Here is a 56892-nt window from a genome sequence, read left to right on the forward strand (position 1 = left end):
AGGCGACCAGCCGCATGCCGAAGGCGGTGGAGTAGTAGTGCGCCGCCTGCTTGGCGTTGCCCACGGCGAAGACGACCGCGTCCATTCCCTTGACCGGGAAGGGGTCGGCCTGCCGGGCGGTGTCGGGAGTGTGGTGTGTGGTCTGCGTCATAACAAGAGCCTCACCCGGTCCGGCAAGGTGCGCAATAGTTGCCGTGTCGACTGGGCAATCTGCCCAGTGGTACGGCGGTTGCGGCAGCCGTTCTGTACAGGGTGACCATCAGGGAGGCGTGGGTGGCGATCGATCATCTGGACGGACGGATCATCGTGCTGCTGGCGCGGGAGCCGCGTATCGGCGTGCTGGAGATGTCGCGGCGGCTGGGCGTGGCCCGGGGCACCGTGCAGGCCCGGCTGGACCGGCTTCAGTCGAACGGAGTCATCCGGGGATTCGGACCGGAGGTCGATCCGGCGGCCCTCGGCTACCCCGTCACCGCGTTCGCCACGCTCCAGATCCGGCAGGGTCAAGGGGCCGACGTACGGGCGCACTTGGCGACCGTGCCGGAGGTGCTGGAGCTGCACACCACCACCGGCAGCGGGGACATGCTGTGCCGGCTCGTGGCCCGTTCCAACGCCGATCTCCAGCGGGTCATCGACCGGGTCGTCGGTTTTGATGGCATTGTCCGGGCCTCCACCGCGATCGTGATGGAGAACCCCGTTCCGCTGCGGATCATCCCGTTGGTGGAGCAGGCGGCGGAGGACCGGGAAGGACCGGGCCGCGACATGGGGTGAGGGCGTGTGAGCTTCTGGGAGTACCTGGACGACCGCCACCAGCAACTGCTCGCCGACGCCTGCCGGCACGCCGGGGTCGTCCTCCCGTGCGTGGCCGTGGCGACCGTGCTGGGGGTGCTGGTCGGCGTCGTCTCCTACCGCGGCGGCCGGGCCGGCGACCTCGCCACCGCCGCCTCCACCGTCACGGCCGTCCCGGCGCTGGCCGCGATCGGGCTGCTGGTCCCGGTGGCCGGGTACGGGACGCCCGTGGCGGTGATCGCGCTGACGCTGTACGGGCTGCCGCCGATCGCGCGGAACGCCGTCATGGGCCTGCGCGGCGTCGACCCGGCCCTGGTGGACGCGGCGCGCGGCATCGGCATGTCGCGCTCCGCCCGGCTGCTGCGGGTCGAACTGCCGCTTGCCTGGCCGCCGATCCTGACCGGCGTCCGGGCCGCCACGCGGACGCTGACGGGCGTCGCCGCCCTCGCCGCCTGCGTCTCCGGGCCCGGCCTCGGCGAGGAGATCCTCCGCGGCCTCGCCGCACCGGACCGCCCGGACGCCCTCGACCAGGTACTCGCGGGCACGCTCGGGATCGTCGCGCTGGGCCTGCTGTTCGAGGCGGGGTTGGTCCTGGTGGGGCGGCTGACGGTGGCCAGGGGGATCCGTGGGTGACGCGCACGGGGCTGGTGGGGCCTCGGTCGAGTTGGAGGATCTGAGCAAGCGCTACCCGGGCAGGCGGCGGCCCTCCGTCGACGGCGTCAGCATGGAGATCCGGGCGGGCGAGACGGTCGTCCTCGTCGGCCCCGAGGGGTGCGGGAAGTCGACGACCCTGAAGATGATCAACCGGCTGGTCGAGCCGAGCGGCGGTCGCGTGCGCATCGACGGCGAGGACGTCACCGGCGTCGACCCGGTGACGCTGCGCCGCCAGGTCGGCTACGCGATCCGCTCCTGCGGGCTCTTCCCGCACATGACGGTCGCCCAGAACATCGCCCTCGTCCCGGGGACGGCCGGCTGGCCGAAGGCACGGGTCCGGGACCGGGTGGAGGAGATGCTCCACCTGGTCGGACTGGACCCCCGCGCGTTCCACGGCCGCTATCCGGACCAGTTGTCCGAGGGGCAGCGGCGACGCGTCGGCATGGCGCGGGCGCTGGCCGCCGATCCGCCGGTGCTGCTGATGGACGAACCGTTCGGCGCCCTCGACCCGGCCACCCGCGAGCGCCTCCAGGACACGCTGATCCGGCTCCGGCACGAGCTGCGCACGACGATCGTGTTCGTCACCCACGACTTCGACGAGGCGGTCAAGCTGGGCGACCGGATCGCGGTGCTGCGCGAGCGCTCCCGGATCGCCCAGTTCGACACCCCGGAGGCGATCCTCACCCATCCGGCCGACGAGTTCGTCTCCGGTGTCGTGGGCGCGGGCGCCGCGCTGAAGCGGCTGAACCTCACCCGGGTGCGGGAGATCGGGGTCGGCGACCGGCCGACGATGAGCGTCGACGACCCGCTCCAGACCATCTTCGACCGGCTGCGTTCCCGGGGCGCGGACGAGATCCTGCTGCTGGACCGGCAACGCCGGCCCCACAGGTGGCTGCGGCGCGGCGACCTGATGCGGGCCAAGGGCGCACTGGCCCGCGCGGGCACACCCGTGCGGCGCACGGTGAGCCGGGACGCCACCCTGCGGGACGCGCTGGAGGCCGTCCTCACCGACAGCGCCGGACGGGTCGCGGTCACCGGGCGGCACGGCGAGTACACCGGGGTCGTCGACCTGGAGACGCTGATGGACTCCGTGCACCGGCTGCTGAGGGCGGACCGGCCGGCGACCGACCGGCTGGAGGCGCGAGAAGACCGAGAACGCCGAGAACGCCGAGAAGGCCGAGAACGCCGAGAACGCCGAGAAGGCCGAGAAGGCGTGTCGCGAGAGGACCGCGATGGGCGGGGCGGGGTGGCGACGGCGTGATCGTCCCCGAGGAGCTGGAGGGACCGGGGAGGATCCGGGAGGCGGGCCTCCCGCGCGGGCGCGTCACCTGGCGGAAGCTGACCCTCCTGCCCGCGTTCCTCGTCGCGCTGCTGCTCGCGACCTGGCTGTGGTTCCGGCAAGCCGACCTGGACACCGTCGCCGGGGACGCGCTGGCCCACGGCCAGGTGTCCGAGGCCCTGTGGCAGCACGTCGTACTGACCGCTGTCTCCACCTTCCTCGTCCTGGTCGTCGCGGTCCCGCTGGGCGTGCTGCTGACCCGCGGCGCCCTCCGAGGGGCCGCCCCGGTCGGGCGGGTCCTCGTCGGCACGGGTCGGGCGACGCCCGCGATCGGCCTGCTCGCGCTGCTGGTGATCTGGCTGGGCGCCGGCCCCCGGGCAGCGCTGCTCGCCGTCGTCCTCCACGCCGTCCTGCCGGTGCTGTCCCACACCGTCACCGGCCTGCGGGCGAACGACCCGGCCCTGCTGGAGGCGGCGCGCGGCATCGGCATGTCCCCGGTCGGCGTGCTCACGAAGGTGGAACTGCCGCTGGCGGTGCCCGTGATCCTGGCGGGCGCCCGTACGGCCCTGGTCCTGAACGTCGGCACGGCGACCCTGGCGGCCTTCGGCGGGGGCGGCGGTCTCGGCGTACTGATCGTCACCGGCATCACCGACCGGAGCATGCCGGTGCTGGTCCTGGGTTCGGTCCTCACGGTCGCCCTGGCCCTGCTGGTGGACTGGCTGGCCTCCCTGGCGGAGCTGCTGCTGCGGCCGCGCGGCGCGGTGGCGGGAGTGGGGCCGGGCAGGTGAGACGGTTCAGCAGGAGGACACGGGCCGCCCCGTCGCCGGTCTCCGTGGTTCAGCAGGAGGGCACGGACCCCTTGCCGGTCTCCAGGGCGATCAGCGAGTCGACGGCGCCCTTGAGGGTGCTGACCGGGATCAGCCGCAGGCCCTTGGGCAGCTCGGACTCGGCCTCGGAGCACTCGTCCTTCGGCACCAGGAAGACGGTGGCGCCGTCCCGGCGGGCGGCCTGCGTCTTCAGCGCGACACCGCCGACCGCGCCGACCTTGCCGTCGCCGTCGATGGTGCCCGTACCGGCGATGTTCCGGCCGCCCGTGAGATCACCGCCCCTGCCGTCGCCCTCGAGCTTGTCGATGATCCCCAGCGAGAACAGCAGGCCCGCGCTGGGACCGCCGACGTCGGCGAGCCGCAGCGTGACCTTGATGTTCTCGTCGGCACGGCCGAGGTGGGCGAGCGCGGCCTCGGTCGCGGCGTCCTGGGACTTCTTCATCTGCTCGGTGTTGTACCGCTGGATCTCCTCGGTGGTCTCACCGCTGGGGTACACCGAGTCGCGCGGCATGACCGCCCGGTCGGTGCGGAACCAGCCGTCGAGCACATCACCGAGCGAGACGCGCGTGTCCGGGCCGGTCGCCACGATGGTCGTCATCCGCAGCTGCCCCTCGGTCTTGCGCGTGGGCACCCCGGAGATCGTGATGACGGGCGTCCCCTTGTTCTCCCCCAGCACATTGGCCGTCGTCCCCGGCTGCGCCACGGAGAACGGCAGCGGCGCGAACCCGGCGGTGGCGACCAGCGCCACGAACGGAACCGCGGAGAGAGCGAGGGCCTGAGGCCGAGTGAGACGAGAGAGCACGGGGTCAATCTAACGGGTGGGACGGACGGGGAGACGGGGTGGCTTCACCCTGTCGGCCCGTGGTCCGCAGGGGAGGCCCGGCGCTGAGCAACGCGACCCGCCCCCGGCACCGCCCCCCGCCTCAGCCCACCGTCACCGCAACGCCTCCGCGACCTCCTTCGCCGCGTCCACCACCCGCTGCCCCACCCTCTCCGGCACAGCGTCCGCCAGCATCACCACCCCCACGCTCCCCTCGACCCCCGTCACCCCGAGCAACGGCGCCGCCGCCCCACTGGCCCCCGCCTCCAGCTCCCCGTGCGTCAGCGTGTACCCGGGGTCCCCCACCGCCCGCTGCCGGGCCGCCAGGATCGCCTTGCCCGCCGCCCCCCGGTCCAGCGGATGCCGGAACCCCGCCCGGTACGCCACGTGGTAGTCCGTCCACGTCGGCTCGACCACGGCGACGGCCAGCGCCTCCGCCCCGTCCACCAACGTCAGATGCGCCGTCGCCCCGATGTCCTCGGCCAGCGACCGCAGCGCCGGCAGCGCCGCCTCCCGTACCAGCGGATGCACCTGGCGGCCCAGTCTCAGCACGCCCAGCCCGACCCGGGCTCGTCCGCCCAGGTCACGTCGTACGAGGGCGTGCTGCTCCAGCGTGGCGAGCAACCGATAGACGACGGTCCGGTTCACGCCTAGTTTGTTGGACAGTTCGGTGACGGTCAGCCCATGGTCCGTATCGGCCAGCAGCTTGAGGACCCGCAGCCCTCGATCGAGCGTCTGGGAGGTCTCCGCGGTCACGACGCCCACTCCTTAGTGGTGAGGTCGGCGGCCCCCTCGCGGCGGATGCGTCACCGAGTCCCGTCAGTGACGCGCTTCAGAGGCCGCCGATCGGCAGATGGGCCAGGCGTGTCCGGGCCCAGTCGCTTCACGGCTGCGCTCCGCGGCGGCGCTGCCACGGGGCGTGTGCGTAGCGGGACAGTAGCGAGCGAGTTCGCTCAGCGGAAGGCTCCGTCCAGAATCCGGTCAGTGGCCGGTATGGAGTACCTGTTTTTGTCCCGATACGTACGCCCCTTTTCACAGCAAGGGCGTCACTTCATTCGAGTCGCCCACTCCTGCACCTTGGCGATCCGCTGCCGCAGCTGCCCCGCCGTCGCCTCGGCGCTCGGCGGTCCCCCGCACACCCGCCGCAGCTCGGTGTGGATCACCCCGTGCGGCTTGCCGCTCTGGTGGACGTACGCGCCGACCATCGTGTTGAGCTGCCGGCGCAGCTCCATCATCTCCTTGTGCGAGACGACGGGCCGCCGCTCGGCGGGCAGCTCCAGCAGGTCGGCCTCGGCGTCCGGCTTCTTCCTGCTGTGCGCGATCTGCTTGGCCTGCCGCTTCTGGAGCAGCAGCTGCACCTGCTCGGGCTCCAGCAGGCCGGGGATGCCGAGGTAGTCCTGCTCCTCCTCGCTCCCCGGGTGGGCCTGCATGCCGAACTCGGCGCCGTTGTACATGACCCGGTCGAAGACGGCGTCGGACTCCAGCGCCTCGAAGGGCAGCATGTCCTGCTCGCCGGTGTCCTCGTCCTGCTCCCGGTTCGCCTCGTCCATCTCCTTCTCGGACTCGGCGTACGGGTCCTCCTCGTCCCCGTCCTTCTTGGGCTTGTCGAGGACGTGGTCGCGTTCGCGCTCCATCTCGTTGGCGAAGCCGAGCAGGTCGGGCACGGTCGGCAGGAACACGGACGCGGTCTCGCCGCGCCGCCGGGACCGTACGAAACGCCCGACGGCCTGCGCGAAGAACAACGGCGTGGAGATCGTCGTCGCGTACACGCCGACCGCGAGCCGGGGAACGTCGACGCCCTCGGACACCATCCGCACCGCGACCATCCACCGGTCGGTGTTGTTGCTGAACTCGTCGATCCGGTTGGAGGCGCCGGCGTCGTCGGACAGGACGAGCGTCGCCTTGGTGCCGGTGATCTCCCGGATGAGCTTGGCGTAGGCGCGCGCCGAGTCCTGGTCGGAGGCGATGACCAGCGCGCCCGCGTCCGGGATGGCCTTCCTGACCTCGGTGAGCCGCTGGTCGGCGGCGCGCAGCACGCTGGGCATCCACTCGCCGCGCGGATCCAGCGCCGTACGCCAGGCCTGGCTGATCGCGTCCTTCGTCATCGGCTCGCCGAGCCGGGCGGCGATCTCGTCGCCGGCCTTCGTCCGCCAGCGCATGTTGCCGCTGTAGGAGAGGAAGATGACGGGCCGGACCACGTGGTCGGCGAGCGCGTTGCCGTAGCCGTACGTGTAGTCGGCGGCCGACCGCCGGATCCCGTCGTTGCCCTCCTCGTACGTCACGAACGGGATGGGGTTGGTGTCGGAGCGGAACGGCGTACCGGTGAGCGCGAGCCGCCGCGTGGCCGGCTCGAACGCCTCCAGGCAGGCCTCGCCCCACGACTTGGAGTCACCGGCGTGGTGGATCTCGTCGAGGATGACCAGGGTCTTGCGCTGCTCGCTGCGGTTGCGGTGCAGCATCGGCCGCACGCCGACGCCGGCGTACGTCACCGCGACACCGTGGTAGTCCTTGCTGAGCGGGCCCGCGCTGTACTCGGGATCCAGCCGGATCCCTATCCGCGCCGCCGCCTCCGCCCACTGCTTCTTCAGGTGCTCGGTCGGCGCGACCACGGTCACCTGCTGCACGACGTGGTGGTGCAGCAGCCAGGAGGCCAGGGTCAGCGCGAAGGTCGTCTTGCCGGCGCCGGGCGTCGCGACGGCGAGGAAGTCGCGCGGCTGCTCCTGGATGTACTTCTCCATCGCCCCCTGCTGCCAGGCACGCAGCTTGCTGGCGGTGCCCCAGGGGGCCCGGCCGGGGAAGGCGGGAGACAGATGGTGCGAGGACGAAGCGGCGGTAGTAGTCACGGTCTCCGTACGGGGGTCGAGCGGCTCGGCTGCCGCGGCTGAACGACCGGGCCACCCTACCGGCGGTCGGTCGCCGTCAACGCGCGGACAAGCCCGGCTCACCGACGGGTGGGACTCACGTCACAGCGCCCTCAGCCGCCCCGCGATCGCTCCCACGTCACTCTCCTCACCGGACGCGACGTCGATGACCAGCTCGTACGCCGTGTCCTGGTCGCAGCCGGCCAGGTCCACGCCGTTCAAGGCGAGGAAGGCGGCGGTGGCGAGCCACGCGGTGCGCTTGTTGCCGTCGACGAGGGGGTGGTTGGCGGCGAGGCCGTGCAGCAGGGCCGCGGCCTGCTCGTAGAGGTCGTCGTAGGCCGGCGTGCCGAACATCCGGGCCCGCGGCCGGTGCACGGCCGAGGCGAGCAGTCCCGCCTCCCGCGCCTCCGGGTCCCGCCCGCCGAACGCGATCCGGGCGATGTCGGTCACCTCGGCGACGGTGAGGTGCCTGCTCATTCGCCGAGCCTGCGCAGCAGCTCCGCGTGCGCCCCGGCCAGCCGCTCCGCGACCCCGCGCACCGCGCTCCGCTCCGCCTCCAGCCGCTCCCGTACGGCGTCCAGCGCGAGATCCTCGGGGCGGCGGCCGGTGGCGTCCGCGAGGTCGTCCAGAGCGTGGCGGAGGTCGGCGGTGAGGGGAACGGTCAGCTGCTGCATGCGGGAGAGCGTACGGCCATGATCACGGACCGACGACCGAATTACGCATTGCGTCATTACGTCATACGCCATCACGTCTTACGTCATTACGTTCGCTCCCGCAGCCGGGTCGTCACCCATGCCCCGACCAGCGCCACGCCGGCCATCGGCAGGAACACGGCGGCGAAGGCGGCCGGGTGGGAGCCGGAGGCGTCCGTGGCGGCGTGGGTGACGGTCCCGCCGCCGAGGGCGGCGAACGCGGCCCCGCCCGCCGACAGCAGCAGGACGTTGGACAGGGCGTCGGAGATCTGGAGGGCGGCGGAGTTCGTTCCGGCCTCCTCCGGGGCGGACAGCTGGAGCAGCAGCACGCTGCTGGAGGAGATCACCAGCCCCATCCCGAAGCACCCGAAGGCCCAGGCCACCGCGACGGTCCAGGCGGGCACGGCGTCGATGAGCACGCTGGGCGCGGCGGCGATGGCGGCCGCGACGAGCACCATGCCAAAGGTCATCAGCCGCTCCCGGTACGGCTCCACCCGCGACCGGGACTGCACCCAGGACCCCACCGCCCAGGTGAGCCCGCCGGCCGCGAGCGAGAACCCGGCGAGCGTGGGGCTGAGGCCCCGTTGGGTGACGAGCATCAGCGGCACGAACGACTCGGCCGCGATGAAGGAGCCCGCCGCGACGCCGCGCAGCAGCACGACCGACGGCAGCCCGCGCGCGGCCCGGTAGGTGCCGGGCGGCAGCAGCCCGAGCACGGCCGGCACGAGCAGCGCGACGCCCGCGGCGGCGGGCAGCAGCGAGAACGGACGCAGGTCCTGAGCGCCGTACTGGAGCAGTCCGGCCCCCAGTGAGATCCCGAAGGCGAGCCGGATGCGCCGCCGGTCGAAGGAGGCGGCCTCCGCGCCGGCGCCGACCGGCCCACCCGCCCGCCGCCGGATCTGCGGCAGAGCGAGCGCCAGCGGCAGCACGACCAGCGCCGGGATGCCGACGAACACCCACCGCCACCCCAGGTGCTCGGTGACCGCGCCGGACGCCAGCGGCCCGACGACGGACGGCACGACCCAGCTGGCGGCGAACGCGGCCATGATCGCCGGCCGCAACCGCTCCGGATAGGCCCGCCCCACCACCACGTACAGGGCCACGATGACGAGTCCCCCGCCGAGCCCCTGCACGGCCCGCCCGAGAATGAACACCCACATGGCGCCGGCGGTCCCGGACAGCAGCAGCCCGGCGGCGAAGGCGGCGATCCCACAGCTCACCGGCGCGAGCGGGCCCCGCCGGTCCGACCACTGCCCGGCCAGCACCATCCCGAACAGACTGGTCGTGAAATACCCGGAGAACGCGAAGGCGTACAGCCCCACCCCGTCCAGCTCCCGAGCCGCCACCGGCATCGCCGTCCCCACGGCGGTCGCCTCGAAGGCGATCAACAGCACGACGGACACGATCCCCACGCTCAGCGCCCGGTACGACCGCCCCAACACGGTCTCACCGGAGCCCGGACGCGCGTCCTTGGATACGTCTGCGACACCGGTGTCGCGGGGTTCGAGAGCGGCCATGCCCGCCAGAGTAAGGCCCACAACCGACAATGACCCCTGTCTCCAGCCGCCCTTCTCCGTCATCCCTTGGTCCTACGACCACACCCCTTCATGAACGGCGTATGGCAACCCCGTTGCAGCGCACCGCACAGCCTTGAACCCCATTCCCTCCGCCACCTACGGTCGTCTCACCGAGTCGGAACGGGCGAGAGAGCCCGGACCGACCGAACACGGCCGTGTGCCCGAGTGGTTGAGGGACTCGCCTGCAAAGCGAGTAACGCGGGTTCGATTCCCGCCACGGCCTCTACCTGACTGACCAGGCAGGATGAAAGGGCGGCACCCTTCCAGGGGTGCCGCCCTTTCGCCGTCCGTCTCAGTTCCCGTCTCAGTTGGCCGGTACGAGGGCGCCGGCTGCACCGTCGTCGTCATCCGGCCGGTCCCTCTCGGGTTTCCAGATCAGGCCGTCCACCTGCCGCGCGATATCCGTTCGCACAGCGTCCACCATGTGCTGGTAGCGGGCGGCCATGGCGGTGGTCGACCACCCCATGAGCCCCATGACGGCGCGCTCGGGGACCCCGAGGATGAGCAGTACCGTCGCGGCCGTGTGGCGGGCGTCGTGCAAGCGCCCGTCCCGGACGTTCGCCTCGGCCAGCAGATCCTTCCACTCGCTCCAGTCCCGGCGGTGGGACGGGCTACGGCCGTGTTCGTCGGGGAAGACCAGCCGGTTCTCCTCCCAGCGCTTGCCCGCTGCCGCCCGCTCCTCTTCCTGCGCCTTGAGGTGATTGCGGAGCAGGTCAACGAGTTGGTCGGGCAGGCCGACGGCCCGGCGGCCGGCGCGCGACTTCGTGGGCGACAGCTCCGGGTTCGTGCGCCGTCGCTGCGGGCAGTAGCCGGCGGCCTTGCGCCAGACGCGGCCCCTTCCCCTCCACCAGAGGAGACCACCTCGCATGGACATCACCATCACGGACACCGCCGGACTCGGTGGACTTCGGCGTGTCCCCGCCGACGCGCCGTCCGCCTACCTCGCTCGCCGTCGCGCTGAGCAGCGTGCGGCCTGACGCAGGCCTTGCGGAGCGCTGTCCCGCAACGGGGCAGCGCTCCGTCGTCTTCAACCGATTCAACAACCTCAAGGGAGTCCGCCCATGGCGGAAGGCAAGAAGCGCACCCGACAGCCCAACGGCCGCAGCTCCATCTACCAGGGCAGTGACGGCAAGTGGCACGGCCGCGTGACCGTCGGCATACGTGACGACGGCAAGCCCGACCGGCGCCACGTCGAACGCAAGACCCGTGCCGAAGTGACCGCCGCCGTCCGAGAACTGGAGAAGCAGCGCAACGCGAAGACGGTGCGGAAGCCGGGAAGGGCGTGGACCGTGAAGGCGTGGCTGACGCATTGGATCGAGCATGTCGCGCCTCTCGCGGTCAACGACAACACGATGGTCGGGTACCGCGTCGCAGTGCGAAAGCATCTGATCCCCGGCTTGGGAGCGCATCGGCTCGACAGGCTCAAGCCCGAGCACATCGAGGTGTTCTACGCCAAAATGCAGGCCAACGGCAGCAAGCCCGCGACCGCCCACCAGGTGCACCGAACCTTCCGTACCGCCCTCAACGAGGCCGTGCGGCGCGGCCACCTCGGCAGGAACCCGGTCCAGCTGGCCAAGGCGCCGAAGACAGGGGAGTACGAGGTGGAGCCCTACAGCGTGCAGGAAGTGCAGCGGCTGTTGAGAGCCGCCGACCGGCACCGCAACTCCGCACGGTGGGCCGTCGCCCTGGCGCTTGGACTCCGCCAAGGAGAAGTCCTGGGGCTGACGTGGAACGACGTGGACCTTGAGGGTGGGAACCATGAGCAGCAGTAAGTGGGTCAGTAGCTCGGCGCCGTACGTGGTGCCCAGGGCGGAGGGGCAGGGCGATGCGTGGCAGGAGGAGGCTGCGGCCAAAGGTGGTGTCGGCACTCAGCGCATCGTGGGAGCTGGCGAGGTGGCCGCGCCCCCGGAGGTGGCACGGCTGTTCGCGATCGCGCCCGACGCTGCTGTCGTGGTGCGACAGCGGATCATCTACCTCGATGACCAGCCCACCGAACTGACGGATACCTACTACCCGGTGGAAGTCGCACGCGGTACGCGGTTGAAGGGGACGGCCAAGATCCGTGGAGGAGCGGTCACTCTCCTCGCTGAAATGGGCTACACCGCAGGCCGCGTCCGCGAGGAAGTGTCAGCGCGGATGTCCACCGACGCGGAACGGCGGCTGCTCGGCCTCAGTGAGACAGAACCTGTGCTGTGCATGACCCGGCTGACATTGGATGCCGCAGGCCGCCCCTTCCAGGTCGACCAGTCGGTCTTCCCCGCGGCCAGGCAGCGACTCCGTTACGACCTTGAACTTTCGAACTGAGGATCTGACGTGCCCAAAGCAGAGCAGGACGCCTACGATCAGCGTCCCCTTCATGAGCGCATCGCTGCCGATCTCCGCGACGAAATCATGTGCGGCGATCTTCAGCCCGGTGCCAGCCTTCCCTCCACTCAGCGGCTCAAGGACCGGTTCGGGGCGTCCAACGCCACGGTGCAGAAGGCGCTCCAGGTGCTGAAGGACGAACGCCTGGTCTTCGGCCGCCCCGGAGCGAGCGTGACGGTGCGGGAGCACCAGCAGGAGACCATCCGGCCGGCGGACACCGGTCAGCCGGCGGCGCCTGGGGAGCAGTACTCGTGGCTCACGGTGGCTGCACGAAGAGGCAAGCGCGGAAGCATCCGCCTGCTTGAGGTCGCTGAAGTGCAGCCCCCAGCGGATGTCGCGGCAGCACTCGGCCTTGGCGAAGGCAGCGTGGCCGTAATGAGGAGCCAGGTCCTCTCGTACGACGACATACCTGTGGAGCTGGTGAAGTCCTACTACCCGGTCGAGCTGGCGCGCGGCACAGTGATGACCGAACGGCGAAAGATCCGTGGCGGAACGCCTGCCCTGCTTGCCGAGATGGGCTATCCACCCCGCCACACCGTTGATCGGGTGTCCGCCCGTGTGCCCACTCAGGAGCAGTTCGAGGCGCTGCAACTCCCGAGCGACCTACCGGTGCTGCGGACCTTCCGCGTGGTCTACAGCGACGACGAACGTCCGATCGAGGTCACAGTCATGGCCAAGGCAGGGCACCTCTACGAGCTTCAATACGAGTTCGTCTGAGCGGGCCTTGACGCAGTGAGCCACTTACATCCGAGTGCAGAGCAGGGAGGATGGCTCCGACCCGGGGACACGGACGGAGCCATCAGATCTGACAGGACCTCTGCGTCCCGAAGCAACTGGGGCGGGGGCGCGGCCTTGGGCTGGCGGGCTTCTCACCTGTGAGGATAGTTCGCAGCCGTTCGCGCTTGTCCGCCGCTGTTCGTCGGCGTTGTCACGCAGTTAGGCACTCACTGCGTCACCGATGCTACGTAGCTGACGACGTCCCCCGGAGGGCCTCGTCCAGCCGCGCTACCTAAGCTGCCGAGTCACCAGATGGCGTCTCGCCAGCTCCTGGCAGCAGGCAGGCCCCGTCTTCGCCGCGGTGAGCCTTCCGCCCGTCATCATCGAGCCCGCTTCACTGCCGTGGCGTGAGCACCGCTTTAGGAGTTCGATCCCGGCCCGCTTCGGCTGCGGTCGGCGACTGATGGGACGGCCGGACAGGGTTGCTGGTGTACGCCCCCGTCCGGCGTCGTTGATGTCAGCAGTGGATGTCAGACCTTCTGATCCGTAGCCCTACAGAGATCGTCATTGAAGGTCATACAGGCTGCGGGGAGGACCGTCAGGGCCGGTGTCGGTCGCTGGCGGTTGCTGGGGTTGCTGTACTTCGCTGCTGTACCGCATCACAGAACTACTCGGGACTCCGTCTCAGGACTCCCCTGCCGCAGCACGACGTGCGCCGGCCTGAACGGCAGACTGCGAAGGGTCGGCCCAATGACCTTGAAGAGCGCTTCGGCGTCCGCTCCATAGGCGTACAGCACGGCTTCACCCCCGCCGAACTCGTTCCCGTCGACCTCGCTAACTCCCGCCTTCTCGACGGCGGCCGCCATGGCCCGCTCAGCATCGAAGATCGCTTCGCGCTCGGCACGCGAGCCGTACTGGTCGTCACTCAGGCGGTAGTGGGCGATAACGGCTTCTTCCGGCGTCTCTAGGTCAAAGAGTGTGTCCATGCCCGCAAGATCCCACAAGCCTCTGACAACACGCCCCTACTGTGCCTGCCGCAGTGCTCGACGGCGCACGCTCCAACTGTGCTGCTGGCGCGCGGTGGTCTGTGTGCAGGGGCGTTCACCTGCGTTCATGGGCGGCTGATCGCCGGCGCGGGGATGGCTTCGGGTCTCGCTTGAACGGCCATGAAGGGGGCTGAATGAGCGCCCAGGTTGGCCATCATGTGCTTCTGTGTGCAGCGTTGCCGTCAAAGCTGCCGTCACTCCGGGCCAGGCCTCCAGGTCGGAGCAGCGCATGTAGAGGCGCCCCTACGCGGCGGCCGTGGTTCACACTGGGTCACCGGATCTTTGTCTCGCGCCATAGCAACGGCTCCGTCAAGCACCTCGCCGCACGTGACTTGTGGCGTCGATCTCCCCAAGCTGGCCACAGAGGACACGCCGCTGCGACACGATAGATCCAGTTGCATGGGGAGGAGCGGGCTACGTGAGTGAGACGTATCCATACGAACAGTTGGACGCCGACGCTCCCAACTGCTGGTGCAGAGTCATAACTAGGCGTCAACCTCTACGGCACCACGCTTTGAAGGTCAGTATGAATTGACGCTTCAACAACTTACCTGAATTAGAAACTAAGTCCACGCATTGCGTCACCCAGTCAGGAGTGGTCTGCTGGAGATAAGAGGATCGAAGCAGCGGGAGATTGCCATGGGCGTGACAGCGTTTCTTCATAATCTGCACTGCGATAGTCCGCAGGAGAGTAAGGATGAGGTTGTCATCACCGGCCCCGGGGGTCAGGTGTGGCCGTCTGCTGGCATCTTCTCGATTTCGGCGGGCCAAGACGTACCCATGAATGTTCAGGTTCCTGTAAATGGTTCAGTCACTTTGAGGCTCATCGAGAAAGATCCCCCGGACGGATCCGCAGGGGATGATCTCGGATCGGTGAAAATCAACGCGAGCGAAGCCGGGTCCGGCACCAAAAAGAAGGCGTTCCTGACCAGCGAAACTTCATACACTCTGAGCTACAGGGTCGTGTGATTGACGCAAGTCACCAGTACAAAACCGGATCGGGCGATGGAGGGTGTCATGGGTGCCGTAGCTCTGCTCGAGAATCTGCACTGCGACGACCCGAGAGAGACTGTACTCGAGGGCAACAAGGACGAAGTGGCCATCACAGGGCCGACTGGCCAAGTTTGGCCGCCGTCAGGCGCCGTCGCCATGGGAGCGGGGCAAGATGCTCAGCTCAACACACAGGTCCCCATCAACGGGGCTTCGATCGTCTTGAACCTGATCGAGATAGATCCGCCTGGACTCCCGACCGACGCGCTCGGAACAGTGCGAATCAAGGCCAGCGAGGCCGGAACAGGTAGCAAGACCGTCGAGCTCCTGACGGAAGACAGCGCATACACTCTGCGCTACAGAGTGGGAAACATCCAATTCTAGGTTGAGAGCCTGCCACCATGGTGGCGCAGGAGGCAAGAGCAGGTTGACCCCGCAACTGTGTCCACCGTGGCCAGTGCGTTGCCTAACTAGAGGGGTCCACCGATGCAGTCCAGCCAAAGGAAACCAATTTCTGACCTGGGCCACCGAAAGTCAGCTACTACGACGGGTACGCCGAAAGAGCACCCGCCACGTGTGCCTCCATCAACCCCGTACGGGCCTCAGCCACGCTTTTTCAGCACGTCACGGTCCGCACCTCCGCGTGCCTGCGCGTGGGGAACGTTCGGACGGCGCTTATCTCGGCTCTGAGCCTCTCTTGGCGGGGCGGACGACAGGTACACGTGCGGCCGTCGCTCGACCTCTTCGGCCTGGTCCTGGCGCTCGGGCTGGTCGGGTCGCTGGGTGCTCTGGCTGTCCACCTTGGCGGTGTTGCGCGCTGAGTGGCGCGGGCCGCCGGAGCGGTGGCGGAGACATGGAGCGGCGGCGGCCCGTGGCCGCCAGCGCGCGCGGCCCGCCGCAGGCGGGCCGGCTTGATGAGGTAGTGGAGATTTCGCTGCGCCAAAATGCCTGCTCGGAGTGCTGAGGCGGGTCGGCTCCGTCTCAGTTTCCGTCTCATTCATGCCCGTCCGTTGCTCACGGCGGTCCGCGCCGCCGGTGGAAGCGTGGGGATGAACGTGGGTGAACAGCTTGGGATCACGGCCTGACCAGTACGAACAGACCTGCAAAGCGAGTAACGCGGGTTCGATCCCCGCCACGGCCTCCATACGCAAGTCCCCGACGGGGAGAAAGCGTTCACCACCGCGTACCTCCACGGCGGCGGGCTACCGGGCGGGGAGGTGGCCGAGGCCCGGCCTCACCGCTCCCATCTCCTCGCGGTCGGGTGCGCTCCGGCTGTGGTGGGGCTCGGGGCGTCGGATCGATCTGGGTGTAGGGCTTCATAGTTCCCGGATGCGCCACCACCACCAGCGGCCCGCCGTCCACAGGGGCACCGCTCCGGGATCCGGCAGGGTCCGGCGCTCGAACTCGGCGTCCACGCGGAGGACCAGGCGTCCCAGGTCCCGGCGGGCGCCGTGGGGCAGGTGGTGCAGGGCTTCCTGCAACGTGTCGCGGGCGTCCTCGAACTCGAGGCCCGGCTGCCACACCTCGGGAGCGCCCAGGTAGCGGCCCGGCCGCCTGAGCTCCCGCTCGCAGCGGGACAGGGCCCGCGCGACGGCGTCGGGTTCCAGCCGTTCGTCCTCGAGGCGGCGAACGGCGGCACGCGTCAGGGCGGAGACACCGGGGATGCGCTGGACGGGAACGTGTCTGCGTGGCCGCCACCGCTCGGCGCGCACCACCTTCGGACGCCTACGCGGCATCGGCCTTTCGGATCAGCATGCCCACACCCTGTCACGGGGCGGGCCGTTCCGCAGGTGGTTGTCGTCGCCTACGCGTACAGGCCGCCGCCCGCCTCGTCCTCGAACACGCCCGGCCAGTACCGCCAGCCGTCGTCCCCCGGCAGGGCCGGGGTGCGGTCGCAGGAGAGGGGGTCGAGCACCGCCAGGGTGCGGGTCAGGGTGGCGGCGAGTTGGTCGTAGGCCTCGGTGAGGTCGTGGTCGGTGTCCAGGGACTTGGCGTGTTGGATCAGCCAGAGGGTGACGGCGAGGGTGGAGATGTCGGCGTTCAGGGGGCGCAGCCGCGCGTCCGTGCCGCTCCAGGTGAGGACCGCGCCCGTCGTGCCGTCCACGACCAGGCTCGTGTCCTCGACGAGGTGGCCGAGGCGGATCAGGTGGGCCGCGTCCGCGGGGAGGGCCGCCTCGGGGGTGTCCGCCCCGTGTTCGGTGAGCGTGGGCAGGGGGGCGTCGGTGTCGAGGGTGAACCAGGCGCACTCCTCCGGCAGGCCCACCTCGCGCAGGAAGCGGCGGGTCGGCTCGTGGGTGAGGGCGGTGGGGAAGTCGACGTCCTCGAAGCGGACGATGCGGCGGGAGCCGAACTCGTCGTCCAGGAGGCGGGGCGGGAGGTCCAGGGCCAGGCCGGAGCGGGTGCCGGGGCCGGCGATCAGGGCGAGGGGGCGGATCACCGCCGCCAGCCGCCAGAACGGCGGCACCTTGCCGTCCGTACCGGACTCGTACAGCGCCAGGAGCTGGGCCGTCGCGTCCGCGACCGCCTCGGGGCCGTAGCGGCCCGCGTAGGCCGCGAACTGGCCACGCAGCGCCGCCAGTTCGTCGGCCGCCGTGGCGAAGCTCAGCAGCGTCTGGAGGGACGGCGCCAGGGGGCGGCGGTCCATCAGGTCGGGGCGGTCGTGGAAGAAGTACGTCGTGGTGATCTCGCCCGTGGCGCCGTCGAGCAGCACCGACTCCGTCTCCGGGCCGTCGATGCCGACGAGGCCTCCGATGACGAGCTGGTCCCGCAGGTCCTCGGCGAGGCCGTGGCCGGGGTCGCCGGTGGAGTCGGCGACCGTGCGCAGACCGGCCACGCGCAGCGTGTCGAACGTCAGCAGCGCGCCGACGCCCGGCAGCCCGGGGCCCGTCAGCCAGCGGCGCGTCGGCGCGTGTGTGACGTACGGATCCAGCTCGGCCTCGGTGAAGGTGATCACCGCCGTACCGGCGGCGGTCCCGGTCGTGCCCATCGGTTCCCCCGTGCGTGAAGTGTGCCGTCACCGGCGGCGGGCCGCGTCGCCCCGCCCGCCGCTGTTCCACTTCCTCGAACACTACGCGGCACCACTGACAACGGGCCCTCGCCCGAGTAGACGTCAGACGACGCGTGCGCGTTGCCTTCCCGCCGGGATCGCCTCCACCGTCTCCCCCACCCGTCGACTCCTTGGTGTCCAGCCACAGTCCGATACGCGGGGGGGGCGGGTGCGCAGTTCCGTGTCCAGGGCGGCGACCGTCCAGCCGGCGCCGTGGCCCGTCCTCGCACGGGCCGCCGCGCGCGCGGCCACCGCCTCGGCGGACGGCGCCGGCACCACCACGTGCGGGGGGCGGGTGCGGACCGTCTCCACATACTCCGTCAGGTGCGGGCTAAGGACGACGTCCCGCACGACCTGCACGACCGCCGTGAAGCCGGCGGGCGCGTACGTGTCCGCCGCCCGTGCCGACAGCCGGTACCGCAGACGCAGTCGCAGCGCGCCGACGCCCGGCAGCCCGGGGCCCGTCAGCCGGCGGCGAGGCGTTCGGCCAGGGCCTGCGCGACCGTCGACCTGCCCGACGCCATCACGCCCGTGACGAGGACCACGCCGTTCACGACAGGTACACGCCGCCCAGCACCACCACGACCGCCGCGCACAGGAACAGCAGGACCCACAGCAGCACCTTGCCCACGCCCGGCGGGGGTTCGTAGCGCTGCGGATCCGGCTGCGGCCCGCTCACTGCGCCGTCACCACCGCCGCCTGCGGCCTTATCGGCAGCCGGTTCACCGGGCGGCCCGTCGCGGCGCGCACGGCCGAGGCGATCGCCGCCGGTGAGGTCACCACCGGCACCGCGCTGACCGCCTTCGCGCCGAAGGGGGCGACGACGTCCCGTTCCTCGACCAGCTTGACGATCCGGATGTCGGGTGCGTCCAGGGCCGTGGGGAGCGCGTAGCCGGTGAGGTCGGGGTGGCGGATCAGGCCGCGCGGGGTGCGGAGGTTCTCGGTGAGGGCGATGCCCACGCCCTGCGTCACGCCCGCCTCGATCCGGGCCTCCAGCTGCGCCGGGTTGAGGACCCGGCCCACGTCCTGGGCGACCGCCAGCTCCACCACCCGCACCGAGCCCAGCTCGATGTCGACGTCCACCACCGCGCGGATCGCGCAGAACGCCAGGCCCACGAACGCGTCGCCCTGGCCGGAGGCGTCCAGCGGCTCGGTCGGATGCGGCCGGCACTGCGCCGTCGCCCACAGCTCCTTGCCGAGCAGTTCCTCGGCGACGGTGGTCGACAGGACACCGTCGTACGAGGTGATCTTGCCGTCGGTGATCTGGAGCAGTTCGGTGGACATGCCGAACTTGTGGGCCAGGGGTTGCAGGAGCTGGGTGCGGACCATCTTCGCCGCGCGCTCCACCGCGCCGCCCGATACCCAGGTGTGGCGGCCCCGGCAGCCCGCGCCCGCCGGAGGCTGGTCGGTGTCCACGGGCGCGACGTGCACCTCGTCGACGCCGAGGGTCTCCTGCACGATCTGGCGGGCCAGGGTCGTGAAGCCCTGCCCGGTCTCGACGGCCGCGCACAGGACGGTCGCGACGCCGTCCTGGACCTTGACCGTGGCCGTGGAGACCTCGTCCGCGCCCTCCGCGCCGAGCATGTGCACCATGCCCAGGCCGTAGCCGACGCCCCGGCGCACCGCGCCCGGCTCGCCCGCGCCCTCGGGGCCGCCGGGCAGCAGCCAGTCCTCCTCGGGCGTGTCCTTGGGCAGCGCCGGCAGCGGGAACTCCTGGACCGCCTGGAGGAGTTCGGCGACCGGCGCCGGGCAGGTCACCGTCTGACCGGTGGGCAGCACGTCGCCGGTGGCCATGACGTTGCGCAGGCGCAGCTCCGCCGGGTCCAGGCCGAGCTTCTTCGCCAGCTTGTCCATCTGCGCCTCGTACGCGGCGCACACCTGCATCGCGCCCTCGCCACGGACATGACCGGACGGCGGGTTGTTGGTGCGCACGGCCCAGCCCTCGATGAAGGCGTTCGGGACGACATAGGGGCCGCAGGCGAAGGAGACGGCGGCGGCCAGGGCCTCCGAGGAGGTGTCGGCGTAGGCGCCCGCGTCCAGCAGGATCTGCGCCTCGACCTTGACCAGCCGGCCCTCGGCGTCGGCGTGGTGGCGGTATCTGAGCAGCGTGGGGTGGCGGTGGGTGTGGCCGAGGAAGGACTCCTCGCGGGTCGCCGTGAGCTTCACCGGGCAGCCGGTCTTCAGCGCCAGCAGGCCGAGCGGCAGCTGGAAGCCCTGGTCCTCGCGGTCGGCGGTGGCACCGGGCACCCCGGTGACGACGATCTTCACCCGTTCGGGGGACAGGCCGTAGCAGGCTGCGGCGGTGTTGCGGTCGGTGTGCGGGTCGGTGGAGGCGAGGTACAGCTCCACGCCGCCGTCCGGGCGCGGTACGGCGAGCCCGGCCTCGGCGCCGATCGGGGCGGGGTCGGCCCGTCCGATGCGGTACTGGCCCTCGACGACGATCTCGCCGGAGGCGCCCGGGTCGCCGTGGTGGAGCGGGATGTGCCGGATCAGGTTGCCGTCGGGGTGCAGCGGCTCGGCCTCGAAGGCCTGCTCGGGGTCGATGACCGGGTCGAGCACCTCGTACTCGACGATGACGGCCGCCGCGGCCATCCGCGCGGTGTCCGGGTGGTCGGCGGCGACGGCCGCGATGGGCTCGCCGTGGTGGCGTACGACGTCGGAGGCGAACACCGGGCGGTCGACCCTGCCGCGTCCGTGCAGCGGGGTGCCGGGGACGTCCTCGTGCGTGACGACGGCCCGGACGCCGGGCATCTCGCGCGCGTGGGAGGTGTCGATGGAGACGATGCGCGCGCGTGCGTGCGGGGAGCGCAGGACGGCCGCCCACAGCAGGCCCTCGGCCCACAGGTCGGCCGCGTACGGGAAGGTGCCCTCCGTCTTGGCGCGGGCGTCGGCGGGCGGCAGGGAGGCGCCGAGGCCGTGCGGGATCGGCTCGGGGGCCGGGGCGGCCTCCGCGGGGGTCGTCGCGGTGGCTGCTTCGTTGCTCACGCCTGGCCTCCGTCCTGGGCCTGTCCGTACGCCTGGTCGTGCGGGTGCGGCTGCGCCGGGTTCTCGAACGCCGACGGGTGGACGCCGCCGGCGCCCGGACCCGCCTGGTGCGGAATACGGGCCTCGTCGCCGTCCGTCTCACTCCCGGCCGCCGCGTGCGCCTCGCGTTCGGCGACGACGTCCTTCACGGCCTGGACGACGCCCCGGTAGCCGGAGCAGCGGCACAGGTTGCCGCAGAGCGCCTGGCGGGTCTCCAGCTCGGTGGGCGCCGGGTTGCCCTCCAGCAGGTCGTGCACGGTCATCGCCATGCCCGGCACGCAGAAGCCGCACTGCACGGCGCCGCACCGGGCGAGCGCCCGCTGCACGTCCGAGGGCTGCCCGTCGGTGGCCAGGCCCTCGACGGTGCGGACCTCGCTGCCGGCCGCGGTGACGGCCGGGACCAGGCAGGAGGCGACGAGACGCCCGTCCACCTGGACGTTGCAGGCCCCGCACTCGCCCTGCGAGCAGCCGTCCTTGGCGCCCGCGAGGCCGAGGCGCTCGCGCAGCACGTAGAGCAGCGACTCGCCGATCCACGCGTCGGTGACGGGCCGGTCGGAGCCGTTGACGCGCAGGACGTAGGAGGCGAGGGGGTGCTCCTCGTGCGGGGGCGGGGTCTCCGGGGCGGCTTCGGGTTCCGGGGCCGGTGCCTCGTCCGGTGCCGCCTCGCCGCCCGGACCACCGGTGCTGTCCGTGCCGTCCACGCGCGTGGAAGTGTCCGTGCCGTCGTCGGGTGCCGGTTCCTCCGCCGCGTCCGCGCGCGGCGGGTCGGGCTCCGCGTCGGGGCCGTCGGACATCTCGGTGGGCGCCGGTACGGCGTCCACCGCGTCCGCCGCCTCGTGGACGGCCCGCACCGCCTCGTGGGCGGCCTCCGTGGCCTCCTGGGCGGCTTCCAGGGCCTCGTAGGCGGCCTCGGGGGCGGGAGCGCCCGGGGTGGCCTCAGGGGCGGGCGGGAGAGGCTCGTACGGCTGGTCGGCGGGGGCGTGTCCGAACGCGGGCGTGTCCGGCGCCGGCTCGGGCCCGCGCCCCGGTTCGTCCGCGCCGGGGCCGGGTGTGCCGGGCTGCTGCCCCCATCCGTCGCCGGACGGGTTCGCCGGTTCCGTCGCCCAGGGTGCGGGCGCGCCGCCCGGCAGTGTCGCCGGAGGGGCGCCGTTCCACTGCTCGACCAGGGCCGAGGTGGTGAACTCGCCCGACTCGTCCGGCAGGTCGCCGCCGGCGACCGGGATCGACCACTGGCCGGTCACGTCGTGGCCGGGGGCCGGGGCGGACTCCGGCGCGGTGTCCTCGAAGGCCCACTGGCCGGTCGCGCCGGGCGTGTACGTGAACCGGTCGCCGCCGGACGTCCCGTCGGCGGGCGGAGCCGGCCACTCGGTGCCGCCGGCCGGTGCCGCCCACCCGCCCGTGCCGGTGCCCGCCGGGTCGGCGGCGGGAGGCGTGGCCGTTATCCGCGGCGGCACGTACCCGTGGCCGGGCGCGGCGAGCGGGCTGTCGCCGGAGAGCAGGGCGTCGATGCCGCCCTCGGGAAGCTTCACGAAGGCGGTGGCGCCGTCGTCGTAGTCGCCCTGGGGCAGCGGGTCCCAGCGGCCGCCGCCCGGGGGCACGCCCTGTCCGTGCCCGTCCCGCTGTCCCTGCTGGTCGTGCTGGTCGTGCTGGTCGTGCTGTCCGTGCTGGTCGTGCTGGTCGTACTGGTCGTCGGTCACGACAGCGCCCTCCCCAGTGCTCGTCGGGCCAGCGCGGCGACGGTGCGCCGCAGGTGCAGTACGGCGGGCGGAAGCTGTGGCACGGAACCGTCCTCGGCCGGGACCGGATCGGGGATGCAGGCGGCGGCGACGTACTCGCCGAAGGCGTGCAGGGCCTCGGGGACGAGCGTGCGGCTGTTGTCCCAGTCGATGAGCCCGGCGACCCACTGCTCGGCGTCCAGGGGCCTCAGCGGCATCGGCGCTATGGCGCCGACGGCGCACCGGACGCCGCGCCGGGCGGGGTCGAGGACGAGGGCGACGGACGCGACGGCCCGGCCGGGACCGGTGCGGCCGGTCGCCTTCAGGAAGACCTGGGGGGCGTGCAGCAGCGGCACGCGCACGTACCCGATGAGTTCGCCGCCGCGCAGCATCTCCATGCCCGCCAGCAGGTGCGACACGGGGATCTCCCGGCGGGCCCCGCCCGGGCCCGCGACGATCAGTGTCGCCTCCAGGGCCGCCAGGACGGGCAGCGCGTCGCCCGTGGGGGCGGCGGAGGCGATGTTGCCGCCCAGGGTGCCCGCGTTGCGGATGTGCGGCGGTCCGGCGGCGCGCGCGGCGGCGGCGAGCGCCGGGATCAGCGCGGCGAAGTCCGGGCGGCCCATGCGCGCGTGCGTGAGCCCGGCACCGAGCAGGGCGTGACCGTCCAGGTACTGCCAGCCACGGATCTCGCTGATCCGGCCGAGGCCGACCAGCGCGGCGGGCCTGAGCTGCCCGGAGTTGACGGCCGCCATCAGATCGGTGCCGCCTGCCACGGGAACGGCGGCCGGCATGGCCGCGAGGGCCGCCACCGCCTCGTCCAGCGTCGTGGGCAGCGTGACGGCCTGCGCCGCCTGCGGTGCGTGCGTGGTCAAAACCGGCTGCCCCTTCCCGCTGCCCCACCTGGTCCCACCTGTGTTGCCGTACGGTACGTGCTGACAGGGCGGACGTGGCAACTCTGGCACATCTTCGTGAGGCCCGAGCGCGGGGGTCCGCTAGGAGGCATTCGCCCACCTCACCAGCGGGATGGTCCGGTTTCGCACGCCATCGCCGGTGTGCTCGAATTGCCACTCTTCGGTGACCCTGCCGGGGTTTTTCCGTGACGCCCGCGGTCACCGCCCGGCCCACCCGTCTCACCCCTCGGGGGGCGGCCCGTCGAGCGGCCGCCCCAGCACGCCGGGCCGCCGCTGCCACGGCCGCGGACCGGCGGGCGGCCGGTAGGCCACGCCCAGGGCGTCAAGTCGCGCGTAGTGGACGCCCATCCGCCGCTCGAAGTCCGCGAAGTCCCGCTCCGCCGGGGCCGGCAGGCCGCTCCAGGCGACCTCGGCGAAGGCGGCGAGCCGCGGAAAGGCCTGGTAGTCCACGCGCGCGTGGTCCTCCGTCGCCTCGGTCCACAGGTTGGCCTGCGCGCCCAGGACGTGCCCGGCCTCCTCCGGCGTCAACTCCGGCGGCACGGGCTCGAACCGGTAGACGTCCTCCAGGGTGCGCACGTACCCGATCGGCACCGGCTCGTCCGGGCCGCCGTCCTGCCGGTGGTCCAGGTAGACGTGCTGCTCGGGGCACATGACGACGTCGTGACCCGCGCGCGCGGCGGCGATCCCGCCCGCGTACCCGCGCCACGACGACACGGTCGCGCCCGCCGCGAGACCGCCCTCCAGGATCTCGTCCCAGCCGATGAGCCGGCGCCCGCGCGCGGTCAGCCACGCGTCGAAGTGGCCGATGAACCAGGCCTGGAGCTCGTCCTCGTTCGCGAGCCCGAGCTCCTTGACGCGGGCCCGCGCGGTGGGTGAGCGCCGCCACTGCTCCTTGGGGCATTCGTCGCCGCCCACATGGACGAACTCGCCCGGAAACAACTCCAGCACTTCTTCGAACACCCCCTCGTAGAAGCGCAGGGTGTTGTCGGTGGGCGCGAGTACGTTGGGACTGATCCCCCAGGTGTCCCAGACGGTGAGGGCGGTGGTGTCGATGACATCGGTGTTGCCGAGTTCCGGATACGCGGCGATGGCGGCCTGCGAGTGGCCCGGCAGATCGATTTCCGGGACGACGGTGATATGCCGCTCGGCGGCGTAGGCGACGATCTCCCGGATGTCGTCGCGCGTGTAGAAGCCGCCGTGCGGCTTGTCGTCCCACAGTGGTGAGAACCGGTGGCCGAATTTCGTCCGCGCCCGCCAGGAGCCGACCTCGGTGAGTCTCGGGTGGCGCCGGATCTCGATGCGCCAGCCCTGATCGTCGGTCAGGTGGAAGTGGAGGACGTTGAGTTTGTGCGCGGCCATCAGGTCCAGGTACCGCAGGACGCCTTCCTTCGGCATGAAGTGCCGGGCGACGTCGAGGAGGAGACCGCGCCAGGGGAAGCGCGGGGAATCCTCGATCACCACCATCGGCACGTGCCACTCGCGGCGTCCGGGGTCGATCGGGGCACGCCGGTAGACGTCCGGATCCAGCAACTGGCGGAAGGTCTGCGCGCCCCAGAAGACGCCCGCCGCGCTGCCGCCGTCGATACGGATCGCATATCCGTCGACGACGACGCGGTAGGCCTCCGCGGCCAGCTGCGGATCGATCCGCAGCACGATGCCGTTGTCGTTCAGCCCCTCGTCGAACGGCAGTCCGGTGGCGGCGCCGAGCGTGCCGCGCAGCCAGCGCGCGACCCGCTCGGCGCCGGGCCCGGCGTGCAGCACGGTCTCCTCGTCCAGCGGGTACAGTCCCGGCGTCGGCGGCACCCACCAGCCCTTGCGCGGCGCCGGAATCAGATCCTCGAAACCCATGTCGTCAGCCCTTCACCGCTCTGCGGAAGGAAAACAGTGTGTTCGGCTGACCGAAGTCCCGCATGAGGAGGAACAGCGGGAGCATCCGTGCCTCCGCGGACACCGTCCGGGCCACCAGGAACATGATCAGCAAAGTCGTCCGGAAGTGGAAGCGGAATCGCGTGACGGCGGTCGCGGCGAGAAACGCGATCAGCGCCGAGAAGATCACCACCGTTCCCGCGACGACAAGGCCGTTGAGGAAGTGACGGCCGAATTCCTGCTGTTCGAACACGCGCCGCGAGGAATCCGGGCAGGACGGGCAGCGTCACGGCCCCGACCGGAATTTCCCTCCGCGTTCCTCCGAGGGTGACCGGCCGACGCACTCCGCGCAACGCGGAGACGGCGGCAGAACCACGCGAAGGCCCTCAGGGCGCACCGAAGCGCGCCCTGAGGGCCTTCGCGTCGTCGGACCAGGGTCCGGTCAGGCGGTCACTTGTCGCCCTTGCCCTGGTCGTCCCCTCCCGAGTCCATGGAGTCGTAGATCTCCTTGCACATCGGGCACACGGGGTACTTCTTCGGGTCGCGGCCGGGCACCCACACCTTGCCGCACAGCGCCACGACGGGGGTCCCGTCGAGGGCGCTCGCCATGATCTTGTCCTTCTGGACGTAGTGCGCGAAGCGCTCGTGGTCACCGTCGCCGTGCGACACCTGCGGCGTCGGCTCTACGAGGGTCCCCGTACCGGTGCCGCGCTCGGGCTCGAGAGTGCTCATAGGCCCCAGGGTACTGAAGCGCGCGGACATCAGTTGAGCGAAGGGTCGTCCGGGTACGTCGCCACCATCGCCAGCTCGTTGCGCTGCCGGCGCAGCACCTCGCGCCAGAGTCTCTCCGGGGACGGCGAGGAGACGTCGCCCGGCTCGGACTCGACGACGTACCAGGCGCCGTCCACCAGCTCGTCCTCGAGCTGGCCGGGCCCCCAGCCGGCGTATCCGGCGAAGATCCGCAGGCTGCCCAGCGCGGAGGCGAGCAGCTCCGGCGGCGCCTCCAGATCGACGAGGCCGATCGCGCCGTGCACCCGCCGCCAGCCCAGGGGGGCGCCGTCGGCCCCCGAGGAGCCGCCTGGGATCACGGCGACGCCGAGCGCGGAGTCGAGGGAGACCGGGCCGCCCTGGAAGACGACGCCCGGTTCACCGGTGAGATCCGCCCAGTCCTCCAGGATGTCGCCCACGCCCACCGGCGTGGGGCGGTTGAGGACGACACCGAGCGAGCCCTCCTCGTCGTGGTCGAGAAGGAGCACCACCGCACGGTCGAAGTTCGGGTCCGCCAGGGCGGGGGTTGCCACGAGCAGCCGCCCTGTGAGCGAGGACACCTCGGTCATGCCAGACATGATCCCGCATCTTCCCGTCACATGGGGAGCCAATCGGGCTCAGCGAGTGAAGGCAGCTCAGGGCGCACGGGTGCGCCGTACGCGCACGTGCCCCGCCCGTGACGGCACGTGCCCGGTGGGGAACGGTTCGTGTTGTGACACAGCTATGACGTCCCTGGGCCGTCCTCGGGCTTACAGGACGGGGGTGCGCGGCGATTACTCTGTCTCTCTCCGGCCCTTCCCCATCCCATGGAACGCGAGATACATGACCGTCAACGGCTCTGACGACGTACTGCTTGTCCACGGCGGCACCCCGCTGGAGGGCGAGATCCGTGTCCGCGGTGCGAAGAACCTGGTACCCAAGGCCATGGTCGCCGCCCTGCTGGGCAGTGAGCCGAGTCGGCTGCGCAATGTTCCGGACATCCGTGACGTGCGGGTCGTACGCGGCCTGCTGCAACTGCACGGGGTGACGGTCCGTCCGGGCGAGGAGCCCGGCGAGCTGGTGCTCGACCCGACGTACGTCGAGAGCGCGAACGTCGCCGACATCGACGCGCACGCGGGCTCCAGCCGTATCCCGATCCTGTTCTGCGGACCGCTGCTGCACCGCCTCGGGCACGCCTTCATCCCCGGCCTCGGCGGCTGCGACATCGGCGGCCGGCCCATCGACTTCCACTTCGACGTGCTGCGCCAGTTCGGCGCGAAGATCGAGAAGCGGGCGGACGGCCAGTACCTTGAGGCCCCGCAGCGGCTGCGCGGCACGAAGATCCGGCTGCCGTACCCGTCGGTCGGCGCGACCGAGCAGGTGCTGCTGACGGCGGTCCTGGCGGAGGGCGTCACGGAGCTGTCCAACGCGGCGGTGGAGCCCGAGATCGAGGACCTCATCTGCGTCCTGCAGAAGATGGGCGCCATCATCGCGATGGACACCGACCGCACGATCCGCATCACCGGTGTGGAGAAGCTCGGCGGCTACACCCACGCGGCCCTCGCGGACCGCCTGGAGGCAGCGTCGTGGGCTTCCGCGGCGCTGGCGACGGAGGGCAACATCTACGTCCGCGGCGCCCAGCAGCGGTCGATGATGACGTTCCTGAACACCTACCGGAAGGTCGGCGGCGCCTTCCAGATCGACGACGAGGGCATCCGGTTCTGGCACCCCGGCGGCCAGTTGAAGTCCATCGCCCTGGAGACGGACGTCCACCCCGGTTTCCAGACCGACTGGCAGCAGCCGCTGGTCGTCGCCCTCACCCAGGCCACGGGCCTGTCGATCATCCACGAGACGGTCTACGAGTCCCGTCTCGGCTTCACCTCCGCGCTCAACCAGATGGGCGCCCACATCCAGCTCTACCGCGAGTGCCTGGGCGGCTCGGACTGCCGCTTCGGCCAGCGCAACTTCCTGCACTCCGCGGTCGTCTCCGGCCCCACCAAGCTCCAGGGCGCCGACCTGGTCATCCCGGACCTGCGCGGCGGCTTCTCGTACCTGATCGCCGCTCTCGCGGCCCAGGGCACGTCCCGCGTCCACGGCATCGACCTGATCAACCGCGGCTACGAGAACTTCATGGAGAAGCTCGTCGAGCTGGGCGCGAAGGTGGAACTGCCCGGCAAGGCGCTGGGCTGAGCGCGCGGAGACGCCGATGGGGCGGCCACCCGGATCCGGGTGGCCGCCCCATCGGCGTTTCTGCGCCCTCGGCGGACGCGCCCCTGAAGGAGCGCGGGGAACTGCGCGACCGGCCACAGGCGGCCCGCAGTTGCCCACGGCGCTCTCGGCGGAGCGCTTACTTGCCCTTGGCGGCTTCCTTGAGCTTCGAGCCCGCGGAGACCTTCACGCTGTAGCCGGCCGGGATCTGGATCGGGTCGCCGGTCTGCGGGTTGCGCGCGGTGCGAGCGGCACGGTGGGTGCGCTCGAAGGTCAGGAAGCCGGGGATCGTGACCTTCTCGTCGCCCTTGGAGACGATGTCGCCCACGACCTCGGCGAACGCGGCCAGGACGGCGTCGGCGTCCTTGCGGGTCACCTCGGCGCGGTCGGCCAGCGCGGCCACCAGCTCACTGCGGTTCATGTTGTTACTCCCGTGTTCATCTTGCCGTTGGGGCGTGCCGTGCGGCCAGGCCGCACATGTGGCACAGCGAAGCCGATGCGCTCGCGCCCAGGGACGCATCCTGCCCCCACCTGCGGCGGGAAAGCCAATCCGGCACCCGCAGGAGTCGTGAGAACACCCTTGGGAGTCACACGAAAGCGCCTTGCCCGGCCGCAACCCTAGAGGGGCGCCCGGGAGCCTCGGTTCCGCGACGCGCCGGTACGGGGGCTGCCGTGGCGATCCTCACAGCCCCCGCTCGGCCCGACGCCGACTACGACGACACCGTGGCGCCCGCCGCCTTCGCGGCCTCGCGCACCGCGCCGGCCACCGCACCCGCGACCTTGTCGTTGAAGACGCTGGGGATGATGTAGTTGGGGTTCAGCTCGTCCTCGGTCACCACGTCGGCGAGGGCCTTCGCGGCCGCGAGCATCATCTCGGTGTTCACCGTACGCGACTGGGCGTCCAGCAGGCCGCGGAAGACACCCGGGAAGACCAGCACGTTGTTGATCTGGTTCGGGAAGTCGGAGCGGCCGGTGGCCACAACCGCCGCCGTCTGACGGGCGATTGCCGGGTCCACCTCGGGGTCCGGGTTCGCGAGCGCGAACACGATCGCGTCGTCGGCCATGGCGGCCACGTCGTCGCCGTCGAGGACGTTCGGGGCGGAGACGCCGATGAAGACGTCGGCGCCGTGCACGGCCTCCTTCAGGGTGCCGGTGAGGCCCTCGGGGTTGGTGTTGTCGGCGATCCAGCGCAGCGCCGAGTCCGGGGCGGCGTCCACCAGGTCCTCGCGGCCGGCGTGGACGACGCCGTGGATGTCGGCGACGACGGCGTTCTTGACGCCCGCCGCGATCAGCAGCTTGAGGATGGCCGTACCGGCCGCGCCGGCACCGGACATGACCACGCGGATGTTCTCGATCGCCTTGCCCGCGACGCGCAGCGCGTTGGTGAGGGCGGCGAGGACGACGATCGCGGTGCCGTGCTGGTCGTCGTGGAAGACGGGGATGTCGAGGGCCTCGCGCAGCCGTGCCTCGATCTCGAAGCAGCGGGGGGCGGAGATGTCCTCCAGGTTGATGCCGGCGAAGCCGGGGGCGATCGCCTTGACGATCTCGACGATCGCGTCGGTGTCCTGGGTGTCCAGGCAGATCGGCCAGGCGTCGATGCCGGCGAACCGCTTGAAGAGGGCGGCCTTGCCCTCCATGACGGGCAGCGCGGCCTTGGGGCCGATGTTGCCGAGGCCGAGCACGGCGGAGCCGTCCGTCACGACCGCAACGGAGTTGCGCTTGATGGTGAGGCGGCGGGCGTCCTCGGGGTTCTCGGCGATCGCCATGCAGACGCGGGCCACACCCGGCGTGTAGACCATGGAGAGGTCGTCACGGTTGCGGATGGGGTGCTTCGACGCCATCTCGATCTTGCCGCCGAGGTGCATGAGGAACGTACGGTCGGAGACCTTGCCGAGCGTGACGCCCTCGATGCCGCGGAGCTGTTCGACGATCTCGTCGGCGTGCGCGGTCGAGGTGGCCGCGATCGTGACGTCGATCCGGAGCTTCTCGTGTCCGGACGCGGTGACGTCGAGGCCGGTCACCGAGCCTCCGGAGGACTCCACGGCGGTGGTGAGCTGCGAGACGGCGGTTCCGCTCGCGGGCACCTCCAACCGGATCGTCATCGAGTAGGAGACGCTGGGCGCCGTTGCCATGGCCGACTTCCTCTGCTTTCACGTCGCTGAGTTGTGCCGTCCGATCGTCGCACCTACCGCCGAGTAGGAGTTAGCCGCGCGTGGATTGCGAACGTTTTGTTCGCCACACATTCCAGGAAGCGCCAAGAGAAGAGGCCCACGTCACAGAGTGACGCGGGCCTCTTCCCGACGTTCATGACACCGACCCGCCATGCTCGCCTCGCGGCAAGTGGTCGCTCGTGGCGACGAAGGTTGGGCCCGGGGGCTTGGATCGAGCCGGTGTCACACCCAGGCTAACAAACGGATCCGGCAAGACCATTCCCGTCCGGGACAGTTCGCGGGAATCAATTGTTCGAAGCGGCTCCCGGGTCGTCCCGGTCAGTCTCTGAGGAGGTCCGGCACTCCCGCCGCGTCGGGTTCGTCGCGCTCCCCGGAGACGACCGTCAGCTGCTGGGTCGCCCGGGTCAGGGCCACGTACAGCACGCGCAGGCCGGCCGGGGACTCGTCGGCGATCTCCGCGGGCGAGACGACCACCGTCGCGTCGTACTCCAGGCCCTTGGCCTCCAGGCTGCCGAGGGCGACGATCCGCTCGCCGAGGCCGGTGAGCCAGCGGCGGGCCTCCTCGCGGCGGTTCATCGCGACGACGACGCCGACGGTCCCGTCGACCCGCTCCAGGAGCCGTTCGGCCTCCGCGCGCACGGTCGCGCCGAGCGTGCCCTCGACTGCGGTGAAGCGAGGGACGACGCCGGTGGAGCGGACCGCGGTCGGGGACTCGGCGCCGGGCATGGCCAGGGCCAGCACCTTCGCGGCGAGCTGGGCGATCTCGGCCGGGTTGCGGTAGTTGACGGTGAGCTGGAAGCGGCGGCGCGGACGGGTGCCGAGGGCCTCGTCGCGGGCCTCGGCGGCCTCGTCCGGGTCGGACCAGGAGGACTGCGCGGGGTCGCCGACGACCGTCCAGGTGGCGTGCCGGCCGCGGCGGCCGACCATGCGCCACTGCATCGGCGTGAGGTCCTGCGCCTCGTCGACGATGACGTGCGCGTACTCGGTGCGTTCCTGCGCGAGGCGTTCGGCCCGCTCGCGCTGTGACTCCTCGCGCACCGGCATCAGCTCCTCCAGGCCGGTGAGCTGGTCCAGCGGGTCGAGTTCGCGGCGCTTCTTCGGGCGGGCCGGGGCGCCGAGGATCGCCTGGAGCTCGTCGAGCATCGCGATGTCGTGCACGGAGTGGCCGTCGCGCCGGAGGGACCGGGCGACCCGGCGGACCTCGCCGGGAGTGAGGATGCGCCGGGCCCACCGCCCGAGCCGCCGTTCGTCCGCCATGGCGGCGAGCACGGCCCGGGGCGTCAGCTCCGGCCACCAGGCGTCGAGGAACGTGATGAAGGAGTCCTCGCCGGTGACGTCCTCGTCGAAGGAGGACCGCAGTTCGGCGGCCAGCTCGGGGTCGGTGTGCCGGCCGGCGGCCCCGGAGCGCTCCCACAGGGCGTCCAGCAGCAGCTTGCGGGCGCGGGGCCGCAGCAGGTTGACCGGGGCGGTCCCGCCGAGGGCGGCCTGCCGGATCCGGTCCAGGTCGGCGGCCTCCAGCTCCAGCCGCCGCCCGAAGGCGACGACCCGCAGCCGGGTGGGCGGTCCGCCCGGGGTCGCGGCCTGGCCGTCGTCCCCGAGGGCGAGCTGTCCCTCTCCCGTCGGCCGCGGGCCGCGCAGGGCGCCGGAGGCGGCCGGGCCGCGGCCGTCCGGGCCCAGTTCCAGAGCACCGCGGGCCGCCTTGCGCAGGACCTTCAGCATGCGGTGGGAGCCCTTGGCGCGGGCCACCGAGGGGGAGTCGTAGAGGGTGGCCTCCGCGCCGTCGACCAGGGAGCCGATGGCACGGATGGCGACCTGGCCCTCCTCGCCGAGGGAGGGCAGGACGCCTTCGGTGTAGGCCACGAGCAGGGGCGTGGGCGAGACGATCAGGATGCCGCCCGCGTACCGGCGCCGGTCCTGGTAGAGGAGGTAGGCCGCGCGGTGCAGGGCGACGGCCGTCTTGCCGGTGCCGGGACCGCCCTCGACGTAGGTCACGGAGGCGGCGGGGGCGCGGATCACCAGGTCCTGTTCGGCCTGGATGGAGGCGACGATGTCGCGCATGGTGTGGCTGCGGGCCTGGCCGAGGGCGGCCATGAGGGCGCCGTCGCCGATGACGGGGAGCTCCCGGCCGTCGAGGAAGGCCGTCAGCTCGGGGCGCATCAGGTCGTCCTCGACACCCAGGACCCGGCGGCCCTTGGAGCGGATGACGCGCCGGCGCACCACCCGGCCGGGGTCGACCGGCGTGGAGCGGTAGAAGGGGGCGGCGGCCGGCGCCCGCCAGTCGATGACCAGCGGGGCGTAGTCCTCGTCGAGGACACCGATGCGGCCGATGTGCAGGGTCTCGGCGATGTCGGCGGTGTTGTCGGGGCGCACCGAGCCCTCGGCGGGCTCCACGGCGGTGTAGGCGCCGTCGGGGCCCTTCTTGCCGTCCTTGCCGAGCAGCAGGTCGATCCGGCCGAAGAGGAAGTCCTCGAACTCGTTGTTGAGCCGGTTGAGGTGGACGCCCGCCCGGAAGACCTGCGCGTCCCGCTCGGCGAGGGCGCCGGGCGTGCCGACCTGACCGCGCTTGGCCGCGTCGTTCATGAGGAACTCCGCCTCGTGGATCTTCTCCTCGAGACGCCGGTACACCCGGTCGAGGTGTTCCTGTTCGACGCTGATCTCGCGCTCCCGCACAGAGTCCTGTGCGGGGTCGTGAACCGCGGTTTCCTGTTGAGCCTGAGCGGCCACCGGGCCCCCTTCTGACGTGCTGGGCAGCCGTCAACCGTACGCGAAGGGGGCCGGTGGAGGCGAGGGGCGGGCCCCTACGCGTCGATCTCGACGAGCTTCTTGCCGTCGAAGGTCATGACCTCGAAGTGGTCGATCTCGTCGGGGGCGAAGGCCGCGCCGCCCTGGACGTACAGGGGCAGCTTGCCCTTGTCGGCCGTGGCGCCGGGGATGCCGTAGCCCCATTCCGGGACGGACCAGGAGGAAAGCGTCTCTCGCTCGCCGTTCTTGCCGACGGCGATGAAGGAGCACTTCAACGGGCCCTTGACGTTCTTCAGCTCGATGACCGCCTCGGTGCCCCAGGCCTTCTCCTGCATCGCGACGGTGCCCGAGACCTGGGTGGACGGGTCGGTGCCGGAGACCTTGGTCTGGAGGGACTCGAAGACCGACTGGGCGGAGTTGGCGGCGAGGGTGCGGGGCGTCTCGCCGCCGCTGTCGCCGCCGGAGGCCGCCAGCACGGCCAGCGGTCCGCTGACGATCAGCGCTGCCGCCGCCGCGAGCATGAAGAAGGAGCGGCGCTTCTTGGCGGCGCGGCGCTCGGAGACCTCGTCGACCAGCCGGTCCACGATGCGCGGGCTGGGCTTGGCGGACAGGGACTCGCCGATGGCGGGGGTCCCGGAGCCCGGCAGGTCCGCGAGCGCGGCCAGCATCGGCTCCATCCCGGCGAGCTCGTCGAGCTGCTGTGCGCACCACTCGCAGCCCGCGAGGTGCGCTTCGAAGGCGGTCGCCTCGGCGTCGTCGAGGATGCCGAGGGCGTAGGCGCCGACGGTCTCGTGTTCGCTCGGGCTGGGAGATCCCTGCACAGATCCCTGCATGGGCCCAGACATACCCGAACCACCCGTTCCGAACCCCCCGTACATGCTCATCACGCCGTCACCCCCCGCTCCTCCAGAGCCAGCTTCATCGACCGCAGGGCGTAGAACACCCGTGAGCGAACGGTGCCGCTGGGTATGCCCAGGGTCTCGGCAGCCTCATTGACCGTACGCCCCTTGAAGTACGTCTCGACGAGCACCTCCCGGTGGGCCGGGGTCAGGTCGTCGAGCGCATCGGACAGCGTCATCAACCACAGTGCCTTGTCGATCTCGTCCTCCGCGGGGATGACCTCCAGCGGCGACGGGTCGACCTCCTGCGGCCGGGCCTGCCGGCTTCGGTGGCCGTCGATGACGATGCGGCGCGCGACCGTCACCAGCCAGGGGCGTACCGATCCGGTCGCTCGATTGAGCTGGCCGGCGTTCTTCCAGGCACGGATGAGTGTCTCTTGCACGACGTCCTCGGCGCGCTGCCGGTCGCCGGCAACCAGTCTCAGGACATAAGCAAGGAGGGGTCCGGCATGCTCCCGATACAGAGCACGCATCAGCTCCTCATCAGGTTCCGAGGGCTGGGACATGCGATGTCGGGCCCTCGATCCACGTTCATTGGCCACGGCCGCATCCTTGCGCACGCCCACCTCCGGTGTCCGGGGGTTCCCCCACTCGGTCGCTCCACCATCCGTACGGGAGAGGAGCGTTGCGTGTTCAAAGTGAGGCGACAGTTTTCTTCGAGGTGTCATGACGAGGGGGACATGGGGGCACATTCCCACCCCTCTTTCTTTACATTCCCGCCACATGGTCAAGTGGGCGCGCGCTGCCCATGCTTCCGCGAAGGTAAACGACGTGTAATCGAAATCACTTCGGCGGCGTGGTCGCGAACACGGCATACCGGACAGGGGAGTTGGGGCCTCCGTCCGTCACGCGCGGGCGAGGGCGGCCCGTCGGCGGTGCCGGGCGACCCGTTCGCGGTTCCCGCAGACCTCGCTGGAGCACCAGCGCCTGCGGCGTCCCCGGGAGGTGTCGACGTACACGATGGGGCAGTTGTCGCCCTCGCACTGGCGCAGGCCCGCCCGGGCCGCCGGGTCGGTGAGCAGTTCCACGGCGTCCCGGGCGACGGCGGCGAGCAGCGCCGCGCACTCCGGCGGCCCGTCCAACTCCCGTACGAGGCTGCCGTCCTCTCGGCGTACGGCTCGGGGGGCCGGGGGCGCGGCGCGGGCGACGTCGTTGACGCGGACCAGGGCGGGGGTGTGGTCGTACGGGGGCAGGGTGTCGCGGGTGAGCCAGTCCCGCACCAACAGGGCGATGCTCGCGCGCAGTTCGCGGAAGGCGCCCGGCCAGGAGGGGTCGGCGTGGGTCAGCGGGGTGCCCGGCGGGACCAGGCCGGAGCCGGTGATCCAGGCGCACAACGGGGCGAGGGCGTCGAGCCGTTCGCGGGGATGGGAGGTGGCGAGGAGGTCCAGGCAGAGGCGTCCGGCGTCGAACCGCAGGTCGTAGGGGGCTGTGGCCGTTACCAGTGCCATGTGCCTGTCACCGCCTTGGGCGTTCCTCCGGGAAACCCTTCCCTCCCACAGTGCCCGGCGGGACGCCGCGCCGGAACCCCTCGCACCGTTCACCCGCGAGCCGGCACCCTGGGCGTCGGCCGAGACGCCCGTCCCTCGAGCCGTTCACCCGCGCGCGGCACCCTCGGCCCTGTCGTCCGGTCATCCCGGCGTCGCGGGACCCAGGGTGTCTTGTGGATCTTGCCGGCGCTCGAGGCCGATCCGACCCACAAGCCACCCTTAGTTGTCCGCGTACTTGGCGTCCGACGCCGGGTCCAGCGCCAGCCGGTAGCCGCGCTTCACCACGGTCTGGATCAGCTTCGGCGTGCCGAGGGCCGTGCGCAGCCGTGCCATCGCCGTCTCGACGGCGTGCTCGTCGCGCCCCGCGCCCGGCAGGGCCCGCAGCAGGTCGGCGCGGGGCACGACCCAGCCCGGCCGCCGTGCCAGGGCCCGCAGCAGCGACATCCCGGCCGGCGGCACGGGCCTCAGCTCGCCGTCGACCAGCACCGCGTGCCCCCGGATCTCCACCCGGTGCCCGGCGATCGGCAGGGACCGTGCCCGCGCCGGAAGTTCCTGGCACAGCAGCTGCACCAGCGGGCCGAGCCGGAAGCGTTCCGGCTGGACGGTGTCCACGCCCCGCGCCTGCAACGGCAGCGCGGTGACCGGACCGACGCAGGCCGGCAGCACCTCGTGGCCGAGGGCGGCGAGCAGCTCGGTCAGCAGCCCCCGTTCCTCCGCCCGCGACAGCAGCGAGGCGGCGGCCGGCGCGCTGGTGAAGGTGACGGCGTCCAGGGTGCGCGCGACGGCCGCGTCCAGGAGCCGGTCGAGGGGTGAGATGTCCTCCGGCGGCATCCACCGGTAGACCGGCACGCCGACCACCTCCGCTCCCCCGGCCCGCAGCGCCTCCACGAAGCCGGGCAGCGGCTCGCCGTGCAGCTGGACGGCGACGCGCCGCCCGTCGACGCCCTCCTCCAGGAGCCGGTCGAGCACCTCGGCCATGGACTCGCTGGACGGCGACCACTCCTCGGTCAGCCCGGCGGCGCGGATGGCGCCTTTGACCTTGGGGCCGCGCGCGAGGAGCTCGACGCCGCGCAGCCGGGCGAGGAGCTGCTCGCCGAGCCCCCAGCCGTCGGCGGCCTCCACCCAGCCGCGGAAGCCGATGGCGGTGGTGGCCACCACGACGTCCGGCGCTTGGTCGAGGAGGTCCTTGGTCGCGGCGAGCAGTTCACCGTCGTCGGCGAGGGGCACGATCCGCAGGGCGGGCGCGTGCAGTACCGCCGCGCCGCGTCGCTGGAGCAGCGCTCCGAGCTCGTCGGCCCGTCGTGCGGCGGTCACGCCGACGGTGAACCCGGCGAGGGGCCCGTGCTGATCGCCGTCCCGGGCCTGCGGCCCCTGGTCCGGTCGCTGCTGTTGCTCGTACATCACTCTCGTCCCGCTCGAGTCGTCCCACCTACATGCCGACCGAGCCTGACAACGGCTCGTGTCAGGCTCGGTTCGACTTCATGTCACCAGTGTTACGTCACACCTCGGCGTAACTGAGCTGCTGCTTCGCCTCGGAGGCGGCTCCGGATGCGGTGATCCGGCCGGCCGGGCGGCGAAGGTATACGGCCCAGGTCACCGTGAAGCAGAGGCCGTAGAAGGCGAGGAAGGCGACGAACGCGCCGGTGCCGGAGCCGTAGGAGAGGAAGGACTGCCGGAAGGCCAGGTTGATACCGACGCCGCCGAGCGCGCCCACCGCGCCGATGAGCCCCATGGAGGCCCCGGAGAGGCGTCGGCCGTAGCTCGCGGCCTCCTCGCCGGTGAGCCCCTTGGCGACGGCCTTGGCCTGGAAGATGCCGGGGATCATCTTGTACGTCGACCCGTTGCCGAGGCCGCTGAGCACGAACAGCACCACGAAGACCGCGACGAACAGCGGCAGCGACTTCTGCATGCTGGCGAAGATCAGGACGGCGGTGGCGGCGGCCATGCCCACGTAGTTGTAGAGGGTGATCTTCGCGCCGCCGTACTTGTCGGCGAGCCAGCCGCCGACCGGGCGGATCAGGGAGCCGAGCAGCGGGCCGATGAAGGTGAGGTACGCGGCCTGGAGCGGCGTACGGCCGAACTGGTTGGTGAGCACCTGGCCGAAGGCGAAGCTGTAGCCGATGAAGGAGCCGAAGGTGCCGATGTAGAGGAAGGACATGATCCAGGTGTGGGCGTCCTTCGCGGCGTCGACGGCGGCGCCGGTGTCGTTCTTCACGGACGCGAGGTTGTCCATGTACAGCGCGGCGAGGGTCGCGGAGACGAAGATCAGCGGGATGTAGATGCCGAGCAGGACGCGCGGCCCGCCGCTGGCCCCGATGACCGCGAGGGCGACCAGCTGGATGACCGGCACGCCGATGTTGCCGCCGCCCGCGTTCAGGCCGAGCGCCCAGCCCTTCTTGCGCAGCGGGAAGAAGGCGTTGATGTTGGTCATGGAGGAGGCGAAGTTGCCGCCGCCGATGCCGGCCAGCAGGCCGATCAGCAGGAACGTGTTGTACGAGGTGCCCGGTTCCATCACGGTGTACGCGGCGATGGTGGGGACCAGCAGCAGACCGGCGGAGATGATCGTCCAGTTCCGCCCGCCGAAGACGGCGACGGCGAAGGTGTAGGGGACGCGGACGACGGCTCCGACGAGGGTGACCACGGACGTCAGCAGGAACTTGTCCGCCGGGGTCAGCCCGTACTCCGGGCCCATGAAGAGCACCAGCACGGACCACATGGTCCAGATCGAGAATCCGATGTGCTCGGAGAGGACGGAGAAGAAGAGGTTGCGCCGGGCGACCTTCTCACCGGTGGCGTTCCAGAAGGCCTCGTCCTCCGGATCCCAATGCTCGATCCAGCGGCCGCCCCGCTTCGGGGCGGTCGGGGGTGCGGCTGTACCAGGGGCTGTCATGACGCCTCCACGTGCTCCGGGGCTCGGGTGGTTCGCGGTGATGAGCGGTGATGAGTCCCGAAGGTAGGGAGGGCTCGTTTCCGGACTGTGCCTGTGGGTGACCGGAAGGGAACGTTGCTCTCACCTCCGGCGCGGGCCGCGTGAGAGGTTCTGGGCAAGGATACGGGGCGGGCGGCACGGGAGCCCCCGCTCGCGCTCCCTCAGGCGCGTGGCCGCCCCCGGCCGATCGCCCTCCGCCCGAGCCCCCGCCGGGCGCGCGGCCGCACCCGGCCGATCCCTCTACGCGTGCGAGGGCGCCATGCTCATGTCGATGTCGGGGGCCCATCCCCCGGCGGGCCTTTCCAGCCATCCGTGCGCCGACGCCAGCTCGGCCGCCGCCCGCCGCAGCGCGTCGAGCGCCGGATGGACCAGCCCTTTGCGCCACACCAGTGACACCGGGGACAGCGGCACGGGATCGGCCAGGGGCCGCAGGACCGTTCCGGGCAGGGCCGGGAACCCCACCACGGCGAGGATCGGGTTCGGGGACTTCGCCATGACGCGCTGGAACTCCTCGTCCCCGACGGCCAGCGGGGCCGGCGCCGCCACCTCGATGCCCCGCCCCTCGAACAGCAGACGGGCCAGATCGGTCCACTCCGGCGTCCGGGGATTGCCCGCGCCCGCGTACACGCTCTCCCCCGCGAGCGCGGCCAGCGGCACCCGGGCCAGGCCCGCCAGCCGGTGGCCCTCGGGCAGCAGCACCGCCATCGGCTCCCAGCGCACGAGCCGGTGCTCCAGCGAGGCCCGCAGCGCCGCGTCCAGCCCCGCGTACCGTCCGAAGGACGCGTCCAGCCGGCCCGCGACGATCTCCGCCGCCGCCCCGGTCAGCCCGCTCTCGTAGCGGGCCATCAGCTCCAGCTCGGGGGCGAGTTCCCGGGCCCGGTGCAGCACCCGGCGTCCGGTCTCCAGCCCCGGGGAGTTCACATCGACCAGCAGCGGACGGGCCGGCCCGAACGCGGCCAGCAGGTCGTCCTGCGCCTGGAGCGCCCGGCGGGCCAGCGGCACCAGCCGCTCCCCGTCCCCGGTCAGCGTCACCTGCCGGGTCGTCCGCACGAACAGCTCCGCGCCCAACTCCCGCTCCAGCCGCCGTACGTCCCGGCTGAGGGCCTGCTGGGCGACGTACAGACGGGCCGCGGCGCGTGTGAAGTGCAGTTCCTCGGCGACGGCGAGGAAGGCGCGCAGGAGCCGGGGGTCGAGATGAGCGGGCATTCGGTGAACCTACAACAGGACTCACAACCCATGTGCGTGAATCGGCCGCCGGAAGGTGTTGGACCCCGTGATCATCGCCGGGGGACGGTGGGGCCATGTCCCGCCTCGCCCCCTACCACCGCCTCTTCGCCGTCCCCGGCGCCCGTGCCTTCACCGCCGGGAACCTGCTCGCGCGGCTGCCCATGGGCATGTTCAGCGTGAGCGCGGTCGTGATGATCGCCGGCCAGCGCGGCTCGTACGCCCTCGCCGGTGCCGTCACCGCGACCGGGCTCGCCGCGTCCGCGCTGGTCGCGCCGTGGATCGCACGGCTCGTGGACCGGTACGGGCAGGCCCGGGTGGCCGTACCCGCCACGCTGTTCGCGATGCTGGGGATGCTCGCTCTGGTGCTGTGCGTGCGCGGCGGCGCCCCCGACTGGACGCTGTTCGCCGCCGAGGCGGCCACCGCCACGATCCCCAACACCGGCGGCATGTCCCGCGCCCGCTGGGCGCACCTGCTCAAGGACGACCCGGACGCCCTGCACACCGCGAACTCCTTCGAACAGGCCGCCGACGAGCTGTGCTTCATGCTGGGCCCGGTGCTGGCGGCCTTCCTGTGCGGGACGCTCTTCCCGGAGGCGGGCACGCTGGTCGGCGTGGTGCTGCTGGTCACCGGCGTCCTGCTGTTCGCCGCCCAGCGTTCGACCGAGCCTCCCCCGCACCCCGGCACCGCCGCCGGCTCCCCGCTGCGCGCGCCCGGCATCCCGCGGCTGCTCGTGGTGTGCCTGGCGCTGGGGGCCGTGTTCGGGGCGATGGAGGTGGTGACGATCGCGTTCGCGGACGCGCGCGGGCACGGTACGGCCGCCGGTGTCGTCCTCGCGCTCCAGGCGGCCGGCTCGTGCGCGGCCGGGCTGGTGTACGGAGTGGTGCGGCCGTCCGGTCCGGCCGAGCGGCGCCATCCGTGGAACGTGGCCGCGATGACCGTCCTGCTGACGCTCCCGCTGCTGGCCGCGACGGCGGCCGGCTCGCTCCCGCTGCTGGCGGCCGCCCTGCTGGTGGCCGGCATGGCGACCGCGCCGACGATGGTCACCACGATGGCGCTGGTCCAGGAACGCACACCCGAGGGCCGGCTCAACGAGGGCATGACCCTCGCGGTGACCGGCCTGCTCGGCGGCATCGCCTGCGGCAGCGCGACGGGCGGCTGGGTGGCCGAGCACCTCTCCCCGCAGGCCGGATACGGCGTGCCCCTCACCGCTGCGGGGACGGCCCTGCTGCTCTCCCTCACCGCTCTCGGCCGCCCCGTCGTCGGCCGCCCGGCCATTTCCCGCCCGCCCCATTGACGTGCTCACAGCCAGCCACCTACCTTCGCCCGTCGAAGCGCTTCGACGTCACGCGTCGAAGCGATTCGACGCACCCCGCGCGACGCCCGTTCCCGCCTTGAGAAGGCTGCCTCGCCGAGGCACGCGCACCATCCGACTCCCCGGGAGGCACAGGATGTCGACGGCAAGAAGGCGTGTGAGGGCGGCCCCGGCGGCTCGAAGGGCAGCGGCTCGTCCGGCGCCGGGACCCCGCGGCCGTGGCACCACGAGGCCCCGGACAGCGCGATGGGCTCCGCCCGGTGCACCACCTGAGCCAGCGGACCGGCCGGTACGGCACCCGCCTCGGCTCGGTCGCCGTCCGCACGGTGCTCCAGGCGGCCTTCGGCACGTACCCGCTCTCCTCCGTGCTCGCACGGCTCCCCCGGGAGATCATCGAGACGGCTCGTACCGACGGCGCGAACAAGTGGCAGGTGCTGTGGCGGATCGTCGTCGTCTTCCTCCCGGTCTTCCAGCGGACCCTCACCCCGGCATCGCCGTGGGTGCCGTCACGTAAGGACACCCCCACATGAAGTTCACCGACGGTTACTGGCTGCTGCGTGAGGGCGTCACCGCCGCCCATCCGGCGCAGGTGCTCGACGTCACCGATGCCGACGGCGTGCTGGAGATCCACGCGCCGACCCGGCCGGTCCACTCACGCGGCGACCTGCTGAAGGGACCGGTCCTGACCATCACCGCGCACACGCCGATGCCCGACGTCATCGGCCTGACGCTGACCCACTTCACGGGCGAACAGCCGCGCGAGCCCGCGTTCGACCTCGGCGAAGGCCGGGCCGCCCCGCGGATCTCCTACGACGACGAGCACGCGACGCTGACCTCCGGCGCGCTGTCGGTGCGGGTGGCCCGCTCCGGGCCCTGGCACATCGAGTTCGCCGCCCACGGCCGCACCCTCACCGCCAGCGGCCCAGGAAGCATGGGCATCATGCGGGACGCGACCGGCGCCCACTACCTGCGCGAACAGCTCGACCTCGGCGTCGGAACCTCCGTCTACGGCCTCGGTGAGCGCTTCGGGCCGCTGGTGAAGAACGGGCAGGTCGTCGACGTCTGGAACGCCGACGGCGGCACGGCGACGGAACAGGCCTACAAGAACGTCCCGTTCTATCTGACCGACGCGGGCTACGGCGTCTTCGTCGACCACCCGGGCAAGGTGTCCTTCGAGGTCGGCTCGGAGACCGTCTCCCGGGTGCAGTTCAGCGCGGAGACCCAGCAGTTGACGTACTACGTCATCCACGGCCCGAGCCCGAAGGACATCCTGCGCAAGTACACGGCGCTGACCGGCCGTCCGGCCCTGCCGCCCACCTGGTCGTTCGGCCTGTGGCTGTCGACGTCCTTCACCACGTCGTACGACGAGGAGACGGTCAACTCCTTCATCGAGGGCATGCGGGAACGCGAACTGCCGCTGTCGGTCTTCCACTTCGACTGCTTCTGGATGCGGGAGTACCACTGGTGCGACTTCCGGTGGGACCCCCGGGTGTTCCCCGACCCGGAGGGGATGCTGGCCCGGCTGAAGGCGAAGGGCCTGCATGTGTGCGTGTGGATCAACCCGTACATCGCGCAGCGCTCACCGCTGTTCGCGGAGGGCAAGGCGCTCGGCCATCTGCTGAAACGGCCCGACGGCGGCGTCTGGCAGTGGGACCTGTGGCAGCCGGGCATGGCGCTGGTCGACTTCACCAGCCCGGCCGCCCGCGACTGGTACGCGGCCAAGCTGGAGGCGCTGCTCGGACAGGGCGTCGACTGCTTCAAGACCGACTTCGGCGAACGCGTCCCGCTCGACGTGGTGTGGTCCGACGGCTCCGACCCGGAGCGGATGCACAACTACTACACGTACCTGTACAACCGCACCGTCTTCGACGTGCTGCGCAAGCACCGCGGTGAGGGCGAGGCGGTCCTCTTCGCCCGGTCGGCGACGGCCGGCAGCCAGAAGTTCCCGGTGCACTGGGGCGGCGACTGCGAGGCGACGTACGCGTCGATGGCCGAGTCGCTGCGCGGCGGGCTGTCGCTGGGACTGTCGGGCTTCGGCTTCTGGAGCCATGACATCGGCGGCTTCGAGGGCACCCCGACACCGGCCCTGTTCAAACGGTGGCTGGCCTTCGGAATGCTGTCGTCGCACAGCCGTCTGCACGGCAGCTCCTCCTACCGGGTGCCGTGGCTGTTCGACGAGCAGTCCGTGGACGTGCTGCGCCACTTCACCCGGCTGAAGCTGCGGCTCATGCCCTACCTGTACGAGGCCGCGCGCGCCGCCCACGAGGAGGGCACGCCGGTCATGCGGGCCATGGTGCTGGAGTTCCCCGACGACCCGGGCTGCGCGCACCTGGAACGGCAGTACATGCTCGGCCCGGACCTGCTGGTCGCCCCCGTCTTCAACGACGAGGGGGACGTCACCTACTACGTCCCGGAGGGCACCTGGACCCACTTCTGCACGGGGCGGACGGTGAGCGGGCCGCGCTGGGTGCGCGAACGGCACGACTTCCTGAGCGTGCCGCTGCTGGTGCGGCCGGGCGCGGTGCTCCCGGTGGGCGCCCACGCCGACCGGCCCGACTACGGCCACGCCGACGGGGTCACGCTGCGCGCCTACGGCTTGGATCGCGGCGCGCAGGTGACGGTGCGGGTCGGGGAGGTGACGTTCACCGTCGTCCGGGAGGGCGACACCCTGCGGGCCTCCTCCAGTGATCCCTCGGCGCCCTGGGCGCTGTGGGCGGGCGACCGGCTCGCGCGGGCGGCGGCGGGCACCGGGTTCCTGACGCTGGAGCTGGACTGATGGTCAAGATCACCGATGTGGCGCGGCGCGCCGGCGTCTCCGCCAGCACCGTCTCCTACGCCCTCAGCGGCAAGCGTCCCATCTCCGAGGGGACCCGGCAGCGCGTCGAGGCCGCCATCCGCGAGCTGGGCTACCGCCCGCACGCGGGCGCCCGCGCCCTGGCGAGCAGCCGCTCCAACGTCCTCGCGCTGGTGGTGCCGCTGCGGGCCGGCATCCATGTGCCGGTCGTCATGCAGTTCGCGGTGTCGGTGGCGGTGGCCGCCCGCAGACACGACCACGACGTGCTGCTGCTGACCCAGGAGGAGGGCGAGGAGGGTCTGCGCCGGGTGGCGGACACGGCACTGGTGGACGCGCTGATCCTGATGGACGTCCAGCTCAGCGACCCCCGGCTGCCGCTGCTGCGCTCCCTCGACCGGCCGAGCGTGATGATCGGGTTCCCGCAGCGGGCGGCGGGGCTGACCTGCATCGACCTCGACTTCCGGGCGGCGGGCGAGGCGTGCGTGGAGCAGCTGGCGGGGCTCGGGCACCGGGTGGTGGCGCTGGTCGGGTCGCCGCCGGAGGTGTACGTGCGGGGCACCGCGTTCGCGCAGCGGGTGGTGCAGGGCTTCACCGCGGCCGCCGACCGCGCGGGGCTCGCCTCCGCCGTCCACCCCTGCGAGGCGACGCCGGCCGCCGCGCGCCGGGTCGCGGAGCGGCTGCTGCGCGAGCAGCCGGCGCTGACCGGGGTCGTCGTCCACAACGAGGCCGTGCTGGAGCCCCTGCTCGACGCCTTCGAGCAGCTCGGGCTGCGGGTGCCCGCCGATCTGTCGGTCACCGCGATCTGCCCCGACGAACTGGCCGCGTCCCTGCGGGTGCCCGTGACCTCCGTGGCCCTGCCGTCGGCGGAGGTCGGCACCCGGGCGGTGGAGCTGCTGATGGCCAAGCTGGCGGGGGCCGAGGTCCCGGAGGCGACGCTGCTGCCGCCCCGGCTGACGACACGGGCGAGCACGGCGCGGCGGGCGGTTCCGTGACCGGCCCCTTTCGCGCTCGGACAACAGAGAACCCCGCCCCTCGAAAGGGGCGGGGTTCTCTGTTCACATGGGATGACTCTGTGGAGATGGCGGGAATCGAACCCGCGTCCAACGGTGCGGAACCAGGGCTTCTCCGTGTGCAGTTCGCTGTGCTTTTCTCGGCCCCGGCGATCACGCGAACAAGTCGCCGACGGGCCCAGTCACTGTTTGATTTCCCTCTTCACCCCGTGACCGGGATCAAGGTTTAGTTCCCTAGCTGATGCCAGGATCCGGGTCGGGAACGAGCCCGGGCTGACACTCCCCTAGTAAGGGGCAGTTGCCTCGTTACCTGAGATCAGGCAACGAGGGCGAACTGCGTCGCCTTGGGAGAATCGCTCTTAACAGTGGCGATTATTTTTTTCGGCCTGTGGTTTACGAGATCATGGCCGCTTCCTCGACACGCTTCCCCTGCTTCGACATCCGTTGTCGAAACCGATCATCCCCATGTTGATTTTTCAATCGTCGTGCCCGCTGTGAGGCACAGGTGCCATCGTACGTGACCAACGCAGGTGGATGCCAGCCTATTCCCCGGGGGCCGGGCGCCCCGGGAAGCCGGCGGCTACGCGCCCCGCTGCCGCCGCTTCGCCGCGGCGATCGCCCGCTCGGTGTCCCGCCGGTCCTGCTTCTCCCGCAGGGTCTGCCGCTTGTCGTACTCCTTCTTGCCTCGCGCGAGCGCGATCTCGGCCTTCGCGCGGCCGTCCCTGAAGTACAGCGCGAGGGGCACGATCGTGTGACCCGTCTCCTCCGACTTCACCGCGAGCTTGTCGATCTCCGCGCGGTGCAGGAGCAGCTTGCGCTTGCGGCGCACCGAGTGGTTGGTCCAGGTGCCCTGGAAGTACTCGGGGATGTGGGCGTTGTACAGCCACGCCTCGCCCCCGTCGATCTGGACGAACCCGTCGGTGAGCGTGGCACGGCCCTGGCGCAGCGACTTGACCTCGGTGCCGGTGAGCACGATCCCGGCCTCGTAGGTGTCGATGATCGCGTAGTCGTGCCGGGCCTTCTTGTTCTGCGCGACGATCTTGCGCTGGCCCTTGGTCTTGTCCGCGGCCGGCTTGCCCTGCTTCGGCTGCGACTCTTTCGGTACGTACATTCCCTTGCTCATAGTGCGGCCATTTTCGCACCTGGAGGGGTCCCGGGGGAAAGCCGATTACGCGGCGCGGGAGCCGAGTGTTCAGCGGCTGTCGCCGAGGCCGCTCAGCACGGTCTCGGCCTGTTCCAGGGCCCGCCGGCCGGTCTCCAGGTCGGGGGTGATGCCCGTGCCGTCGACGGTGTGGCCCGAGGGGGTGCGGTAGTGGCCGACGGTCAGCTCGGCGACGGAGCCGTCGGGCAGCCGGCTGGGCATCTGGACCGAGCCCTTGCCGAAGGTGCGGGTGCCCACGACGACCGCGCGGCCGCGGTCCTGGAGGGCGCCGGTGAGCAGCTCGGCCGCGCTCATCGTGCCGCCGTCGACGAGCGTCACCAGGGGCTTGGTGGTGTCGCCGCCGGGCTCGGCGTGCAGGGCGCGCTGATCGCCGTCGACGTCGTAGGTGGCGACGAGACCGCCGTCGAGGAAGGCCGAGGCGGTGGAGACGGCCTCGGTGACCAGGCCGCCGGAGTTGCCCCGCAGGTCCAGGACGATCCCGGCGCCGGCCGGGGCGTCGCGCACGGCGGTGCGGACGGCGTCGCCGACGCCCTTGGTGAACGCGGCGATCCTGATGACGGTGACGCCCCCGGCGAGCGTGCGCACGGTGACCGGGTCGGTGGACAGGCGGGCCCGGCGCAGGGTCTCGGTCCACGCGCGTGTGCCGCGCTCCAAGCTGAGACGGACGGTGGTGCCGGCGGGCGCGTCCGTGGCGTCACCGCGCAGTAAGGAGACGACCTCGGTGACCGGACGGCCGTCGACCGGCCGCCCGTCGACGCTGCGCAGCCGGTCGCCCGCGCGGATCCCGGCGCCGGCCGCGGGCGACCCGGACCGCACCTTGGTCACCTCGATCCCGCCGTCGCGCTCGCGCCGCGCCTCCAGGCCGACGCCGGTGTACTGGCCGTCGAGGGACTCGGTGAACTCCTCGTACTCGCCCTCGGAGTAGACCGCGGCCCAGCGGTCGCCGCTGCGGCTGACGGCGCGCTCGGCGGCCTCCAGGGGCGATTTCCCGTCGGCCATCGCCTCCTCGGCCGCCCTGGTCACCGCCTCGGAGTGGCTGCCGGGGGCGGCCGGGCGGGCCTGCTCCGAGGCCCCGCGGCGGTCGCCGGGCAGCGCGCCGGTCGCCGCGCCCGCGACGAGCACGCTCGCGAACACCAAGGTCAGGGCGGCCCCGCGACGGAGGCGGCGGGGCGGACAGAACGGGTCACAGCCTGACATGGCGGCGAGTCTAGGCGAACGCGAAGGGGCCGCACGGTCGCTTGACCGTACGACCCCCTTGGCATGCGTCACACCTTCAGGTACTTGCGCAGCGCGAAGAACGCCGCCAACGCGGGCATCAGCAGGCTCGTGGCGAGGATGAGCGGAAGCTTCGTCAGGACGGCGTCCCAGCCGATGAAGTTGATCAGTGTCAGCTGGTCGGCCAGGGCCAGTCCGTGGTCGATGAGGAAGTACCGGGCGATCACCAGGAATCCGCAGGCGACCGTGCCGCCGATGAGCCCGGCGACCGCGGCCTCCGCGATGAACGGGGCCTGGATGTAGAAACCGGAGGCGCCGACCAGCCGCATGATGCCGGTCTCACGCCGGCGGCTGAACGCCGAGACACGCACGGTGTTGACGATCAGCATCAGCGCGACGACCAGCATCAGCGCCATCACCGCCCGCGCGGCCCAGTTCATGCCGTTCAGCAGCTTGAAGAGGTTGTCCAGGATGCCCTTTTGGTCCTGCACGGACTGCACGCCGTCCCGCCCGTCGAAGGCGGTCGCGATGACCTGGTACTTCTCCGGGTCCTTCAGCTTGATCCGGTACGACTCCTGCATCTGGTCCGGCGTGAGCGAGGCGGCCAGCGGCGAGTCACCGAACTGCTCCTTGTAGTGCTTGTACGCCTCGTCCTGCGACTCGTAGGTGACCGAGTCGACCACCGGCATCTTGTCGAGGTCGGACTTGATCTGCTTCTTCTGGTCCTCGGTGACCGCGCCCTTGGCGCAGTTGGGGTCGGACTCGGCGTCGCTCTTGTTGCAGAGGAAGATCGAGACGTTGACCTTGTCGTACCAGTAGCCCTTCATCGTGTTGACCTGGTCGCTCATCAGGAGCGACCCGCCGAACAGGGCGAGCGACAGGGCGACGGAGACGACGACGGCGAAGGTCATCGTCAGATTGCGACGGAGACCCACACCGATCTCCGACAGGACGAACTGGGCGCGCATGGCGGCTGGTTATGCCTTTCCGTGGCTCTCGGGCGGTCTCAGTGCTGGTAGCCGTAGACGCCGCGCGCCTGGTCGCGGACGAGGCGGCCCTTCTCCAGCTCGATGACGCGCTTGCGCATCTGGTCCACGATGTTCTGGTCGTGCGTCGCCATCACCACGGTCGTACCGGTCCGGTTGATCCGGTCCAGCAGTTTCATGATGCCGACGGAGGTCTGCGGGTCGAGGTTGCCGGTGGGCTCGTCGGCGATCAGCAGCTTGGGCCGGTTGACGAAGGCCCGCGCGATCGCGACGCGCTGCTGCTCACCACCGGAGAGCTCACCGGGCATCCGGTCCTCCTTGCCGCCGAGCCCGACGAGGTCGAGCACCTGCGGCACGGACTTGCGGATCTCGCCGCGGGACTTGCCGATGACCTCCTGCGCGAAGGCCACGTTCTCCGCGACCGTCTTGTTCGGCAGCAGCCGGAAGTCCTGGAAGACCGTCCCCAACTGGCGGCGCATCTGCGGCACCTTCCAGTTGGAGAGGCGGGCGAGGTCCTTGCCCAGGACGTGCACCTGCCCGTGGCTGCACCGCTCCTCGCGGAGGATCAGCCGCAGGAAGGTGGACTTTCCGGAGCCGGAGGACCCCACGAGGAACACGAACTCGCCCTTCTCCACCTCGAGGGACACATCCCTGAGTGCGGGGCGGCTCTGCTTGGGGTAGACCTTGGAGACGTTGTCGAATCGGATCACGGATGCACCACGGGTCGCCGGGGGTAGATGAGCGTGACCATACGCGAACCGGGTACGCATGCGCAGGCACCGGTTGCGGTTGCACGGAGGTTGTGCCCTTTTGTACCGTGCGGCACTTCTTGAGGGACGGCGGCCCGGCTCCCCCGAGCGCCCGCGCAACCTCCGCGGGAACCTGGCACAGTGGAGGGGAACGTTCGCGGTCCCGTGAGCGTTGTGTACGTGGAACCGGTGCAAGGAGGGCGAGCGCATGACGTACGACCGGCTGGTGTGCGCTAACTGCGCGGCGCCCGTGAGCGAGGGCCGGTGCCCCGTGTGCCGCGCGAACCGCGAGCGGATGCAGCAGGAGAACTTCTTCGCGGGCCTGAACCCGACGGCGCTGATCGCGCTGCTGGCGGTGCTGGTGGCGGCGGCCCTGCTGCTCGCCCACCAGACCGCTTAGCCCCCCGACACCGAAGGGGCCCGGAGCTGAACAGCTCCGGGCCCCTCCTCGTGCGCGCGTACGGTGCGTACGGCCGCGACTACCGTCAGGCGGCGGCCGCTCCGCCACGACCCTCGACGAGGCGCGGCAGCACGCGGAAGCCGATGCCGCCGGCGATCATCGTCGCGGCGCCGATCAGCAGGAACGCGGTCTGGCCGGCACCGGTCTCGGCCAGCTCCTCGCCACCGCCCTGGGCGGCCGCGTCGGAGGTGGAGTCCGAGGTGTCGGTCAGCGCGGAGCTGCCGGCCTCCTGGGCGGAGGTGCCGTCCGGGGTGGTGCCGGAGCCACCGGTGGTGCTGGTGGAACCGCCCGTGGCGGCGGAGCCGCCGGTGGAGTCGGAGCCGCCCGTGGACGAGCTGCCACCCGTGGCGGAGGAACCGCCGTTGCCGGAGCCACCGTTGTTGCTGCTCGAACCGCCGTTGCCGGAGCCGCCGTTGTTGCTGGCGCCACCGTTGTTGGACGAGCCGCCGTTGTTGCTGCTCGAACCACCGTTGCCGGAGCCGCCGTTGTTGCTGGCGCCACCGTTGTTGGACGAGCCGCCGTTGTTCGAAGCGCCACCGTTGTTGCCGGAGCCGCCCTCGGTGCTGGAACCGCCGATCGACACGCTGCCGCCGATCGACGCGGCACCGCCCGCGATCGAGGCGCTGCCGCCGATGGAGGCCGCCGCACCCTCGCTGGACGAACCACCGATGGACGCGCTGCCGCCGATCGAGGCCGCCGCGCCCTCGCTGGACGCGCCGCCGTTGCTGCTCGACGCCGCGCCCTCGCTCGACGCACCGCCCTCGGAGGTACCGCCCGGGTCGCACTCAGGACCGGTGCCGATCTCGCACGGGTCGCCCGGAGCGTTCTCGCTCTCGCCGGCCAGGGTCTCGACGAGGCCGCTCTCGCCGCCGTCGACGGCCGATGCCGCGCCCGCCACCGTCAGCGAGGCGCCCGCCGCGATCACGGCGCCGGCGGCTATGCGCGCGACCCGGATCCGCGTCTTCTTGGTCATATGGTTGCTACCCCCAGTAGCCGAATCGTCATGAGGCCGCGCCCGGGGCCGTGATCGACGGAGGGTAGCTGAAATGACGCGAAGTTCCCCCGGTTCACATGCGCCCCAGAGATACGCATGCCAAACTTCACCCTTCCCATTTTTCAAAGCAACGTCAAGGCCATTGCGTACGCATTGTCCAAGTAGGAAGGCTTTGCCGGGTGTCGGAGCCTGTGAGTGTGATGTAAAACCCAGACATCCAGGGCGCTCAGGGCAACGACAAAGGCAACCACCCCTGCGCCAGGGGCAGTTGCCTTGTCGACAAACCTACTTCTCCTGCTGCTTGCGCCAGCGAATTCCGGCCTCCAGGAATCCCTCGATCTCACCGTTGAAAACGGCCTCGGGGTTGCCGACCTCGAACTCGGTACGCAGGTCCTTGACCATCTGGTAAGGGTGCAGGACGTACGAACGCATCTGGTTGCCCCAGGAGTTTCCGCCGTCGCCCTTGAGCGCGTCCATCTTCGCCTGTTCCTCCTGGCGGCGCCGCTCGAGCAGCTTGGCCTGGAGGACGTTCATCGCGGTGGCCTTGTTCTGGATCTGCGACCGCTCGTTCTGGCAGGAGACGACGATGCCGGTGGGCAGGTGGGTGATGCGCACGGCGGAGTCGGTGGTGTTGACGCCCTGGCCGCCGGGACCGGAGGACCGGTAGACGTCGATGCGCAGCTCGCTCTCGTCGATCTCGACGTGGTCGGACTGCTCGACGACGGGCAGGACCTCGACGCCCGCGAAGGAGGTCTGGCGGCGCCCCTGGTTGTCGAAGGGCGAGATGCGCACCAGCCGGTGCGTGCCCTGCTCGACGGAGAGCGTGCCGTAGGCGTACGGCGACTGCACCGCGAAGGTGGTCGACTTGATGCCGGCCTCTTCCGCGTACGACGTCTCGTAGATCTCGGTCTTGTAGCCGTGCTGCTCGGCCCAGCGCAGGTACATGCGCTGGAGCTTCTCGGCGAAGTCGGCGGCGTCCACGCCACCGGCCTCGGCGCGGATGTTGACGAGCGCCTCACGGGCGTCGTACTCACCGCTGAGCAGCGTCCGGACCTCCATCTCGTCCAGCGCCTTCTTGACGGCGGCCAGCTCGGCCTCGGCCTCGGCGCGGGTGTCCGGGTCGTCCTCCTCCTCGGCCATCTCGAACAGCACGGCGAGATCGTCGATCCGGCCGCGCAGCGCGTCGGCCTTCCTGACCTCGGCCTGGAGGTGGGACAGCTTGCTGGTGATCTTCTGCGCCTCGTCCGGGTTGTCCCACAGGGACGGCGCGGCCGCCTGCTCCTCGAGCACGGCGATGTCTGCCCTCAGCTTGTCGAGGTCCAGAACGGCCTCGATCGACTCCATGGTCGAGGAGAGGGACTTGAGCTCTTCGGATACATCGACGACTGCCACGCTCCCAGCGTAACGGCTCCGCCGAGCGGGGGAGCCCGGCGAGGGCCCCTCGTCCGCCCTGGGGCCGCGCCCGGGGGCCTCGTCCGCCTGGGGTCGCGCCCCCGGCCGCGGGTTCAGGGTGACACCGGGGCCGAGTTCTTCGTGTCCTGGGGGGTCGCTCCCCCGTCGTCGCCGGAGGTCGCCGCCCAGGCGCCCACACCGATCGCCGCCGCGAGGGCCACGCCTGCCGCGCCGAGGGCGATCCGGCGGCGGCGGGCCGCCTCGCGGTTGCGGGCCGAACCGGGGCGCGGGGCCCCGGCCGCCCTGGGCACGCGGGCCGTCCCGTGCGCGCCGCCGGCCAGCTCGTCCGGGGCGGGCACCCTCATCGACGTGTGCGTGTCACGGTTGGAGTCCGGCTTGGCGCCGGGCACCAGGGGGACCGAGCCCCGCCGTACCCGCCCCAAGGGCGCGGCGGGCGCCGCGGCGGAGGATCCGCTCTCCTCCGCCGCGGCCTCCTCGGCCGGTTCGGCGTCCGGCTCGTCCACGTCCAGCGGCGGCATCCCGGCCAGCGTCGGCAGCTGCTCGCGCAGCCGGGCCGCCAGCTCCGACGCCCGCAGCCGTGAGGCGGGGGCCTTCGCCAGGCACTGCACGATCAGCTGCCACAGCTCGTCGGGGATGCCGGGCAGCGGGGCCACGGTCTCCGTGACGTGCCGGCGCAGCACCGCGCCGGGATGCCCGCCGCCGAACGGCGTGAAGCCCGCCAGCAGCTCGTACAGGACCGTCGCCAGCGCGTAGATGTCCACCGAGGCGCGCGGCGGGAGGCCCTCCACGATCTCGGGGGCGAGGTAGTCCGGCGTCCCGATGATCTTCGTGGCGCGGGTCCGCTTCGGGGTGTCGATCAGCTTCGCGATGCCGAAGTCGGTCAGCAGCGCGCGGTGCGAGCCGCCGGGGCCGAGGGGACCCTGCATGTCGAGCAGGACGTTCTCCGGCTTGACGTCCCGGTGCACGACCCCGGCCGCGTGGGCCGCGGCGAGCCCCTCGGCGACGTCCGCGACGATCGCGACGGCGGCCTCGGGCGCCAGACGCCGGTCCCGCTCCAGGCGGGTGCGCAGGTCGGTGCCGCGCACCAGGTCCATCACCAGCGCGAGGTCGTTGCCGTCGACCACCAGGTCCCGTACGGAGACCACGTTGGGGTGCTCCAGGCCGAGCAGGGCGGTGCGCTCCTGCACGAAGCGGCCCACCAGCTCCTCGTCGGAGGCGAGGTCCTCGCGCAGCAGCTTGACGGCGACGGGTCCCTCCGGCCCCTCGCCCAGCCACACCGTGCCGGCGCTGCCCCGGCCCAGGATCTGGTGGGCGGTGTACCGGCTGCCGATCTTCCGTGCCAAGACTGCTCCTACAGACGCGTGGTTGCGACAAAAGTACGCGTCCTGCGAGCCGACCTTCACCGCGGAGACGGAAATCACCCGTCAGTTGTCGACAAATCCACGAAGTCGTGGTCCGGCCGCGTCGGCGATCAGGTGCCGGAGCCGCCGGACCCGCCGGACCCACCGGAGCCGCCGAGCTCCCCGATCCATCCGGTGACCGTCTCGAACCAGTCGCCCAGCTGCTGCCAGTAGCCCTTGCCGGTGCCGATCCAGTCCTGGAGCGGGCTCAGCTCCCAGATCAGCCATCCGGCGACGACCAGGATGACGATCGTGAAGAGGCAGCCCTTCAGACAGCCGAGTCCGGGGATCTTCATCGGGTTGGCGCTGCGCCGGCGCGGCTCCCTCGGCTGACGGGGCTCGGGCGCGGGCCGCTGCTGCGGCTGCTGGGGCTGCGGCGCGTACCGCTGCGGCGGCTGCCGGCGGGGCTGCTGCTGCGGCTGCCGCTGGGGCGCGGGAGGCTGCTGGGGCTGGGGCGCGTACTGCTGGGGCTGGGGCGGGTAGCCGTAGCCCTGCTGCGGCTGCTGCTGGCGGTGCGGCTGCTGCTGCGGGCGGGCGACCTGCCGCTGGGGGCGGCGGCGCAGCGGGTCCTCGTTCGGGTCGAGGTACTGCACCTGGGTCTGCTCGTTGCGGTCGCGCGCGGCGCGCAGCTGCGACTGCCAGGGGTGCGGCTCCTCGGGCTGCTGGCCCTGCCGGCCGGGCTGGTGCGGCGGCACCGGCGGCAGGACGGCCGTCGGGTCGGCCGCGCCCGCCGGGCCCCCGGTGTGCGGCAGCACGGCGGTGGGGTCGGCGGCGCCCGGCGGGTTGCCGGGGCCCGCGGTGTGCGGCAGCACGCTGGTCGCCGCGTTCGGGTCGTACGCGCCACCCGGGGCGCCCTGGGGCGAGCCGGGCACGGTGGCGGGCGCCGGGTCGGGCGCGAGCAGCCGGCCCACGTCCTCGGCCGCGGCGATCTGCGCCGAGTTGGCGTGGACACCGATGCCTTCGGCGACGACACGCAGCCCGCGCGCGAGGCTCTCCGCGCTGGGCCGCTCGTCGGGGTTCTTGCGCAGGCAGCGCTCGATGACCGTCCACAGCGGCTCGGGGACCGTCGAGGGGCGGCGCGGCTCGGCGCTCAGGTGCTGGTGCAGGACCTCCAGGGCCGAGCTGCCGGAGAACGGCGGACGGCCGGTGACCAGCTCGTACAGCAGGATGCCGGCGCCGTAGATGTCGACGGCGGAGGTCTGCGGGCGGCCCTCGGCGGACTCCGGCGCGACGTACGCGGGCGTGCCGACGAACTCGCTGGTCCGGGTCAGGCCGGGGGAGTCGGCGAGGCGCGCGATGCCGAAGTCGGTGAGCATCGGGTGCATCTGGCCGCCGTCCTGCCGCAGCAGCACGTTGGCGGGCTTCAGGTCGCGGTGGACGACGCCGTCGGCGTGGCTCACGGCGAGCGCGTCGGCCACCTGGGCGGTGAGCAGGGACGCGCCGACGGGCGTGAAGGGGCCGTTCTCCCGCAGGTAGCGGTGCAGGTCGGGGCCGTCGACGAGGTCCATGACCAGCGCCAGCAGATCGCCCTCGACGACCAGGTCACGGACCCGGACGATGTTGGGGTGCGTCAGGCGCAGCAGGACGGAACGCTCCCGCAGGAAGCGCATCACGACGTCGGGGTCGTTCGCGAGTTCTTCCTTGAGGACCTTGATGGCGACGGTCTCCCCGGGCTGGCCGGGCACGGCCGCCTCGGCGCCCGCGGTCTCGCGCTGGCGGGCTCGCCAGACGGTGCCCGTGGCGCCGCGTCCGAGCGGCTCCTCGAGCAGGTACTTGCTGCCTACCGGCCGCACGTCATGCGCTCCCTGCTTGCTTGCGAGTGTTGCGATGTTCCGAACCACTGTAGTGCCGGGCGGTTCGAAGCGAAGGTTTGCAGGAAAGACGCCCTGGTCGTTCCTTTTGGTTGCCGAACCGGAGCGTGACCGATCTCAACTGATCGTCGGCGGGGTACGGATCAGGCATTTTTGCGGGCAGAGCCGACCAATCAAGATCACCTTTCACCGGGTGGCGGGCGCGTTGTCAGTGACAGGTGCGAGGATGCGTGCAGTACTGGCCGACGTGCTCGTGTGGGGTGGGGGGAAGTCCGCGCCCGCGCAGAAGGGACCGCTGACGGCGATGCAGATCCGGCTGACCGTCGTAGACCCGCAGGGCCCGCCCCCCGACGCGCGGGGCCGGGCCGCGAGCTGCGACGTGCTGGTCACGGCGCCCGCCGGTACGGCTCTGGCCGCGGTGGCGTCCGCCCTGGCCGCGGCGGTCTCCGGGGAGGGCGGCACCACGTCGTCCGGGGGCGCGCAGCCCGTGCTGTACGCCGGCGCGCAGCGGCTCGACACGCAGCGCTGCACGCTCGGCGAGCCGCCGTTGACCGATGGCGCGGTGTTGTCCGTGGGCGCCCCGGCCGACCCCGAGCCGCATCCCGAGGTGGACGACGCCCCGGCCCGGCTGCACGTGGTGGCGGGCCCGGACGCGGGCGGGGTGCATCTGCTGCACGGCGGACAGGTCCGGGTGGGCCGTTCGGCCGACGCCGATGTGCCGCTCGACGATCCGGACGTCTCCCGGCTGCACTGCGCGGTGACCCTGGCGGCCGACGGCCGGGTCACGGTGGCCGACCTGGACTCCACCAACGGCACCACGCTGGACGGCACGCGCGTGTCGGGCCGCCCGGTGCGGCTCGCCCCGGGCGCGCTGCTCAGGGTCGGGGAGTCGGCCCTGCGGCTGGCCCCGCCCGGCGGGCCGGGGGCACGACTGCCCACCACTCCGGACGGGGAGGGCCACGTCCGGGTGTCGTGCGGGCAGGACGCCTCCGACCCCGCGTCCGGGAGCGCCGAGGGCCCTTCCGGTCCGACCTCCCACACCTACGGCACCGCCGCCTGGGGCACCGCCACGCGCGGCGAACGGCCGACGGGGCCGGTCGCGGGCCGGGGGGTGGTCCCGGGGCAGGGCCAGGGGTTGAGCCGGGATCAGGGCTCATTGCCGGACCAGGGCCGGGGGATGGTCCCGGGGCAGGGATCGGTGCGGGGGCAGGGCCACGGGTTGGGTCCGGGGCAAGGTCAGGTGCCGGGCCAGGGCCCAGGCGCGGGTCGAAGCTCAGGACCGGACCAGGGCCCGGTCGCCGGTCGGCGATCAGTGCCGGGCCAGGGCCTGGTACCGGGCCAGGGCGGCGCCCCGCGCATCGAGAACCACGGCGCCACCGACGCCCCTCGCGTCGCCGCCTCGGAAGACACCCACGGCGGACGCTCCGGCCTCGGCTCCTTCACCCGGACGCACGAGACCGCGAGCCCCTTCGCACAGCCCCACGGCCCCGACACCGACAGCGCCGCCGCCCCGGCGGCCCGCAAAGGCATCCCCGCGCGCGACCCCGACGCCCCGCAGGGCGCCCGCAAGCGGGGCGGGCTGTCGGCGTGGGCCCGGCGGCTGACCGGCGGCCGCTCCGGTTCGCCCGAGGCGGACGGCCCCGGCACGCCGTACGAGGAGGAGGCCTCCGACGCGGCGGCACAGCCGTCGGTCGGCGCGGCCGCCGTACCGGACACCTGGCCGGACCCGGCGGCACTGCTGCTGACCGCGCTGGGCCCGGGCCCCCGCCTGTGGGAGCGCGGTCCCGATCACCCGGAGGCGCTCGCGGTGCGGCTCGGCACGGCCGACCGGGCGGCGCCCGACGGCTCGGGCCTGCTGCCCGCCGTGCCGGTCACCGCGGGCCTGCGCGAGGTCGGGTCGCTGGGCCTGGCCGGTCCGCGCCCGCGCCTGTCCGGGCTGGCGCGCGCGGTGCTGGCCCAGCTCGCCGCGCTGCACTCCCCCGACCTGCTGGAGATCGTGC

48 protein-coding genes, 1 tRNA gene, 1 other RNA gene and 6 pseudogenes (2 of these 56 only partly in view) are annotated in these 56892 nt (G+C 71.8%); 18 read left to right on the forward strand and 38 right to left on the reverse strand.

Features of this window, described 5'->3' with window-relative positions; all coding sequences use genetic code 11:
• Nucleotides 1-151, reverse strand: partial view of a 4-hydroxyphenylpyruvate dioxygenase gene (gene hppD, locus ALMP_RS21920; protein WP_264930850.1) — the beginning only. 995 nt of this gene lie to the left of the window's left edge; the window shows 151 of its 1146 coding nt (coding positions 1-151); its start codon is at nt 149-151; the stop codon falls past the left edge of the window.
• 122 nt (nt 152-273) lie between these two features.
• Here hppD and ALMP_RS21925 point away from each other — a divergent pair, with 122 nt between their 5' ends.
• The 4 genes from ALMP_RS21925 to ALMP_RS21940 are packed head-to-tail and all read left to right on the forward strand — an operon-like array spanning nt 274 to nt 3507.
• Nucleotides 274-768 carry an Lrp/AsnC family transcriptional regulator gene (locus ALMP_RS21925; RefSeq protein ID WP_264930852.1) on the forward strand — a complete coding sequence of 165 codons (495 nt, stop codon included), beginning with the start codon at nt 274-276 and terminating at the stop codon, nt 766-768.
• Between the two features lie 6 nt (nt 769-774).
• On the forward strand, nt 775-1419 hold the full coding sequence (locus ALMP_RS21930; RefSeq protein WP_264930854.1) for an ABC transporter permease: 645 nt from the start codon (nt 775-777) through the stop codon (nt 1417-1419).
• A complete protein-coding gene (locus tag ALMP_RS21935; protein ID WP_264930856.1) occupies nt 1412-2701 on the forward strand; it encodes an ABC transporter ATP-binding protein in 1290 nt (429 codons plus the stop codon). The genes ALMP_RS21930 and ALMP_RS21935 overlap by 8 nt, the downstream gene beginning before the upstream one ends.
• Entirely contained in the window at nt 2701-3507 is an 807-nt protein-coding gene (locus tag ALMP_RS21940; RefSeq protein ID WP_264930977.1) for an ABC transporter permease, read from the forward strand. The genes ALMP_RS21935 and ALMP_RS21940 overlap by 1 nt, the downstream gene beginning before the upstream one ends.
• 49 nt (nt 3508-3556) lie before the next feature.
• Here the strand turns inward: ALMP_RS21940 and ALMP_RS21945 are convergent, their stop codons facing one another.
• From ALMP_RS21945 to ALMP_RS21970, 6 genes are all read right to left on the reverse strand, one after another.
• Entirely contained in the window at nt 3557-4348 is a 792-nt protein-coding gene (locus tag ALMP_RS21945) for a PDZ domain-containing protein (protein ID WP_264930858.1), read from the reverse strand.
• 132 nt (nt 4349-4480) lie between these two features.
• On the reverse strand, nt 4481-5122 hold the full coding sequence (locus ALMP_RS21950; protein WP_264930860.1) for an IclR family transcriptional regulator: 642 nt from the start codon (nt 5120-5122) through the stop codon (nt 4481-4483).
• A 290-nt stretch (nt 5123-5412) separates the two neighbouring features.
• Nucleotides 5413-7209, reverse strand: a complete 1797-nt coding sequence (locus ALMP_RS21955; protein WP_264930862.1) for a DEAD/DEAH box helicase — start codon at nt 7207-7209, stop codon at nt 5413-5415.
• Between the two features lie 120 nt (nt 7210-7329).
• A complete protein-coding gene (locus tag ALMP_RS21960; protein ID WP_264930863.1) occupies nt 7330-7704 on the reverse strand; it encodes a type II toxin-antitoxin system death-on-curing family toxin in 375 nt (124 codons plus the stop codon).
• Nucleotides 7701-7901 (reverse strand): hypothetical protein, encoded by a 201-nt coding sequence (locus tag ALMP_RS21965; protein ID WP_264930864.1) that lies wholly within the window; start codon nt 7899-7901, stop codon nt 7701-7703. The genes ALMP_RS21960 and ALMP_RS21965 overlap by 4 nt, the downstream gene beginning before the upstream one ends.
• An 86-nt stretch (nt 7902-7987) precedes the next feature.
• Nucleotides 7988-9436 carry an MFS transporter gene (locus ALMP_RS21970; protein ID WP_264930865.1) on the reverse strand — a complete coding sequence of 483 codons (1449 nt, stop codon included), beginning with the start codon at nt 9434-9436 and terminating at the stop codon, nt 7988-7990.
• 211 nt (nt 9437-9647) lie between these two features.
• On the opposite strand from ALMP_RS21970, the gene ALMP_RS21975 reads away from it, so the two are divergent.
• Nucleotides 9648-9719 (forward strand) — tRNA-Cys (locus tag ALMP_RS21975).
• Between the two features lie 81 nt (nt 9720-9800).
• On the opposite strand, the pseudogene ALMP_RS21980 reads toward ALMP_RS21975, so the two are convergent.
• Nucleotides 9801-10319: pseudogene (locus ALMP_RS21980) on the reverse strand (tyrosine-type recombinase/integrase); the annotation flags it as partial.
• Between the two features lie 73 nt (nt 10320-10392).
• On the opposite strand from ALMP_RS21980, the pseudogene ALMP_RS44425 reads away from it, so the two are divergent.
• From ALMP_RS44425 to ALMP_RS21995, 4 genes and pseudogenes are all read left to right on the forward strand, one after another.
• Nucleotides 10393-10473: pseudogene (locus ALMP_RS44425) on the forward strand (DNA-binding protein); the annotation flags it as partial.
• Nucleotides 10474-10557: 84 nt separating this feature from the next.
• Nucleotides 10558-11250: pseudogene (locus ALMP_RS21985) on the forward strand (tyrosine-type recombinase/integrase); the annotation flags it as partial.
• 4 nt (nt 11251-11254) lie between these two features.
• Nucleotides 11255-11800 carry a GntR family transcriptional regulator gene (locus ALMP_RS21990; protein ID WP_264930866.1) on the forward strand — a complete coding sequence of 182 codons (546 nt, stop codon included), beginning with the start codon at nt 11255-11257 and terminating at the stop codon, nt 11798-11800.
• A 9-nt stretch (nt 11801-11809) separates the two neighbouring features.
• On the forward strand, nt 11810-12577 hold the full coding sequence (locus ALMP_RS21995) for a GntR family transcriptional regulator (protein ID WP_264930869.1): 768 nt from the start codon (nt 11810-11812) through the stop codon (nt 12575-12577).
• A gap of 659 nt (nt 12578-13236) precedes the next feature.
• Here ALMP_RS21995 and ALMP_RS22000 read toward each other — a convergent pair.
• Nucleotides 13237-13563 (reverse strand): hypothetical protein, encoded by a 327-nt coding sequence (locus tag ALMP_RS22000; RefSeq protein ID WP_264930870.1) that lies wholly within the window; start codon nt 13561-13563, stop codon nt 13237-13239.
• Between the two features lie 699 nt (nt 13564-14262).
• On the opposite strand from ALMP_RS22000, the gene ALMP_RS22005 reads away from it, so the two are divergent.
• Together ALMP_RS22005 and ALMP_RS22010 are read left to right on the forward strand one after the other, a co-directional pair.
• On the forward strand, nt 14263-14592 hold the full coding sequence (locus tag ALMP_RS22005; RefSeq protein ID WP_264930872.1) for a hypothetical protein: 330 nt from the start codon (nt 14263-14265) through the stop codon (nt 14590-14592).
• Between the two features lie 48 nt (nt 14593-14640).
• Nucleotides 14641-14997, forward strand: a complete 357-nt coding sequence (locus ALMP_RS22010; protein ID WP_264930873.1) for a hypothetical protein — start codon at nt 14641-14643, stop codon at nt 14995-14997.
• A 932-nt stretch (nt 14998-15929) separates the two neighbouring features.
• Here the strand turns inward: ALMP_RS22010 and ALMP_RS22015 are convergent.
• From ALMP_RS22015 to ALMP_RS22065, 11 genes and pseudogenes are all read right to left on the reverse strand, one after another.
• Nucleotides 15930-16349 carry a hypothetical protein gene (locus ALMP_RS22015; RefSeq protein WP_264930876.1) on the reverse strand — a complete coding sequence of 140 codons (420 nt, stop codon included), beginning with the start codon at nt 16347-16349 and terminating at the stop codon, nt 15930-15932.
• A gap of 68 nt (nt 16350-16417) precedes the next feature.
• Nucleotides 16418-17599 carry an SUKH-4 family immunity protein gene (locus ALMP_RS22020; protein ID WP_264930878.1) on the reverse strand — a complete coding sequence of 394 codons (1182 nt, stop codon included), beginning with the start codon at nt 17597-17599 and terminating at the stop codon, nt 16418-16420.
• Between the two features lie 123 nt (nt 17600-17722).
• Nucleotides 17723-18213 (reverse strand): annotated as a pseudogene (locus tag ALMP_RS22025) (phosphotransferase).
• Nucleotides 18210-18338 carry a hypothetical protein gene (locus ALMP_RS22030; RefSeq protein WP_264930879.1) on the reverse strand — a complete coding sequence of 43 codons (129 nt, stop codon included), beginning with the start codon at nt 18336-18338 and terminating at the stop codon, nt 18210-18212. The pseudogene ALMP_RS22025 and the gene ALMP_RS22030 overlap by 4 nt, the downstream one beginning before the upstream one ends.
• Nucleotides 18335-20644: a xanthine dehydrogenase family protein molybdopterin-binding subunit gene (locus tag ALMP_RS22035; RefSeq protein ID WP_264930880.1), complete on the reverse strand. Its 2310-nt coding sequence runs from the start codon at nt 20642-20644 to the stop codon at nt 18335-18337. Before ALMP_RS22035 ends, ALMP_RS22030 begins: the two co-directional genes overlap by 4 nt.
• Nucleotides 20641-22281 (reverse strand): 2Fe-2S iron-sulfur cluster-binding protein, encoded by a 1641-nt coding sequence (locus ALMP_RS22040; protein WP_264930979.1) that lies wholly within the window; start codon nt 22279-22281, stop codon nt 20641-20643. The genes ALMP_RS22035 and ALMP_RS22040 overlap by 4 nt, the downstream gene beginning before the upstream one ends.
• 95 nt (nt 22282-22376) lie before the next feature.
• A complete protein-coding gene (locus ALMP_RS22045) occupies nt 22377-23270 on the reverse strand; it encodes a xanthine dehydrogenase family protein subunit M (protein WP_264930882.1) in 894 nt (297 codons plus the stop codon).
• Nucleotides 23271-23528: 258 nt separating this feature from the next.
• Nucleotides 23529-25157 (reverse strand): beta-N-acetylhexosaminidase, encoded by a 1629-nt coding sequence (locus tag ALMP_RS22050; protein WP_264930883.1) that lies wholly within the window; start codon nt 25155-25157, stop codon nt 23529-23531.
• 28 nt (nt 25158-25185) lie between these two features.
• A pseudogene (locus ALMP_RS22055) lies at nt 25186-25443 on the reverse strand (carbohydrate ABC transporter permease); the annotation flags it as partial.
• A gap of 182 nt (nt 25444-25625) precedes the next feature.
• Nucleotides 25626-25907 carry a DUF3039 domain-containing protein gene (locus tag ALMP_RS22060; RefSeq protein WP_264930884.1) on the reverse strand — a complete coding sequence of 94 codons (282 nt, stop codon included), beginning with the start codon at nt 25905-25907 and terminating at the stop codon, nt 25626-25628.
• Between the two features lie 29 nt (nt 25908-25936).
• The gene (locus tag ALMP_RS22065; protein WP_264930886.1) at nt 25937-26512 is read right to left on the reverse strand and encodes a YqgE/AlgH family protein; all 576 of its coding nucleotides are present in this window, start codon (nt 26510-26512) and stop codon (nt 25937-25939) included.
• Nucleotides 26513-26765: 253 nt separating this feature from the next.
• On the opposite strand from ALMP_RS22065, the gene murA reads away from it, so the two are divergent.
• On the forward strand, nt 26766-28112 hold the full coding sequence (murA, locus tag ALMP_RS22070; RefSeq protein ID WP_264930888.1) for a UDP-N-acetylglucosamine 1-carboxyvinyltransferase: 1347 nt from the start codon (nt 26766-26768) through the stop codon (nt 28110-28112).
• 157 nt (nt 28113-28269) lie between these two features.
• Here murA and ALMP_RS22075 read toward each other — a convergent pair whose 3' ends face one another.
• The 9 genes from ALMP_RS22075 to ALMP_RS22115 all read right to left on the reverse strand — a co-directional run bounded on the left by ALMP_RS22075 (nt 28270) and on the right by ALMP_RS22115 (nt 39564).
• The gene (locus ALMP_RS22075; RefSeq protein WP_004000874.1) at nt 28270-28551 is read right to left on the reverse strand and encodes an HU family DNA-binding protein; all 282 of its coding nucleotides are present in this window, start codon (nt 28549-28551) and stop codon (nt 28270-28272) included.
• A gap of 289 nt (nt 28552-28840) precedes the next feature.
• On the reverse strand, nt 28841-30262 hold the full coding sequence (locus ALMP_RS22080) for an NAD-dependent malic enzyme (RefSeq protein ID WP_264930899.1): 1422 nt from the start codon (nt 30260-30262) through the stop codon (nt 28841-28843).
• A gap of 357 nt (nt 30263-30619) precedes the next feature.
• Nucleotides 30620-33025 (reverse strand): UvrD-helicase domain-containing protein, encoded by a 2406-nt coding sequence (locus tag ALMP_RS22085; protein WP_264930902.1) that lies wholly within the window; start codon nt 33023-33025, stop codon nt 30620-30622.
• Between the two features lie 74 nt (nt 33026-33099).
• Nucleotides 33100-33876, reverse strand: coding sequence for a zf-HC2 domain-containing protein (locus ALMP_RS22090; RefSeq protein ID WP_309299517.1), 777 nt, complete (start codon nt 33874-33876; stop codon nt 33100-33102).
• A gap of 50 nt (nt 33877-33926) precedes the next feature.
• Nucleotides 33927-34448 (reverse strand): sigma-70 family RNA polymerase sigma factor, encoded by a 522-nt coding sequence (locus ALMP_RS22095; protein WP_010039908.1) that lies wholly within the window; start codon nt 34446-34448, stop codon nt 33927-33929.
• 339 nt (nt 34449-34787) lie between these two features.
• A complete protein-coding gene (locus ALMP_RS22100) occupies nt 34788-35390 on the reverse strand; it encodes an ABATE domain-containing protein (protein ID WP_264930904.1) in 603 nt (200 codons plus the stop codon).
• Nucleotides 35391-35648: 258 nt separating this feature from the next.
• Nucleotides 35649-36830, reverse strand: a complete 1182-nt coding sequence (locus ALMP_RS22105; RefSeq protein WP_264930906.1) for a uroporphyrinogen-III synthase — start codon at nt 36828-36830, stop codon at nt 35649-35651.
• Nucleotides 36831-36927: 97 nt separating this feature from the next.
• Nucleotides 36928-38319 (reverse strand): NarK/NasA family nitrate transporter, encoded by a 1392-nt coding sequence (locus ALMP_RS22110; protein ID WP_264930908.1) that lies wholly within the window; start codon nt 38317-38319, stop codon nt 36928-36930.
• Nucleotides 38320-38598: 279 nt separating this feature from the next.
• The gene (locus ALMP_RS22115; RefSeq protein WP_264930910.1) at nt 38599-39564 is read right to left on the reverse strand and encodes a LysR family transcriptional regulator; all 966 of its coding nucleotides are present in this window, start codon (nt 39562-39564) and stop codon (nt 38599-38601) included.
• 95 nt (nt 39565-39659) lie between these two features.
• Between ALMP_RS22115 and ALMP_RS22120 the strand changes: the two genes are divergently transcribed.
• The 4 genes and pseudogenes from ALMP_RS22120 (at nt 39660) to ALMP_RS22135 (ending at nt 44684) form a co-directional block, all read left to right on the forward strand.
• Nucleotides 39660-40880, forward strand: a complete 1221-nt coding sequence (locus ALMP_RS22120) for an MFS transporter (RefSeq protein ID WP_264930912.1) — start codon at nt 39660-39662, stop codon at nt 40878-40880.
• 275 nt (nt 40881-41155) lie between these two features.
• A pseudogene (locus ALMP_RS22125) lies at nt 41156-41380 on the forward strand (ABC transporter permease subunit); the annotation flags it as partial.
• Between the two features lie 44 nt (nt 41381-41424).
• Nucleotides 41425-43674, forward strand: coding sequence for an alpha-xylosidase (gene yicI / locus ALMP_RS22130; protein WP_264930914.1), 2250 nt, complete (start codon nt 41425-41427; stop codon nt 43672-43674).
• The gene (locus tag ALMP_RS22135) at nt 43674-44684 is read left to right on the forward strand and encodes a LacI family DNA-binding transcriptional regulator (RefSeq protein ID WP_264930916.1); all 1011 of its coding nucleotides are present in this window, start codon (nt 43674-43676) and stop codon (nt 44682-44684) included. Before yicI ends, ALMP_RS22135 begins: the two co-directional genes overlap by 1 nt.
• 78 nt (nt 44685-44762) lie before the next feature.
• Here the strand turns inward: ALMP_RS22135 and ssrA are convergent.
• The 5 genes from ssrA to ftsE all read right to left on the reverse strand — a co-directional run bounded on the left by ssrA (nt 44763) and on the right by ftsE (nt 48775).
• Nucleotides 44763-45167, reverse strand: a transfer-messenger RNA (tmRNA) gene (gene ssrA, locus ALMP_RS22140).
• 115 nt (nt 45168-45282) lie between these two features.
• Nucleotides 45283-45813, reverse strand: coding sequence for an SsrA-binding protein SmpB (gene smpB, locus ALMP_RS22145; protein WP_264930918.1), 531 nt, complete (start codon nt 45811-45813; stop codon nt 45283-45285).
• An 81-nt stretch (nt 45814-45894) separates the two neighbouring features.
• Entirely contained in the window at nt 45895-47061 is a 1167-nt protein-coding gene (locus ALMP_RS22150) for a S41 family peptidase (RefSeq protein WP_264930920.1), read from the reverse strand.
• Between the two features lie 68 nt (nt 47062-47129).
• Nucleotides 47130-48047 carry a permease-like cell division protein FtsX gene (ftsX, locus tag ALMP_RS22155; RefSeq protein WP_264930922.1) on the reverse strand — a complete coding sequence of 306 codons (918 nt, stop codon included), beginning with the start codon at nt 48045-48047 and terminating at the stop codon, nt 47130-47132.
• Between the two features lie 38 nt (nt 48048-48085).
• The gene (gene ftsE, locus ALMP_RS22160) at nt 48086-48775 is read right to left on the reverse strand and encodes a cell division ATP-binding protein FtsE (RefSeq protein ID WP_264930924.1); all 690 of its coding nucleotides are present in this window, start codon (nt 48773-48775) and stop codon (nt 48086-48088) included.
• Nucleotides 48776-49022: 247 nt separating this feature from the next.
• On the opposite strand from ftsE, the gene ALMP_RS22165 reads away from it, so the two are divergent.
• Complete coding sequence (locus ALMP_RS22165; RefSeq protein WP_264930926.1) at nt 49023-49214, forward strand: hypothetical protein; 192 nt, start codon at nt 49023-49025, stop codon at nt 49212-49214.
• An 85-nt stretch (nt 49215-49299) separates the two neighbouring features.
• Here ALMP_RS22165 and ALMP_RS22170 read toward each other — a convergent pair whose 3' ends face one another.
• The 4 genes from ALMP_RS22170 to ALMP_RS22185 all read right to left on the reverse strand — a co-directional run bounded on the left by ALMP_RS22170 (nt 49300) and on the right by ALMP_RS22185 (nt 54874).
• A complete protein-coding gene (locus ALMP_RS22170) occupies nt 49300-50247 on the reverse strand; it encodes a hypothetical protein (RefSeq protein WP_264930927.1) in 948 nt (315 codons plus the stop codon).
• 306 nt (nt 50248-50553) lie between these two features.
• A complete protein-coding gene (gene prfB / locus ALMP_RS22175; protein ID WP_264930928.1) occupies nt 50554-51660 on the reverse strand; it encodes a peptide chain release factor 2 in 1107 nt (368 codons plus the stop codon).
• A 113-nt stretch (nt 51661-51773) separates the two neighbouring features.
• Complete coding sequence (locus tag ALMP_RS22180; protein WP_264930929.1) at nt 51774-53024, reverse strand: serine/threonine-protein kinase; 1251 nt, start codon at nt 53022-53024, stop codon at nt 51774-51776.
• 128 nt (nt 53025-53152) lie between these two features.
• Complete coding sequence (locus ALMP_RS22185) at nt 53153-54874, reverse strand: serine/threonine-protein kinase (RefSeq protein WP_264930931.1); 1722 nt, start codon at nt 54872-54874, stop codon at nt 53153-53155.
• Between the two features lie 322 nt (nt 54875-55196).
• Here ALMP_RS22185 and ALMP_RS22190 point away from each other — a divergent pair, with 322 nt between their 5' ends.
• Nucleotides 55197-56892, forward strand: partial view of an FHA domain-containing protein gene (locus ALMP_RS22190; protein WP_264931000.1) — the beginning only. The gene runs 1853 nt beyond the window's last position; the window shows 1696 of its 3549 coding nt (coding positions 1-1696); its start codon is at nt 55197-55199; its stop codon lies beyond the right edge, outside the window.

The sequence above is a fragment of the Streptomyces sp. A012304 genome (genome assembly GCF_026008495.1).
Taxonomy (GTDB): domain Bacteria; phylum Actinomycetota; class Actinomycetes; order Streptomycetales; family Streptomycetaceae; genus Streptomyces.

Bases quoted from the DNA above. Each gene is read 5' to 3' on its own strand.
- ALMP_RS21960 (WP_264930863.1), bottom strand. From the start codon at position 7,704: ATGAGCAGGCACCTCACCGTCGCCGAGGTGACCGACATCGCCCGGATC.
- ALMP_RS22120 (WP_264930912.1), top strand. From the start codon at position 39,660: ATGTCCCGCCTCGCCCCCTACCACCGCCTCTTCGCCGTCCCCGGCGCC.
- ALMP_RS22105 (WP_264930906.1), bottom strand. From the start codon at position 36,830: ATGTACGAGCAACAGCAGCGACCGGACCAGGGGCCGCAGGCCCGGGAC.
- murA (WP_264930888.1), top strand. From the start codon at position 26,766: ATGACCGTCAACGGCTCTGACGACGTACTGCTTGTCCACGGCGGCACC.
- ALMP_RS22080 (WP_264930899.1), bottom strand. From the start codon at position 30,262: ATGGCAACGGCGCCCAGCGTCTCCTACTCGATGACGATCCGGTTGGAG.
- ALMP_RS22165 (WP_264930926.1), top strand. From the start codon at position 49,023: ATGACGTACGACCGGCTGGTGTGCGCTAACTGCGCGGCGCCCGTGAGC.
- ALMP_RS22000 (WP_264930870.1), bottom strand. From the start codon at position 13,563: ATGGACACACTCTTTGACCTAGAGACGCCGGAAGAAGCCGTTATCGCC.
- ALMP_RS22020 (WP_264930878.1), bottom strand. From the start codon at position 17,599: ATGGGCACGACCGGGACCGCCGCCGGTACGGCGGTGATCACCTTCACC.
- ALMP_RS22090 (WP_309299517.1), bottom strand. From the start codon at position 33,876: ATGCAGGGATCTGTGCAGGGATCTCCCAGCCCGAGCGAACACGAGACC.
- ALMP_RS22135 (WP_264930916.1), top strand. From the start codon at position 43,674: ATGGTCAAGATCACCGATGTGGCGCGGCGCGCCGGCGTCTCCGCCAGC.
- ALMP_RS22005 (WP_264930872.1), top strand. From the start codon at position 14,263: ATGGGCGTGACAGCGTTTCTTCATAATCTGCACTGCGATAGTCCGCAG.
- ALMP_RS22095 (WP_010039908.1), bottom strand. From the start codon at position 34,448: ATGTCCCAGCCCTCGGAACCTGATGAGGAGCTGATGCGTGCTCTGTAT.
- ALMP_RS22060 (WP_264930884.1), bottom strand. From the start codon at position 25,907: ATGAGCACTCTCGAGCCCGAGCGCGGCACCGGTACGGGGACCCTCGTA.
- ALMP_RS22115 (WP_264930910.1), bottom strand. From the start codon at position 39,564: ATGCCCGCTCATCTCGACCCCCGGCTCCTGCGCGCCTTCCTCGCCGTC.
- ALMP_RS22110 (WP_264930908.1), bottom strand. From the start codon at position 38,319: ATGACAGCCCCTGGTACAGCCGCACCCCCGACCGCCCCGAAGCGGGGC.
- ALMP_RS22010 (WP_264930873.1), top strand. From the start codon at position 14,641: ATGGGTGCCGTAGCTCTGCTCGAGAATCTGCACTGCGACGACCCGAGA.
- ALMP_RS22075 (WP_004000874.1), bottom strand. From the start codon at position 28,551: ATGAACCGCAGTGAGCTGGTGGCCGCGCTGGCCGACCGCGCCGAGGTG.
- ALMP_RS22050 (WP_264930883.1), bottom strand. From the start codon at position 25,157: ATGGGTTTCGAGGATCTGATTCCGGCGCCGCGCAAGGGCTGGTGGGTG.
- ALMP_RS22100 (WP_264930904.1), bottom strand. From the start codon at position 35,390: ATGGCACTGGTAACGGCCACAGCCCCCTACGACCTGCGGTTCGACGCC.
- ftsX (WP_264930922.1), bottom strand. From the start codon at position 48,047: ATGCGCGCCCAGTTCGTCCTGTCGGAGATCGGTGTGGGTCTCCGTCGC.
- ALMP_RS21965 (WP_264930864.1), bottom strand. From the start codon at position 7,901: ATGCAGCAGCTGACCGTTCCCCTCACCGCCGACCTCCGCCACGCTCTG.
- ALMP_RS22170 (WP_264930927.1), bottom strand. From the start codon at position 50,247: ATGACCAAGAAGACGCGGATCCGGGTCGCGCGCATAGCCGCCGGCGCC.
- ALMP_RS22150 (WP_264930920.1), bottom strand. From the start codon at position 47,061: ATGTCAGGCTGTGACCCGTTCTGTCCGCCCCGCCGCCTCCGTCGCGGG.
- ALMP_RS22015 (WP_264930876.1), bottom strand. From the start codon at position 16,349: ATGCCGCGTAGGCGTCCGAAGGTGGTGCGCGCCGAGCGGTGGCGGCCA.
- yicI (WP_264930914.1), top strand. From the start codon at position 41,425: ATGAAGTTCACCGACGGTTACTGGCTGCTGCGTGAGGGCGTCACCGCC.
- smpB (WP_264930918.1), bottom strand. From the start codon at position 45,813: ATGTACGTACCGAAAGAGTCGCAGCCGAAGCAGGGCAAGCCGGCCGCG.
- ALMP_RS21970 (WP_264930865.1), bottom strand. From the start codon at position 9,436: ATGGCCGCTCTCGAACCCCGCGACACCGGTGTCGCAGACGTATCCAAG.
- ALMP_RS22065 (WP_264930886.1), bottom strand. From the start codon at position 26,512: ATGACCGAGGTGTCCTCGCTCACAGGGCGGCTGCTCGTGGCAACCCCC.
- ALMP_RS21990 (WP_264930866.1), top strand. From the start codon at position 11,255: ATGAGCAGCAGTAAGTGGGTCAGTAGCTCGGCGCCGTACGTGGTGCCC.